The sequence below is a fragment of the Cyanobium sp. BA5m-21 genome, assembly GCF_024346235.1.
Classification (GTDB): domain Bacteria; phylum Cyanobacteriota; class Cyanobacteriia; order PCC-6307; family Cyanobiaceae; genus Cyanobium_A; species Cyanobium_A usitatum.
In genome coordinates this window covers 1-54,135 of sequence record NZ_JAGQCO010000010.1, presented here as the reverse complement: position 1 = coordinate 54,135, position 54,135 = coordinate 1, and the positions used below count along the sequence as shown (strand labels likewise).

At 62.2% G+C, this 54,135-nt stretch carries 62 protein-coding genes, 1 tRNA gene and 1 pseudogene (1 of these 64 only partly in view); 32 read left to right on the top strand and 32 right to left on the bottom strand.

Annotation, left to right across the window (positions count from 1 at the left end):
• The 6 genes in view from menD to murF are tightly spaced (at most 50 nt apart) and all read left to right on the top strand, a layout consistent with a single transcriptional unit that may run on beyond the window.
• Nucleotides 1-1,292: the 3' portion of a 2-succinyl-5-enolpyruvyl-6-hydroxy-3-cyclohexene-1-carboxylic-acid synthase gene (gene menD / locus KBY72_RS05040; RefSeq protein ID WP_254961073.1), read on the top strand. The gene continues 517 nt to the left of window position 1, outside the view; the window shows 1,292 of its 1,809 coding nt (coding positions 518-1,809); the start codon falls outside the window, past its left edge; the stop codon is at nucleotides 1,290-1,292.
• Nucleotides 1,289-2,149 (top strand): 1,4-dihydroxy-2-naphthoyl-CoA synthase, encoded by an 861-nt coding sequence (menB, locus tag KBY72_RS05035; protein ID WP_254961074.1) that lies wholly within the window; start codon nucleotides 1,289-1,291, stop codon nucleotides 2,147-2,149. Before menD ends, menB begins: the two co-directional genes overlap by 4 nt.
• Nucleotides 2,150-2,199: 50 nt before the next feature.
• A complete protein-coding gene (locus KBY72_RS05030; RefSeq protein ID WP_254993166.1) occupies nucleotides 2,200-2,709 on the top strand; it encodes a L,D-transpeptidase in 510 nt (169 codons plus the stop codon).
• Nucleotides 2,710-2,749: 40 nt separating this feature from the next.
• Nucleotides 2,750-4,222, top strand: a complete 1,473-nt coding sequence (glgA, locus tag KBY72_RS05025) for a glycogen synthase GlgA (protein WP_315859523.1) — start codon at nucleotides 2,750-2,752, stop codon at nucleotides 4,220-4,222.
• 10 nt (nucleotides 4,223-4,232) lie between these two features.
• On the top strand, nucleotides 4,233-5,009 hold the full coding sequence (locus KBY72_RS05020; protein WP_254961079.1) for a hypothetical protein: 777 nt from the start codon (nucleotides 4,233-4,235) through the stop codon (nucleotides 5,007-5,009).
• Between the two features lie 28 nt (nucleotides 5,010-5,037).
• On the top strand, nucleotides 5,038-6,432 hold the full coding sequence (murF, locus tag KBY72_RS05015) for a UDP-N-acetylmuramoyl-tripeptide--D-alanyl-D-alanine ligase (RefSeq protein WP_254961085.1): 1,395 nt from the start codon (nucleotides 5,038-5,040) through the stop codon (nucleotides 6,430-6,432).
• 114 nt (nucleotides 6,433-6,546) lie between these two features.
• Here murF and KBY72_RS05010 read toward each other — a convergent pair whose 3' ends face one another.
• Genes KBY72_RS05010 through KBY72_RS04990 form a run of 5 tightly spaced genes read right to left on the bottom strand, consistent with a single transcriptional unit; the run spans nucleotide 6,547 to nucleotide 11,693 of the window.
• On the bottom strand, nucleotides 6,547-6,792 hold the full coding sequence (locus KBY72_RS05010) for a chlorophyll a/b-binding protein (protein ID WP_254961086.1): 246 nt from the start codon (nucleotides 6,790-6,792) through the stop codon (nucleotides 6,547-6,549).
• A gap of 25 nt (nucleotides 6,793-6,817) precedes the next feature.
• Nucleotides 6,818-8,191, bottom strand: coding sequence for a bifunctional UDP-N-acetylglucosamine diphosphorylase/glucosamine-1-phosphate N-acetyltransferase GlmU (glmU, locus tag KBY72_RS05005; protein WP_254961088.1), 1,374 nt, complete (start codon nucleotides 8,189-8,191; stop codon nucleotides 6,818-6,820).
• 44 nt (nucleotides 8,192-8,235) lie between these two features.
• Entirely contained in the window at nucleotides 8,236-9,627 is a 1,392-nt protein-coding gene (gene aroA, locus KBY72_RS05000) for a 3-phosphoshikimate 1-carboxyvinyltransferase (protein WP_254961089.1), read from the bottom strand.
• Between the two features lie 3 nt (nucleotides 9,628-9,630).
• Complete coding sequence (locus KBY72_RS04995; protein WP_254961090.1) at nucleotides 9,631-10,116, bottom strand: Rrf2 family transcriptional regulator; 486 nt, start codon at nucleotides 10,114-10,116, stop codon at nucleotides 9,631-9,633.
• Complete coding sequence (locus KBY72_RS04990; protein ID WP_254961092.1) at nucleotides 10,116-11,693, bottom strand: UbiD family decarboxylase; 1,578 nt, start codon at nucleotides 11,691-11,693, stop codon at nucleotides 10,116-10,118. Before KBY72_RS04990 ends, KBY72_RS04995 begins: the two co-directional genes overlap by 1 nt.
• A gap of 52 nt (nucleotides 11,694-11,745) precedes the next feature.
• Between KBY72_RS04990 and KBY72_RS04985 the strand changes: the two genes are divergently transcribed.
• From KBY72_RS04985 to sds, 5 genes are all read left to right on the top strand, one after another.
• Nucleotides 11,746-12,501 (top strand): 2-phosphosulfolactate phosphatase family protein, encoded by a 756-nt coding sequence (locus KBY72_RS04985; RefSeq protein WP_254961093.1) that lies wholly within the window; start codon nucleotides 11,746-11,748, stop codon nucleotides 12,499-12,501.
• Nucleotides 12,502-12,566: 65 nt separating this feature from the next.
• Nucleotides 12,567-13,385: a carbon-nitrogen hydrolase family protein gene (locus KBY72_RS04980; protein ID WP_254961094.1), complete on the top strand. Its 819-nt coding sequence runs from the start codon at nucleotides 12,567-12,569 to the stop codon at nucleotides 13,383-13,385.
• 8 nt (nucleotides 13,386-13,393) lie between these two features.
• A complete protein-coding gene (locus KBY72_RS04975) occupies nucleotides 13,394-14,482 on the top strand; it encodes an N-acetylmuramoyl-L-alanine amidase (RefSeq protein ID WP_254961095.1) in 1,089 nt (362 codons plus the stop codon).
• On the top strand, nucleotides 14,479-15,303 hold the full coding sequence (murI, locus tag KBY72_RS04970; RefSeq protein WP_254961096.1) for a glutamate racemase: 825 nt from the start codon (nucleotides 14,479-14,481) through the stop codon (nucleotides 15,301-15,303). Before KBY72_RS04975 ends, murI begins: the two co-directional genes overlap by 4 nt.
• A gap of 23 nt (nucleotides 15,304-15,326) precedes the next feature.
• A complete protein-coding gene (sds, locus tag KBY72_RS04965) occupies nucleotides 15,327-16,298 on the top strand; it encodes a solanesyl diphosphate synthase (RefSeq protein WP_254961097.1) in 972 nt (323 codons plus the stop codon).
• A 14-nt stretch (nucleotides 16,299-16,312) separates the two neighbouring features.
• Here the strand turns inward: sds and KBY72_RS04960 are convergent, their stop codons facing one another.
• Nucleotides 16,313-16,975, bottom strand: coding sequence for an HAD family hydrolase (locus KBY72_RS04960; RefSeq protein WP_254961102.1), 663 nt, complete (start codon nucleotides 16,973-16,975; stop codon nucleotides 16,313-16,315).
• Between the two features lie 133 nt (nucleotides 16,976-17,108).
• On the opposite strand from KBY72_RS04960, the gene acs reads away from it, so the two are divergent.
• On the top strand, nucleotides 17,109-19,091 hold the full coding sequence (gene acs / locus KBY72_RS04955; RefSeq protein ID WP_254961104.1) for an acetate--CoA ligase: 1,983 nt from the start codon (nucleotides 17,109-17,111) through the stop codon (nucleotides 19,089-19,091).
• On the opposite strand, the gene KBY72_RS04950 is transcribed toward acs, so the two are convergent.
• The 4 genes from KBY72_RS04950 to KBY72_RS04935 form a co-directional block, all read right to left on the bottom strand.
• Entirely contained in the window at nucleotides 19,088-20,815 is a 1,728-nt protein-coding gene (locus KBY72_RS04950) for a putative bifunctional diguanylate cyclase/phosphodiesterase (RefSeq protein WP_254993164.1), read from the bottom strand. The two genes, acs and KBY72_RS04950, sit on opposite strands and share 4 nt — an antisense overlap.
• Entirely contained in the window at nucleotides 20,815-21,831 is a 1,017-nt protein-coding gene (locus KBY72_RS04945; RefSeq protein WP_254993177.1) for an FIST signal transduction protein, read from the bottom strand. The genes KBY72_RS04950 and KBY72_RS04945 overlap by 1 nt, the downstream gene beginning before the upstream one ends.
• Before the next feature lie 236 nt (nucleotides 21,832-22,067).
• A complete protein-coding gene (locus KBY72_RS04940) occupies nucleotides 22,068-22,802 on the bottom strand; it encodes a DUF1350 family protein (RefSeq protein WP_254961108.1) in 735 nt (244 codons plus the stop codon).
• Between the two features lie 2 nt (nucleotides 22,803-22,804).
• Nucleotides 22,805-23,260, bottom strand: a complete 456-nt coding sequence (locus KBY72_RS04935) for a peroxiredoxin (protein WP_254961109.1) — start codon at nucleotides 23,258-23,260, stop codon at nucleotides 22,805-22,807.
• A 124-nt stretch (nucleotides 23,261-23,384) separates the two neighbouring features.
• Between KBY72_RS04935 and KBY72_RS04930 the strand changes: the two genes are divergently transcribed.
• Nucleotides 23,385-24,239, top strand: a complete 855-nt coding sequence (locus KBY72_RS04930; RefSeq protein WP_254961110.1) for a 3'-5' exonuclease — start codon at nucleotides 23,385-23,387, stop codon at nucleotides 24,237-24,239.
• Nucleotides 24,240-24,323: 84 nt separating this feature from the next.
• Here the strand turns inward: KBY72_RS04930 and KBY72_RS04925 are convergent.
• From KBY72_RS04925 to KBY72_RS04895, 7 genes are all read right to left on the bottom strand, one after another.
• A tRNA-Pro gene (locus KBY72_RS04925) sits at nucleotides 24,324-24,397 on the bottom strand.
• Nucleotides 24,398-24,408: 11 nt separating this feature from the next.
• Nucleotides 24,409-24,750 carry a hypothetical protein gene (locus tag KBY72_RS04920; RefSeq protein WP_254931489.1) on the bottom strand — a complete coding sequence of 114 codons (342 nt, stop codon included), beginning with the start codon at nucleotides 24,748-24,750 and terminating at the stop codon, nucleotides 24,409-24,411.
• The gene (locus KBY72_RS04915) at nucleotides 24,747-24,929 is read right to left on the bottom strand and encodes a hypothetical protein (protein ID WP_254931488.1); all 183 of its coding nucleotides are present in this window, start codon (nucleotides 24,927-24,929) and stop codon (nucleotides 24,747-24,749) included. Before KBY72_RS04915 ends, KBY72_RS04920 begins: the two co-directional genes overlap by 4 nt.
• 13 nt (nucleotides 24,930-24,942) lie before the next feature.
• Nucleotides 24,943-25,239 carry a hypothetical protein gene (locus KBY72_RS04910; RefSeq protein WP_254993163.1) on the bottom strand — a complete coding sequence of 99 codons (297 nt, stop codon included), beginning with the start codon at nucleotides 25,237-25,239 and terminating at the stop codon, nucleotides 24,943-24,945.
• Between the two features lie 2 nt (nucleotides 25,240-25,241).
• Nucleotides 25,242-25,940, bottom strand: coding sequence for a peptide-methionine (S)-S-oxide reductase MsrA (gene msrA / locus KBY72_RS04905; protein WP_254961112.1), 699 nt, complete (start codon nucleotides 25,938-25,940; stop codon nucleotides 25,242-25,244).
• 26 nt (nucleotides 25,941-25,966) lie between these two features.
• Nucleotides 25,967-26,245, bottom strand: a complete 279-nt coding sequence (locus KBY72_RS04900) for a hypothetical protein (RefSeq protein ID WP_254961114.1) — start codon at nucleotides 26,243-26,245, stop codon at nucleotides 25,967-25,969.
• Between the two features lie 91 nt (nucleotides 26,246-26,336).
• Nucleotides 26,337-28,118: an ABC transporter ATP-binding protein gene (locus KBY72_RS04895; protein ID WP_254931485.1), complete on the bottom strand. Its 1,782-nt coding sequence runs from the start codon at nucleotides 28,116-28,118 to the stop codon at nucleotides 26,337-26,339.
• Between the two features lie 75 nt (nucleotides 28,119-28,193).
• Between KBY72_RS04895 and KBY72_RS04890 the strand changes: the two genes are divergently transcribed.
• The 9 genes from KBY72_RS04890 (at nucleotide 28,194) to KBY72_RS04850 (ending at nucleotide 38,958) form a co-directional block, all read left to right on the top strand.
• Nucleotides 28,194-28,526 (top strand): DUF3288 family protein, encoded by a 333-nt coding sequence (locus tag KBY72_RS04890; protein ID WP_254961115.1) that lies wholly within the window; start codon nucleotides 28,194-28,196, stop codon nucleotides 28,524-28,526.
• A gap of 105 nt (nucleotides 28,527-28,631) precedes the next feature.
• Nucleotides 28,632-29,675 (top strand): anthranilate phosphoribosyltransferase, encoded by a 1,044-nt coding sequence (gene trpD / locus KBY72_RS04885; RefSeq protein ID WP_254931483.1) that lies wholly within the window; start codon nucleotides 28,632-28,634, stop codon nucleotides 29,673-29,675.
• Nucleotides 29,676-29,697: 22 nt separating this feature from the next.
• On the top strand, nucleotides 29,698-30,834 hold the full coding sequence (carA, locus tag KBY72_RS04880; protein WP_254931482.1) for a glutamine-hydrolyzing carbamoyl-phosphate synthase small subunit: 1,137 nt from the start codon (nucleotides 29,698-29,700) through the stop codon (nucleotides 30,832-30,834).
• A gap of 95 nt (nucleotides 30,835-30,929) precedes the next feature.
• Complete coding sequence (locus tag KBY72_RS04875; protein ID WP_254931481.1) at nucleotides 30,930-31,274, top strand: STAS domain-containing protein; 345 nt, start codon at nucleotides 30,930-30,932, stop codon at nucleotides 31,272-31,274.
• A gap of 16 nt (nucleotides 31,275-31,290) precedes the next feature.
• Nucleotides 31,291-31,698 (top strand): ribonuclease III domain-containing protein, encoded by a 408-nt coding sequence (locus KBY72_RS04870; protein WP_106501987.1) that lies wholly within the window; start codon nucleotides 31,291-31,293, stop codon nucleotides 31,696-31,698.
• Between the two features lie 15 nt (nucleotides 31,699-31,713).
• Nucleotides 31,714-33,459 (top strand): 23S rRNA (guanosine(2251)-2'-O)-methyltransferase RlmB, encoded by a 1,746-nt coding sequence (gene rlmB / locus KBY72_RS04865; RefSeq protein ID WP_254931480.1) that lies wholly within the window; start codon nucleotides 31,714-31,716, stop codon nucleotides 33,457-33,459.
• A gap of 61 nt (nucleotides 33,460-33,520) precedes the next feature.
• On the top strand, nucleotides 33,521-33,760 hold the full coding sequence (locus KBY72_RS04860) for a DUF1816 domain-containing protein (protein WP_254931479.1): 240 nt from the start codon (nucleotides 33,521-33,523) through the stop codon (nucleotides 33,758-33,760).
• Nucleotides 33,761-33,817: 57 nt separating this feature from the next.
• Nucleotides 33,818-35,302, top strand: coding sequence for an Asp-tRNA(Asn)/Glu-tRNA(Gln) amidotransferase subunit GatA (gatA, locus tag KBY72_RS04855; RefSeq protein ID WP_254961118.1), 1,485 nt, complete (start codon nucleotides 33,818-33,820; stop codon nucleotides 35,300-35,302).
• Nucleotides 35,303-35,415: 113 nt separating this feature from the next.
• Nucleotides 35,416-38,958: a DNA polymerase III subunit alpha gene (locus KBY72_RS04850; RefSeq protein ID WP_254993162.1), complete on the top strand. Its 3,543-nt coding sequence runs from the start codon at nucleotides 35,416-35,418 to the stop codon at nucleotides 38,956-38,958.
• Here the strand turns inward: KBY72_RS04850 and KBY72_RS04845 are convergent.
• From KBY72_RS04845 to ruvA, 3 genes are all read right to left on the bottom strand, one after another.
• Nucleotides 38,938-39,354, bottom strand: a complete 417-nt coding sequence (locus KBY72_RS04845) for a PAM68 family protein (protein WP_254993176.1) — start codon at nucleotides 39,352-39,354, stop codon at nucleotides 38,938-38,940. The genes KBY72_RS04850 and KBY72_RS04845 overlap by 21 nt on opposite strands.
• A 26-nt stretch (nucleotides 39,355-39,380) precedes the next feature.
• Nucleotides 39,381-39,650 carry a 30S ribosomal protein S15 gene (gene rpsO, locus KBY72_RS04840; protein WP_106501986.1) on the bottom strand — a complete coding sequence of 90 codons (270 nt, stop codon included), beginning with the start codon at nucleotides 39,648-39,650 and terminating at the stop codon, nucleotides 39,381-39,383.
• Nucleotides 39,651-39,741: 91 nt separating this feature from the next.
• A complete protein-coding gene (gene ruvA / locus KBY72_RS04835; protein WP_254959905.1) occupies nucleotides 39,742-40,389 on the bottom strand; it encodes a Holliday junction branch migration protein RuvA in 648 nt (215 codons plus the stop codon).
• 21 nt (nucleotides 40,390-40,410) lie between these two features.
• Here ruvA and KBY72_RS04830 point away from each other — a divergent pair, with 21 nt between their 5' ends.
• Both KBY72_RS04830 and KBY72_RS04825 read left to right on the top strand, forming a co-directional pair.
• On the top strand, nucleotides 40,411-40,890 hold the full coding sequence (locus KBY72_RS04830) for a hypothetical protein (RefSeq protein ID WP_254993175.1): 480 nt from the start codon (nucleotides 40,411-40,413) through the stop codon (nucleotides 40,888-40,890).
• A 17-nt stretch (nucleotides 40,891-40,907) separates the two neighbouring features.
• Nucleotides 40,908-41,354: a hypothetical protein gene (locus KBY72_RS04825; protein ID WP_254959907.1), complete on the top strand. Its 447-nt coding sequence runs from the start codon at nucleotides 40,908-40,910 to the stop codon at nucleotides 41,352-41,354.
• Here the strand turns inward: KBY72_RS04825 and KBY72_RS04820 are convergent.
• Entirely contained in the window at nucleotides 41,323-42,174 is an 852-nt protein-coding gene (locus tag KBY72_RS04820; protein ID WP_315859522.1) for a DMT family transporter, read from the bottom strand. The genes KBY72_RS04825 and KBY72_RS04820 overlap by 32 nt on opposite strands.
• 62 nt (nucleotides 42,175-42,236) lie before the next feature.
• Between KBY72_RS04820 and dnaG the strand changes: the two genes are divergently transcribed.
• The gene (gene dnaG / locus KBY72_RS04815; RefSeq protein WP_254959908.1) at nucleotides 42,237-44,330 is read left to right on the top strand and encodes a DNA primase; all 2,094 of its coding nucleotides are present in this window, start codon (nucleotides 42,237-42,239) and stop codon (nucleotides 44,328-44,330) included.
• 65 nt (nucleotides 44,331-44,395) lie between these two features.
• Nucleotides 44,396-44,695 carry a hypothetical protein gene (locus KBY72_RS04810; RefSeq protein WP_254942457.1) on the top strand — a complete coding sequence of 100 codons (300 nt, stop codon included), beginning with the start codon at nucleotides 44,396-44,398 and terminating at the stop codon, nucleotides 44,693-44,695.
• Between the two features lie 2 nt (nucleotides 44,696-44,697).
• Here the strand turns inward: KBY72_RS04810 and KBY72_RS04805 are convergent, their stop codons facing one another.
• Complete coding sequence (locus tag KBY72_RS04805) at nucleotides 44,698-44,976, bottom strand: hypothetical protein (protein WP_254959910.1); 279 nt, start codon at nucleotides 44,974-44,976, stop codon at nucleotides 44,698-44,700.
• Nucleotides 44,977-44,991: 15 nt separating this feature from the next.
• On the bottom strand, nucleotides 44,992-45,330 hold the full coding sequence (locus KBY72_RS04800) for a methyltransferase (protein ID WP_254993160.1): 339 nt from the start codon (nucleotides 45,328-45,330) through the stop codon (nucleotides 44,992-44,994).
• An 85-nt stretch (nucleotides 45,331-45,415) separates the two neighbouring features.
• Here KBY72_RS04800 and KBY72_RS04795 point away from each other — a divergent pair, with 85 nt between their 5' ends.
• On the top strand, nucleotides 45,416-45,679 hold the full coding sequence (locus KBY72_RS04795) for a hypothetical protein (RefSeq protein ID WP_254959912.1): 264 nt from the start codon (nucleotides 45,416-45,418) through the stop codon (nucleotides 45,677-45,679).
• A gap of 15 nt (nucleotides 45,680-45,694) precedes the next feature.
• Here KBY72_RS04795 and KBY72_RS04790 read toward each other — a convergent pair whose 3' ends face one another.
• The 8 genes from KBY72_RS04790 to KBY72_RS04755 form a co-directional block, all read right to left on the bottom strand.
• Complete coding sequence (locus KBY72_RS04790; RefSeq protein ID WP_254959913.1) at nucleotides 45,695-46,999, bottom strand: Y-family DNA polymerase; 1,305 nt, start codon at nucleotides 46,997-46,999, stop codon at nucleotides 45,695-45,697.
• A 6-nt stretch (nucleotides 47,000-47,005) separates the two neighbouring features.
• On the bottom strand, nucleotides 47,006-47,380 hold the full coding sequence (locus KBY72_RS04785; protein ID WP_254959997.1) for a LexA family protein: 375 nt from the start codon (nucleotides 47,378-47,380) through the stop codon (nucleotides 47,006-47,008).
• Nucleotides 47,381-47,431: 51 nt separating this feature from the next.
• A complete protein-coding gene (locus KBY72_RS04780) occupies nucleotides 47,432-47,665 on the bottom strand; it encodes a hypothetical protein (RefSeq protein ID WP_254936852.1) in 234 nt (77 codons plus the stop codon).
• The gene (locus tag KBY72_RS04775) at nucleotides 47,662-48,039 is read right to left on the bottom strand and encodes a hypothetical protein (RefSeq protein ID WP_254959914.1); all 378 of its coding nucleotides are present in this window, start codon (nucleotides 48,037-48,039) and stop codon (nucleotides 47,662-47,664) included. The genes KBY72_RS04780 and KBY72_RS04775 overlap by 4 nt, the downstream gene beginning before the upstream one ends.
• An 86-nt stretch (nucleotides 48,040-48,125) precedes the next feature.
• The gene (gene gap, locus KBY72_RS04770; RefSeq protein ID WP_254959915.1) at nucleotides 48,126-49,127 is read right to left on the bottom strand and encodes a type I glyceraldehyde-3-phosphate dehydrogenase; all 1,002 of its coding nucleotides are present in this window, start codon (nucleotides 49,125-49,127) and stop codon (nucleotides 48,126-48,128) included.
• Nucleotides 49,128-49,183: 56 nt separating this feature from the next.
• A complete protein-coding gene (locus tag KBY72_RS04765) occupies nucleotides 49,184-49,843 on the bottom strand; it encodes a TMEM165/GDT1 family protein (RefSeq protein WP_254959916.1) in 660 nt (219 codons plus the stop codon).
• A complete protein-coding gene (locus KBY72_RS04760) occupies nucleotides 49,843-50,259 on the bottom strand; it encodes a hypothetical protein (RefSeq protein ID WP_254959917.1) in 417 nt (138 codons plus the stop codon). The genes KBY72_RS04765 and KBY72_RS04760 overlap by 1 nt, the downstream gene beginning before the upstream one ends.
• 9 nt (nucleotides 50,260-50,268) lie before the next feature.
• The gene (locus KBY72_RS04755; RefSeq protein ID WP_409995478.1) at nucleotides 50,269-50,697 is read right to left on the bottom strand and encodes a pentapeptide repeat-containing protein; all 429 of its coding nucleotides are present in this window, start codon (nucleotides 50,695-50,697) and stop codon (nucleotides 50,269-50,271) included.
• A gap of 198 nt (nucleotides 50,698-50,895) precedes the next feature.
• Between KBY72_RS04755 and KBY72_RS04750 the strand changes: the two genes are divergently transcribed.
• Nucleotides 50,896-51,261, top strand: coding sequence for a YraN family protein (locus KBY72_RS04750; RefSeq protein WP_254959919.1), 366 nt, complete (start codon nucleotides 50,896-50,898; stop codon nucleotides 51,259-51,261).
• On the opposite strand, the gene KBY72_RS04745 is transcribed toward KBY72_RS04750, so the two are convergent.
• Entirely contained in the window at nucleotides 51,255-51,464 is a 210-nt protein-coding gene (locus KBY72_RS04745; protein WP_254959920.1) for a hypothetical protein, read from the bottom strand. The two genes, KBY72_RS04750 and KBY72_RS04745, sit on opposite strands and share 7 nt — an antisense overlap.
• A 101-nt stretch (nucleotides 51,465-51,565) precedes the next feature.
• Here KBY72_RS04745 and rsmA point away from each other — a divergent pair, with 101 nt between their 5' ends.
• From rsmA to KBY72_RS04725, 4 genes and pseudogenes are all read left to right on the top strand, one after another.
• Nucleotides 51,566-52,405 (top strand): 16S rRNA (adenine(1518)-N(6)/adenine(1519)-N(6))-dimethyltransferase RsmA, encoded by an 840-nt coding sequence (gene rsmA, locus KBY72_RS04740; RefSeq protein ID WP_254959921.1) that lies wholly within the window; start codon nucleotides 51,566-51,568, stop codon nucleotides 52,403-52,405.
• A complete protein-coding gene (ispE, locus tag KBY72_RS04735) occupies nucleotides 52,398-53,333 on the top strand; it encodes a 4-(cytidine 5'-diphospho)-2-C-methyl-D-erythritol kinase (RefSeq protein WP_254993158.1) in 936 nt (311 codons plus the stop codon). The genes rsmA and ispE overlap by 8 nt, the downstream gene beginning before the upstream one ends.
• A complete protein-coding gene (locus tag KBY72_RS04730; RefSeq protein WP_254993157.1) occupies nucleotides 53,330-53,665 on the top strand; it encodes a DUF3082 domain-containing protein in 336 nt (111 codons plus the stop codon). Before ispE ends, KBY72_RS04730 begins: the two co-directional genes overlap by 4 nt.
• A 139-nt stretch (nucleotides 53,666-53,804) precedes the next feature.
• Nucleotides 53,805-54,135, top strand: a pseudogene (locus tag KBY72_RS04725) (alpha-ketoacid dehydrogenase subunit beta); the annotation flags it as partial.

Sequence of the window (54,135 nt, the reverse complement as noted above, 5' to 3'; positions counted from 1 at the left end):
ACCTCAACCTTCCCTTTGCCGAACCTCTACATGCGGACGGGCCGGCGCTGCTTGAGGCAATCGCCCACGGTTCCCTTGAGACAACTCCACCGTCATTGGCCGAGCTCGCCCTAGGGGCTGCTGGATCAGGAATACAGGCAACGCCCTTCAGCCCCGCTCCCGATCCAGGCCAGCCAGGCGTGGTTGTGGCTGGTCCCTGGCGCGGCCTGCCCCAGCACTGGCCTGGTTACGTGGAAGCTTTGCTGCGCTGGCAGCGGTGCACGGGCTGGCCCGTGCTGGCAGATGGACTCAGCGGGCTGCGGGGGTTGGCTGACCTCGATTTGATCAGCAGCTACGACCTACTGCTCGAGGCTCCTGAACCCAAGCTGCGATCAGCCCAGGTGCTGCGCCTTGGCCCCTTGCCCGCCAGCCGCCGCCTACAGCGCTGGCTGGCCGACCAGAACGCTCTCCAGTGGCTTGTCAGTGAGGGCGAGCCGAGATGTCTTGATCCGCTCGGCAGCGGATGGCACGGCAGCGGATGTCAGCAGAGCGCAGCCGGTTTGGCCGGCTGGAGCGCCAGCTTGCCACCATCTTTTTGGGCCGGCGGCCCCAGCGCCGAGGCCCTGCAGTTTGGGTCTCGTTGGCGCCAGCGGGAGCTGCAATTACAGCTCTGGCTAGATCAGCAGCTGGCCAGCGGTGATGGGGCAGAAAATTGTGTAAGTGAGCTTTGTTTGGCGCGCCAACTGGGGCTCCTGCTGCCTGCCGGCTTGCCGCTGGTGCTTGCCAACAGCAGCCCCGTGCGCGATTGGGAGAGCTTCGCCAACCCCGCTGCCCCCTGGCGAGCGGTTTATGGGTTTCGAGGGGCATCAGGCATCGATGGCACCTTATCGATCGCCTGCGGGGTCGCTGAGGCCCATGGCCAGGCGGTGCTGCTCACGGGTGATCTGGCCCTGCTCCATGACAGCCATGGCTGGCTCTGGCAGCGCCAGCTAAAGGGGCGACTCACCGTGATCCTGATCAACAACGGCGGTGGCGGCATCTTTGAGCAGCTGCCGATTCGCACTACACCTGAGCAGGCCCTGGATTTCGAGAGGTTGTTTGCCATGCCCCAGCAGCTTGATCACTTGGCCTTGGCTGCAGCCCATGGCGTGCCGGGGCGCAGGGTGGAGCAGCTTGCTGGCTTGCCATCCCAGCTGGACTGGGCGCTGAATCAGCCGCTGGCGCTGCTTGAGCTGGTCAGTGATCGCCGCGCCGATGCACTCAGGCGCCAGAGCTTGCGCAGAATGGCCGCCCAAGCCCTGATGCAGTCTTGAGCCCTTCCTCCCCGACCCCGTCAGCGGTGCAGTGGCAGCCCGCCGGCACCTACGAGGACATCCTTTTTGATCTGTGCGAGGAGGGGATCGCCCGCATCACGATCAACCGACCCCACAAGCGCAACGCCTTCCGGCCCCGCACCGTGCACGAGCTTTGCGACGCCTTTTCCCGTGTTCGCGACAACCCTCGGGTCGGGGTGGTGTTGTTTACCGGCGCCGGCCCAGCGGCTGATGGCGGCTGGGCCTTTTGCGCTGGCGGCGATCAAAGCGTGCGCGGCGATGGGGGCTATCTCGACGAGTCGGGTTTGCCCCGTCTCAATGTGCTGGATTTGCAGCGCCTGATCCGCAGCTTGCCGAAGGTGGTGATTGCCTTGGTGGCCGGTTACGCGATCGGTGGTGGCCAGGTGCTGCACCTGCTGTGCGATCTGAGCCTGGCGGCTGAGAACGCCGTATTTGGTCAGACGGGCCCGCGGGTGGGCAGTTTTGATGGGGGCTTTGGCGCCGGCTACCTGGCCCGGCTGGTGGGACAGCGCAAGGCACGGGAGATCTGGTTTCTCTGCCGTCAATACGGGGCCGACCAGGCTTTGGCCATGGGCTTGGTGAATGGGGTTGTGCCCCTTGATCAGTTGGAGCCGGAGGGGATCAGCTGGGCGCGCGAGGTGCTCCAGCACAGCCCCACGGCGATCCGCTGCCTCAAGGCTGCCTTCAACGCTGAAACCGACGGCATGGCAGGAATTCAGGAACTGGCCGGCCAGGCCACCCATCTCTTTTATCGAACAGCGGAGGGCCAGGAGGGGCGCAATGCCTTCCTTGAGAAGCGACCGCCGGACTTCTCCGATGCACCCTGGCTACCTTGAAAACAAACGGATTTCATCTCAGGGCAGTGGGTCGCTTGGGGCTGCTGCGATTGCTTCCGCTCCTACTTGTGGGAGCCGTCTTATTTGTGCCACCCCTTGCCGTTGCTGCTGTGGAGCCATCGCAGCAGCGTCGGCTCGTACTTGACCGGCGCCAGCGCCAGTTGTTGGTAATAGAGGGCAACCAGGAGCGCAAGCGCTTCCCGGTGGGAGTCGGCCGGCCGGGCTGGGAGACCCCGGTGGGTCAGTTTTCGGTTATCGAGCTAGCGGTAGATCCCACCTGGGAGCACCCAGCCACCGGCCAACGCATCCCGCCTGGACCTGCCAACCCCCTCGGCAGCCGTTGGATTGGCTTTCACCGCGACTGCAAGGGCCGCGCCGGCTTTAACGGCAGCGAGCACCTTGTGGTGAAGGGTTGCGTCAGCGCTGGCTTCCACGGCACACCCCAGCGGCACAGCGTGGGGCAGGCCGTATCGCACGGCTGCGTGCGCCTACTGGATGAGCATGTGCGGGAACTGTTCGACTTGGTGGAGATGGGCATGCCCGTGACGGTGCTGCCCTAGCGCCAACCGTAGAGTTGCGCCCACCACCGGTAACTCTGGGATGCGGGTCTTGTTTGCGGCGGCCGAATGCGCGCCGATGATCAAGGTCGGGGGCATGGGTGATGTGGTGGGCTCTTTGCCCCCGGCCCTAGCTGCCTTAGGCCACGACGTACGCATCATCCTGCCGGGATACGGCAAGTTGTGGTCGAAGTTGAAGGTTTCGCCCGAGCCCATCTGGCGCGGCCACACCATGGGCAATGACTTCGCTGTCTTTGAGGCCCGCCATCCCACCAACGGCCTAATTCTCTATTTAGTGGGCCATCCAGTTTTCGATCCGGAGCGCATCTACGGCGGTGAAGACGAGGATTGGCGCTTCACTTTCTTTGCCAGCGCGACTGCGGAATTCTGCTGGCATCACTGGAAACCTCAGGTGCTGCATTGCCACGACTGGCACACCGGGATGTTGCCGGTGTGGATGCACCAAGACCCGGAGATCAGCACCGTCTTCACAATCCACAATCTCAAGTATCAGGGCCCTTGGCGCTGGAAGCTTGATCGCATTACCTGGTGTCCCTGGTATATGCAAGGAGACCACACTATGGCGGTGGCCTTGCTGTATGCAGATCGGGTCAATGCGGTGTCTCCCACCTATGCGATGGAGATCCGCACGCCCCAATACGGCGAGCATCTAGATGGCTTGCTGAATTTCATCAGTGGCAAGTTGCGCGGCATTCTCAACGGCATTGATACCGAAGACTGGAATCCAGCCACTGATCCCAGCCTGCCAGCCCAGTTTTCGGCTGCGGATTTAGCTCCCCGTGCCATTAACAAGCAGGCCCTGCAGGAGCGCTTTGGCCTGGCTGTGAATCCCCGCTCCTACCTAATGGGAATGGTGAGCCGGCTAGTCGATCAAAAAGGTGTCGACCTGCTGCTGCAGGTTGCTGATCGGGTGTTGGCCTACACCGACAGCCAGGTTGTTGTTCTGGGCACGGGGGATCGCACCTATGAGTCGGGGCTTTGGCAGATGGCAGCGCGCCATCCCGGCCGCTTCGCCGTTTTCCTCACCTACGACGACGCCCTCTCACGGCTGATCTATGCCGGTAGCGACGCCTTTTTGATGCCGAGCCGCTTTGAGCCCTGCGGTATCAGCCAGATGCTGGCGATGCGCTACGGATCGATTCCGGTGGTGCGGATGGTGGGCGGTCTGGTGGACACCGTGCCCCCCAACGACCCCCTGGCTGGCAGCGGCAACGGCTATGGCTTCGACCGCTATGAACCCATCGACTTCTACACGGCGATCGTGCGCTCATGGGAGGCCTACCGCAATCAGGCCAGTTGGCAGGAGCTCCAGCGCCGGGGCATGGGCGTGGACTTCAGCTGGGCCCGCTCGGCGCTCGAATACGACGCCATGTACCGCGACGTTTGCGGGGTAAAGGAGCCAACGCCTGAAGCTGCCGCCGTTGAGCGTTTCTCCCAGGGTCAAGATGCGGACCCCAGCCGGCGGGGCCTGGCTTCCCTGCTGAAGCGTCGTTGAACCCCTTTTGGTGCCGCCACCCACCTCAGCCCCCGACAGATCGGGCCGTTCGGACCCGCCAGCTCCCTATCCGGCCCCTTACGTAGAACCTTGGGGCCGTCTTGCAGGGGACCTGCGTGCCGCCCTGGCCAGCACGGTGCTCAAGCTGAGGGAGCTGGTGCGCCGCAACCGCGAGGGGGACTTATCGGTGCCTGGCTTCTGGCCCCAAGCACTAGCTGCCTTTTTTTGGCCGGTGCTGTTAGCCCTGGGCTTGGCAGTGGTGGCGTGTTTGCTGACGCTGCTGATAAAAACTTTTGCCCCCACCCCCACCACTTTTGATATTGCTGATAGTTCAGCCTCTCAACCAGTTGTTGAACAAGTTGCTGAACGACTTGCCCCCCGTTCTGACCTGCCGCTCCCGCAGGCCCTAGGCCAGCCAGCTGCTCGATCTGTTGGTCCAGCGCCAAGCTCCCCTGAGCCTCCTGAGCTTGTAGAGCCTGCTCCTGCCGTGCGCCTCGAGCTCGACCCCCTGCTGGCCCTGCTCTCAAACGATGACCCCGATGGCAGCATTTCCTCGGCGCGCCCCCACCCCGAGCAGGGGCTGCTCGATCTGGAGCTGGTGAGTACCTGGGCAGGCTTGCCATTGCAGCGACGCCAGCAGCAAGCCGATCTCTGGCTGCAGCGCAGCCGCGAACTGGGTTACGAGCGTCTGCGCCTGCTAGCACCTGGCGGCAATCTGCTGGCTCAGGCCGCCCGGGTGGGTAGCGGCATGGTGCTGTTGGAGGGGGAGCCAATTCCTCAGGCATGATCCTCCGCATCGCCCCCGACTGCCGACGATGAGTCTGCGTTTAGCCCAGTTGCAGGAGCTCTGGGGTCAACCCGCCACCGGCCCCCTGGCCCTGGATCAGGCGGAGCTGAAGCTCGCCCCCCAGGCCATCTGCACCGATAGCCGCCAACTGAGCGGCGGCGACCTTTTTCTGCCGCTGATTGGCGAGCGCTTCGATGGCCATGGCTTCCTTGCCGCTGCCCTTGAAGCAGGTGCCGCCGCCCTCATAGCCCAGGCGGGCCACCTTGCGCCAGCCTCCCAGGCAAGTGTGTTGGCTGCTGCCGCCAAAGCTCACGTGCCCCTCTGGCTGGTGCCAGACACCCTGCAGGCTTACCAAGACCTGGCGGGTCTCTGGCGCCTGCAGCTTGCAGCGCCAGTGGTGGCGGTAACCGGTTCCGCCGGTAAGACCACCACGCGGGAACTTATCCGTAGTGCCCTGGCTCCACTTGGGCCGATTTGGGCCTCCAGCGGCAACGAAAACAACGACGTAGGCGTTCCCCTGACCTTGCTTGGCGCAGGCCCTGATCAGGCGGCCTTGGTTGTGGAAATGGGCATGCGGGGCCTCGGTGAGATCGAACGGCTGAGTCGCTGCGCCAGCCCCGATGTGGCGGTGATCACCAACATCGGCACAGCCCACATCGGCCGGCTTGGCAGTCGCGAGGCAATCGCAACGGCTAAGTGCGAAATCGTGGCTGGTTTAAGGCCCGATGGCTTGGTGGTTATCCCGGCTGGTGATCCCCTGCTGGACCATGCCCTGGCCAGGGTGTGGTCTGGCCGGGTAGTGCGGGTTGCCCTGCAGGGAGAAGGTCATGAAGCTGCCGCAGATCTGGTGGGCAGCCTTGATTGCCAGGGGGAGATTCTGGAGTTGGCCGGAGTGGCCCTGCCCGTGCCGCTAGAGGGAGTGCATCACGCCCGCAACCTGATGCTTGCCATGGCGGTAGCTCGGGAGCTCGGCCTTGAGCCTGAGCGTTGGCGGCCCCTGCAGGTGGATCTGCCCGGAGGGCGCAGCCGCCGTTTGCAGCAAAATGGCGTATTGATACTTGACGAGACCTACAACGCCTCACCGGAGGCGGTGCTTGCCGCCTTGGAGCTGCTGGCCCAGCAGCCTGGCCGCCGCTTCGCGGTGCTCGGCACCATGCTCGAGTTGGGCGAGCAGAGCCTGGCTCTGCACCGCAGCGTGGCCGAGCGGGCAAGGCAACTAGACCTTGATGGGCTGGTGATCGTGGACCAGGGCGAGGAAGGGGCGGCCATGGTTGCGGCGGCCACTGGCCTATCGCGTTTAAGGCAGGTGGATTGCCCGGAGGCTGCGGCAGAGCCTTTGCAGCAGTGGCTGCGGCCTGGAGATGTGCTTCTGCTCAAGGCCAGCAGGGGTGTTGCTCTGGAGCGCTTGATTCCGCTTCTCTAATAGGGCTCGCCGGGCTCGGCGCCATCGGCCATGATGGCTGCGGAGCAGCATTTCACGATGTTGTGCCTTCGGGCGAAGGTCCTGGGTGGTGGTTCACTCGGGGCCTTTCTGCTTTCAGCCCAAATACCAATGCAACATGGCAGTCAGCTGGCCCACCATGCCCTTGCCGGTGAGAAGCTCGCCGGCGATTGCTGCGGCAAAGCCCAGCATGGCCATCCGACCGTTTAATAATTCCACCCCGGCCAGGGCAGCCTTGTTCCAGGGTTTGGGGCTGGTCATGCTCTCGCCAAACCGTTCTACCGGCTCGTAGAGAAAGCCCTCCTTATCTGGTGAAGCCGCAGGACGCCGGTCGCGATTCATAAAAGCTGGGGAAGATTGGCGCAGCCTATGGGGCTGGAGGGCTTGGCTGGCTTAGCGGGGTGGACCAGTTTTCCTTGACGAGCTGGCGAGCACGGCCCAAGGCGAGCGAACCGTCCGGCACGTCCTTGGTGATAGTCGAGCCGGCACCAACGGTGACGTTTTCGCCCAGGGTCAGTGGTGCTACAAGCACGGAATTTGCCCCGGTTTTGCTGCCGGCGCCCACCACGGTGCGGTGCTTGCGCACACCGTCGTAATTGGCGGTGATTGTGCCTGCTCCCACGTTGACGCCAGCGCCCAGATCTGCGTCGCCGATATAGCTGAGATGGTTTACTTTGACGCCATTGGCAAGACTGCTGTTTTTGACTTCCACAAAATTGCCGATGTGACAGTGCTCTGCCAATGAGGTGCCGGGGCGTAGCTGGGCGAAGGGGCCAATGGCGCAGTGCTCAGCCACCTGCACTTGGCGCAGCACTGAATAGAGCACGGTCACCCCTGCTCCCAAACTGCTGTCTTCGATCAAGCAGCCGGGCCCGATGCGGCAGCCATCGCCAATGGAGCTGCTGCCGCGGAAGTGGCATTGGGGTTCAACAACAACATCTTGACCAAATCGGCAGTCCTCGCTGAGGGTGCAGCTAGCTGGATCGACAAAGCTCACACCCTCAGTCATCCAGTGGCGCTTTAGCCGCTCCTGCAGTGCCGTCTCGCATTGGCTGAGCTGAAGCCGGTCGTTGATACCGGCGATTTCGTCAGCATCTGCCACCTCTCGGTGCATGGCCGGCTGGAGCAGGGCCACCGTATCGGTGAGGTAGAGCTCGCCTTGGTCGTTGTCGGTGGTGAGCATGGGCAGCACCTCGGCCAACTTGGCCCAGTTGAAGCAGTAGATACCGGCGTTGGTTAGGTGGTTGAGACGCTGCTGGTCGTTGCAGTCGCGGTGCTCAACGATCGCGCTGACGGAGCCGTTGGCATCTGCAAATACCCGCCCGTAGCCACTGGGATCGTCCAGCCTGGCCGTGAGCAGGGTCACGGCAGCGCCACTGCTGCGGTGTTGCTCCAGCAGGGCCGCAAGGGTTTGGGGGCGTAGCAACGGCACGTCGCCATTGAGCACCAACAGATCGCCGCTGAAGTTATCTAGCGGTTCGAGCAGTTGCTGCACGGCGTGGCCAGTGCCGTTCTGGGGCTGCTGCAGCACGAATTCCAGGCCGCTTAGGCCCTGCAGCTGCTGCTCCACCCGCTCGGCCTGGTGGCCAACGATCAGCAGGCGCCGCTCGGGCTGAAGCTGCTCGCAGCTGGCCAGTACCCGCTCCACCAGGGTGGCCCCGGCTAAGGGCTGGAGCACTTTGGGCAGGGCGCTCTTCATGCGGGTGCCCTTCCCTGCGGCCAATACGGCGACGGCGAGCATGGTCAGGCGGTAACTACTGGCCGGGAATCTACGTGGACTACCTGTCAGCTTGCCTGCTGCTTGAGGCGGGCTAGGTCGTCCCAGAAGCCCGGATAGGAGACGGCTGCCGCTTCCGGCCGGTGCAGCAGGGTGTCACCCCGGGCGATGCCGGCAGCTACCGCCAGACTCATGGCAACCCGGTGGTCGGTTTCACTGTCGACCTCTGCACCGTGCAGTTCGGTGCAGCCATTGATAGTCATGCCGTCTGCGAATTCCTCGATGCGGCCGCCCATCGCACCGAGCTGCCGTGCCATGACCGCGAGGCGGTCTGTTTCCTTGACCCGCAGCTCTTCGGCGTCACGAATACGGCTGATGCCCTCGGCGCAGCAGGCGGCTACAGCCAGCACTGGGATTTCATCCACGAGCCGGGGGATCAGTTCGCCACCGATATCAAAGGCTTGCAGCGGGCCGTGGCAAACCCGCAGGTCACCCACCGGCTCTCCGGCCACATCCCGGTGGTTGAGCACGCTTATTTGGGCGCCCATCTGCTCCAGCACCTCGAGGATGCCGGTTCGGCTGGGGTTGAGCCCCACGTTCTGCACTGTGATTTCAGCGCCTGGGGTGATGGCACCGGCCACCAGCCAGAAGGCGGCGGAGCTGATGTCACCTGGCACTACCACGGCTTGACCTTTGAGCGTTTGCCCCGGGGTCAGGGTCACCACCGTGTTGCCCGCACCGCCCACAGACAACTCGGCGCCGAAGGACCGCAGCATTCGCTCGCTGTGATCGCGGCTCTGGGCCGGCTCGATCACGGTGGTGGGCCCGTCAGCGGTGAGGGCGGCAAGCAGGATGGCGCTCTTCACCTGGGCTGAGGCCACCGGGGTGTGAATGGTTGTGCCGCGCAGGGGCTGACCCATAACCGCTAGGGGTGCGTAGTTGCCGTCCCCGCGGCCATGGATCTGGGCACCCATTTGGGCAAGGGGGGCTCCGACCCGCCGCATCGGCCTGCCCCGTAGGGAGCCATCACCAGTGAGCACGAAGTGGCGGCCCACCCGGCCTGCCAGCAGCCCCAGCATCAGCCGCATGGTGGTGCCCGAATTGCCGCAATCGAGCACATCGCCAGGTTCCTGGAAGCCATCAAGGCCGGCGCCTTGCACAGTCACTGGCTGGCCGGCCTGAATCGGTGATACCTCCACGCCCATGGCCCGCAGGCAGGCGGCCGTACTGAGCGGGTCCTCCGCTGGTAGCAAGCCCTCGATGCGGGTTTCTCCTTCGGCGATAGCCCCAAACAAAAGGGCCCGGTGAGAGATTGATTTATCCCCGGGTACCTGCACGGTTCCCACCAGAGTGCTGCCGCCAGCCAGGCTGAGCGGGGCGGATTTAGCGGCGGAATGGGCCACGAAGCAGTGACGGCAGTTGGCCGATCCTATGGAGCGCGCCGCGGTGGGGAGGCCCATGGCTCAACCAAGCATCACACCCCCCTCGCCATCGGATCCGGCCACGGCGCTGCGCAGGTCGAACAGCAGGTCTTCGAGACTGAGTTCCGCCAGCGCCTTCTGCCGGACCCGCTCTAGCCGTAGCTGCAATGCATTGGTCACTTGATCGGCTGGTGAGCTGGCCGGCTCCGACGGTGCGGACCGATTCGCACTTTCTTTCGGAGCATCGCCAACTCTCAAAGCTTCGCCGACTATCAAAGCTTCGCCAAGCCCTGCAAAAATCTGCTCCATTGAAATGTCCCGGGCTGGCCTGCTAAGTCGGTACCCCCCCACCCGCCCCCGCCTCGCATCCAGCAGCCCGGCTCGGCGTAGGCGCAGGAGCAGCTGCTCCAGCATGGGTTCGGGTAGATCATGGATTGTGGCCAGCGTGTGGGTTGACTGCCACTCCAAGGGCCTTGCTGCCAGCTCCAACAGGGCCTTAAGAGCATGGCTGGCCTGGCGAGAAAGCATCACGCCTTAGCCGTTGCCCGCCCTGCCAGCCGCTCCAGCACGTGCTCCAGGGTGTAACCAAATAGGGCTGGATCTGGCTCCTCCTTACCGATATCTGCCAAGCCAAGCTCGGCCCAACGGGCATCGAGCCTGGACTCCAGCTCGGCGGGACGGCTAAGCGGTTCGCCCCAGGGGTGGCGCTTCTCTGGACCGATCTTGGTGGTGGCATCGATCGCCAGCCTGCCGCCCAAGCCCAGGCGCTCGCTGGCGAAATCGAGGCTGTCAAAGGGGGTGTCTTCGAGCACAAACAAATCCCGCTGCGGATCCACTTGGGCACTGATCGCCCAGATCACTTGGCGCGGGTCGCGGATGTTGATGCTTTTATCCACCACCACCACAAATTTGGTGTACGTGAACTGGGGCAAGGCGCTCCAGAAGGCCATCGCCGCCCGCTTGGCCTGGCCTGGATAGGCCTTATCGATGGCAATCACAGCCAGTTTGTAGCTGAGCCCCTCCATCGGCAGAAAGAAATCGACGATTTCAGGGATCTGTTGGCGCAGGATCGGCGTGTAGATGCGGTTTAGGGCGATCGCCAACATGGCGTCTTCCTTGGGGGGCCGGCCACTGAAGGTGGTGAAGTACACCGGATCACGTCGCTGGGTGACGCACTGGATCTGGACGAGGGGCGAATCTTCGACGCCGCCGTAGAAGCCCATGTGGTCGCCAAATGGTCCGTCAGCCAGCTCAGAGCCAGGGGTGATAGTGCCTTCCAGCACCACTTCACTGTGGCTCGGCACCTCCAAATTCACTGTTTTGCACCTAGCGAGCCGGACGCCCTCGCCGGCGTAGATGCCAGCAAAAAGCCACTCGCTCAACTGCACCGGGATCGGCGTGGCGGCCGCCATCACCAGCAGCGGATGCACGCCGATGGCAATTGCGATTTCAAGCTTTTTGCCCATCGCCGCCGCCTTGCGCAGGTGGCGGGCGCCACCGCGCACGCTCAGCCAGTGCACGGTCATTGAGTTCGCCGACTGTTGTTGAAGCCGGTACACGCCCACATTGGGTGTGCCAGTTTCTGGATCCTTGGTGATCACCAGGCCCAGGGTGATGATCCGGCCGCCGTCGCCGGGCCAGGGCCGCAGCAGGGGCAGGGCGTCAAGGTTCACTGCCTCGCCCTTAAACACCTGCTGGTGGCAGGGGGGGGTTAGGTCGAGATCGGGCCTGGCCTTGAGCACATCCAGCAGCACCGAACCAAAGCGCACCGCCTCCCGGACCCCCTTGGGGGGGCGGGGTTGCTGCAACAGCGCTAGGCGCTCGCCGAGCTGTTCCAGCTCCTCTGGTTGTTCCATGCCCATGCTCCACAGCACCCGCTCTTGGGTGCCCAGCAGGTTCACGGCCACCGGCATGGTGGAGCCAATCACATTTTCAAACAAAAGGGCCGGGCCGCCAGCTGCCAGCACCCGGTCGGCAATCGCTGCTAACTCCAGGTCTGGATCCACCGGCGCGGTGATGCGCCTCAGCCGACCCCGTTGCTCCAGGAGGTCGATGAAGCCGCGCAAATCCCGGCGACTGCGTTGACTAATTCCCTTATTCGGCATCGACTTTTATGAGCGGTGACTACTGTGACGCACCTGAACTGGGGCCGCGGCTGTGCAAATTTCCTACTTCCACTCCTCTGAATGCGTGCCACCCGTCAGGTCCCTGGCGGAGGGTGGGCCCGATGCGGCCGTAGTTATCGACGTTCTACGGGCAACGACCACGATTGCTTGGTCCTTGCAGAACGGAGCTGAGGCGATCGAGGCCTTCGCCAGCTTGGAGGAGCTTGAAGCTGCAGCGGCTGCCTGGCCGGCGCAGCAGCGACTGCATGCCGGTGAGCGTGGCGGCCAGAGGGTGGCGGGCTACGACCTGGGTAACTCTCCCCTTGCGGTAACCCCCGAGCTGGTGGGTGGCAAACGCATATTCATGAGCACCACCAATGGCACCCGCTCCTTAGCGGCCGTCAAGTCGGTGCCTCTGTTGCTGACGGCCTGTCTCCCCAACCGCACCGCCGTTGCACGGCGTCTGCTTGATCAGGAGTGCTGCCGGGTCTGGATCGTGGGCAGTGGCTGGGAGGGCGATTACTCCCTAGAAGACAGCCTCGCTGCTGGTGCCGTTGCTTCTGCGGCGATTGAGATGGCGGTGGCTCCCCATATCGGTGTGAGCTTCGGCAACGACGAAATGCTGGCGGCCCTTGCTCTCTGGCAGCAGTGGCACCTCGATACCGAGACCTGCCTGCGCACTGCAAGTCACGGCCAGCGCCTGATCAACCTCGGCGACCATGACGCCGATTTTGCTTGCTGCGCAGCTGTCGACACCCTGCAACTAGTGCCCTTCCAGGCCGAACCCGGGGTGCTTAAGGCCAGTTGATCCCAGCTGCGCGAACCGCCTCTTGGCACTTCCCTTAAAGTCTGATGGTCTGGTTGGGGCAATGAGTGGGCAGTTTTCTGGCGGCAGCTGTGCAACTCACCAGCACCCCGGATCCGGATGCGAATTTCGCTTCAGCGGAAGAGCAGATCGAGCTGGCTGCCCGTCGCGGCGCTGAGTTGGTTGGGCTCCCCGAAAACTTCGCTTTCATGGGGGAGGACGAGCAGCGCCTTGAGCTGGCCCCATCCTTGGCGGAGCGCTGCAGCAGCTTCCTTGTCACGATGGCGCGACGCTATCAAGTGACCTTGTTAGGTGGGGGCTTTCCCGTCCCAGCTGGACCGGGGCAAACCTTCAACCGCGCTGAGTTAGTAGGAACGGAGGGCCAGCTGCTGGCTCGCTACGACAAAATTCACCTCTTCGATGTCGACTTACCCGACGGCAACACCTATCGGGAATCGGCCACGGTGCAGCCCGGAGACCAACTGCCCCCTGTAGTTGATGTGCCCGGTCTTGGCAGGATTGGCCTGTCGATCTGCTACGACGTTCGCTTCCCTGAGCTTTATCGCCACCTAGCCCAGTCAGGGGCTGATGTTTTGTTTGTGCCCGCAGCATTTACCGCTTTTACCGGCAAGGACCACTGGCAGGTGCTGCTGCAGGCCCGGGCGATTGAAAACACTGCCTACGTGGTCGCCCCCGCCCAAACGGGCCAGCACTACGGACGCAGGCAGAGCCACGGCCATGCCTTGGTAATCGACCCTTGGGGCACGGTGCTGGCAGATGCCGGCGTAAGTGTCAGCGCTGCCATTGCCCCGATTGATCCGGGCCATGCCCAGAGGGTGAGGGCCCAGATGCCCAGCCTGAGGCACCGCCGGCCGGCCCTGTTCTGACTGTCCCGATGCCCTGGTCCGTCAAATTCCGCTGGAGTGCTGCTCTGGCAGCGGTTGCTTTGCTGATGGCCGATCTACCGGCCTGGGCTTCTTCCCTCGCGGCCTGGCGCGTTTCCCGCAGCGGTCAGCTGGAGTTGCGTACCAGTATCGATGTACGCCCCCAGGCCTTTTTTGAGGCTGGTACTGGCTTTAGGGGCCCCCGGATCTGGGTAGACCTGCCCGGTGCCCCATCGCGCACACGCACTGTGCGAGGCAGTGGTGCCTTGCGTGAGGTACGGATTGGTCGTCCAGATGGCTTCACAACCCGCCTGGTGCTGGAATTTGCGCCAGGTACCCAGCTCGATCCCTCTGGCCTGCGCCTGGTGGGCACCTCCCGCGACCGCTGGCGCATGGAGTTGCCGGGTCTTGGCAACCAAGCTGGGCTTGGCCTCGGCGAGGGAGACCTCGATGCTGTCGCCAGCTTTGGCGCCGATCAGCAGACCTTCTTCCCCACCGCAGCTACGCCCCTCTCCGCCGATGGCTTGCCGGTTGTGCCCCGGGGCCGCTTCAAGGTGGTGATCGACCCTGGCCATGGGGGCCCCGATCCAGGTGCCGTCGGCATTGGTGGCCTACGGGAAACCGACGTAGTGCTTGATGTTTGTCTGCAAATCGCCCGGCTATTGCAGGCCCGCGGCGTCCAGGTGTTGATGACACGCATCTCTGAGGTGGACGTTGACCTGCCTCCCCGGGTGGCCCTGGCCAACAGCAGCGGTGCCGATTTGTTTGTGAGCGTGCACGCCAACGCCTTGAGCATGGCCCGTCCCGATGTGAACGGCATCGAGACCTTTTTCTTTGAGGGTGCGGGATCGCCCTCCCGTCGCCTGGCTGCGGCCTTGCAGGAGCAAATGGTGGCCATTTCCCCTGGCAGTCCTGATCGCGGCGTGCGCACCGGACGCTTTTTCGTGATCCGCCGCACGGTGATGCCCTCCGCCCTTGTTGAGATGGGCTTTGTCACCGGTGAACTCGATTCCCGGCGCCTCGCCGATGCCAATTTTCGTCGTCGCATGGCTTTAGCTCTGAGCGCTGGGATTCTTAACGCCCTACAGGGTCAGCCATGAGCGCTTTGGTGGGGCTATTTGACAGCGGTTTGGGGGGCCTCACGGTGCTGCGGAGACTTCAGGAGCGCTATCCGCATTCCTCCTGCCTTTATCTCGGGGATACGGCTCGAGTTCCCTACGGTCAGCGCAGCGTCGCCGATATTCGCTCCATTGCCGCTGAGGTGGTGGGCTGGCTGCGGCATCAACAGGTCGGAGTTCTGGTGATGGCCTGCAACACCTCCAATGCCCTCGCTCTTGATGTGGCCGTGGCGGAGGCCGGCGTTCCTGTGGTGGGCCTGATCGACAGTGTTGCTGCCGACCTAAACAGCGAGTGCGTGGGGGTGCTGGCTACTCCCGCCACAGCCGCAAGCGGTGCCTATAGGCGGGCAATCCATGCCTGCCGGCCCCACACCTCTGTGCTCGAGGTGGGCTGTCCCACCTTCGTGCCCTTCATCGAGGCCGGTGATCTCCATTCTCCAGCCCTGATAGGGGAAGCCAAGGCATACCTGGAGCCCCTACTCGTAGCCGGTGTAGACACGGTGGTGCTGGGCTGCACCCACTACCCGATGCTGCGCCCCTTGCTCACGGCCCTGCTGCCTCCCCATGTGCGGCTTGTTGATCCAGCTGAATCGGCGGTACGGCGACTAGGGCCCCTTTTGGCAAGCATGGGCGGCATGCCGGAGGGCGAACTCGCAGCGGTGGAGGTGGTGACCCCAGCCGAGCGCACCCGGGTCTGCGTCAGTGGATCTGCGGAGGCCTTTGCCGACGGGGCTAGCCGCTGGTTGGGTTACAGGCCTGCCGTTGAGCGGGTGGACCTGCGGTCGATGGGGCAAGCCTTCTAGGATCACGCCACGGCGGAGGTGTTGTGGCAACGGTTGCAGAGCTGCTCCAGCCCGTAGAGGCTGACTTAGATGCCCTGCTGGCCGACCTGCGCAGCCTTATAGGAGCTGGCCATCCAATTTTGCAGGCTGCAGCAGAGCATCTGTTTGCTGCAGGTGGTAAGCGGCTGCGACCCGGCATTGTGCTCTTGCTATCGCGGGCAGTAGCCCCCGATGGTGAGCTGGGGCCCCGCCACCGCCGCCTGGCGGAGATCACTGAAATGATCCACACGGCTTCGCTCGTCCACGACGACGTTGTCGATGAGGCTGCAACCCGGCGCGGAGTTGACACGGTGCACAGCCGTTTCAATCATCGAGTGGCGGTGCTTGCGGGGGATTTCCTTTTTGCCCAGGCCAGCTGGCATTTGGCCAATCTCGATGATCTCGAGGTGGTGAAGCTGCTCAGCCGGGTGATCATGGATTTGGCAGACGGCGAGGTGAAACAGGGCCTTTTCCGCTACGACACCGGCCAGAGCTTCGAGACATACCTCGAAAAGAGCTACTGCAAAACAGCCTCGCTTATTGCAAATAGCGCTAGGGCAGCTGGGGTGCTTACCGGTTTGCCAGGGGCCCAGCTCGATGATCTTTATCGCTTCGGCCGCCAGTTGGGTTTGGCCTTCCAGGTAGTAGACGACATTCTCGATTTTACTGGCAGTGATCAGCAGCTCGGCAAGCCAGCTGCAAGCGATCTGGCCTCCGGTTATCTCACCGCTCCGGCCCTTTATGCACTCCAGGAGCGCCCTGTCCTGGCCGGCTTGATTGAACGCGAATTTTGTGAGGAAGGTGATCTCGAGCAAGCTCTTGCACTGGTGAGGGGTTGCGAGGCCATTCCCCGCACCAGGGCCTTGGCTGAAGGCTTCGCCCAGGAAGCAGCTCAAGCCTTGGAATGGCTAGTCCCCTCCGAACCGCGCAGCGCCTTGCGGGCCCTGCCTGATTTCGTCCTTAGTCGCCTCTACTGACGCTGTTCAGCCAGCTACCAGCGCACATCTCTGAGGGAATTGAGGCGGGTCACTCCGGCAGGTGTGGCTTGGGCATCTGCGTCGCTTGGGAGAAGGGCATACACCTGACAACCGGCGGCCACTGCGGCCTCGATGCCGGCGGCTGAATCTTCGAAGGCCCAGCAGTCGCTGGGATTGCGGCCTAGGCGTTTAGCTGCGAGCAGAAATGGGTCCGGCGCCGGTTTGCCCGCCGCCAGGGCTGGATCATCGCCGTAAACCCTTACCTGGATCAGCTCCAGCCATCGGTGGGGTGCAGCCTTACGCCGCACCGCGTCCTGGGTGCTGCTGGTGACGAGGGACATGGGGACCTGGTGATCCCTGCACATCTGCACCAGTTCGGCGGCGCCGTCCATTGCGGCAGCGGTGGGCACCAAGGCATCGGCCAGGGGTTGGCGCACGGCCAGCAAAGCCTCACAACTCGGGGGATTGGAGCCTGAAGCTTCGATCCAGCGGCATACCAAGGCAGCACAATCCAACCGGCGCTGGCCCCGCAGCCTGAGCAACTGTTCAGCACCGAGCTGGCAACCAAAGTGGGCGGCGGCTTTTTGCCAAGCCATGGCTTGCAGTGGTTCGGTGTCTAGAAGCAGGCCGTCGAGATCGAACAGGCAGGCGGCAGGACCCATGTATCTATCCTGCATCACGACGGCCCATTACATGCCGGTGCAGGGAGACTGGGACTGCGGCGCCAGCTGGTTTAATTTTTCTATGGCAACCGCCCGTTAGAGACCGCCTTTTAGAGACCGCCCGTCAGTAACCGCCTGTCTGCCACCTATGCCTGATGCCACAACGGGCCCGACGATCGAATCGGTGCTCCAGGAGCAACGGTTATTTGCGCCGCCTGCTGAGCTGGCCGCCTCGGCCCGCATTGGCTCTCTGGATGCATACCGGGCCCTATGCAGCAAGGCTGATCGTGATCCCGATGCCTTCTGGGGCGACCTGGCCCGTAGTGAGCTGCACTGGTTTGAGCCTTTCGAATCGGTGCTCGATTGGAGTAATCCGCCTTTCGCCAAGTGGTTTGCAGGGGGCACCACCAACCTGAGTTTCAATTGCCTCGATCGCCATCTCGATGGCCCTCGGGCCGATAAGACCGCCCTGATTTGGGAAGGGGAGCCCGGCGACAGCCTCAGCTTTACCTACCGCCAACTGCATGCCGAGGTGTGTAAGGCGAGTAATGCCCTCAAGGCACTTGGCATCGGCAAGGGGGACCTAGTTGCCCTTTACATGCCGATGGTCCCGGAGGCAGCCATTGCCATGCTGGCCTGTGCCCGCATTGGTGCCCCCCACTCGGTGGTGTTTGGCGGCTTCTCAGCCGATGCCCTGCGGGATCGGCTGATAGATGGCCAGGTGAAGGCGGTGATCACCGCCGATGGCGGCTTCCGTAAGGACAAGCCCGTGCCCCTTAAGCCCGCGGTGGATGAGGCACTCGCGGCAAATGGTGGTGCACCAAGCGTTGAGCATGTGCTGGTGGTGCAGCGAATCAAGGGCGACTGCGCCATGGCTACCGGCCGGGACCACTGGTGGCACGAGTTGGTGGATGGGCAGAGCACCGAGTGCCCCGCCGAGCCCATGGCCAGCGAGGACCGCCTATTTGTGCTCTACACCTCCGGCTCCACCGGCAAGCCCAAGGGGGTGGTGCACACCACTGCCGGCTACAACCTCTGGGTCCACCTCACCTTCCAGTGGATCTTCGACATCCGTGAGGAAGACATCCACTGGTGCACCGCCGATGTGGGCTGGATCACCGGGCACAGCTACATCGTGTACGGGCCGCTCTCGAATGGCGCCACCACGGTGATGTACGAGGGTGCACCGCGGCCCTCCAAACCCGGCGCCTTCTGGGAGGTGATCCAGAAGCATCGCTGCACGATCTTCTACACCGCCCCTACGGCGATCCGGACCTTCATGAAGAGCGGCCGAGCCGTGCCGGATCAATACGACATGAGCTCGCTGCGGATCCTCGGCAGCGTTGGTGAGCCGATCAATCCCGAGGCCTGGATGTGGTATCGCGACGTGATCGGCCATAACCGCTGCCCTGTGGTGGACACCTGGTGGCAGACCGAGACTGGCGGCGTGATGATCAGTCCCCTGCCCGGCGCCACCCCCACGAAACCCGGCTCCTGCACCCTGCCCCTGCCGGGAATCGCCGCCGACATCGTCGACATGGACGGCGTTTCCCAGCCGGCTGATGCCGGTGGCTACCTGGCGGTTCGTAGGCCTTGGCCAGGGATGATGCGCACCGTGCATGGCGATCCGGAGCGCTTCCGCAAGAGCTACTGGGAGGAGATCAGACCCGCAGATGGCTCCTACTTGTATTTCGCCGGTGATGGCGCCCGCCGTGACGTCGACGGTTATTTCTGGGTAATGGGCCGGGTTGATGACGTGATCAACGTGAGTGGTCACCGACTCGGCACGATGGAAATTGAAAGTGCTCTTGTGAGCCATCCCGCGGTGGCTGAGGCGGCGGTGGTGGGCCGGCCCGATGAGCTCAAGGGTGAGGGGATCGTGGCCTTTGTGACCTTGGAGGAGGGTCGCAGCGGCGACGACGCCCTGATTGCCGATTTGCGGGCCCATGTGGGCAAAGAGATCGGACCGATCGCCAAGCCCGATGAAATTCGTTTCACCGATTCCCTGCCCAAAACCCGTAGCGGCAAAATCATGCGCCGCATCCTGCGGGCCCTGGCCTCTGGCCAGGAAGTGACTGGTGACACCTCCACCTTGGAGGACCGTTCCGTACTCGATGCCCTAAGGGTTTAGGGGGTTAAGGGGGCCAGGCGAAGCGGTTCGATGAAGGCGACGTCCGTTGACTCAATGCTGATCGGACGTCCAAACCAGTATCCCTGGCCGTAATCACAACCCAATTCGCGCATGCGATTCATCTGGGCCTCCCTTTCCACTCCTTCAGCCACTACCTCCAGTTCGAGAGCCTTGGCGAGAGTGAGAATTGTGGTTGCAATAACCTCATCTTCTGGATTCTTTCCCAATCCGCTCACAAATGAGCGATCAATTTTAAGAACCCCTACCGGGAAGCGCTTTAGGTATAGCAATGATGAATACCCCGTGCCGAAATCATCAATCGCCAGTCGTAGGCCAAGATCTCGCAGTGCGTCGATAGTGGCCGTTGTCGATTCAATGTCATCAACAAGAGTTGTTTCTGTAATCTCTAGGTAAACACTAGCCGGATTGATTCCTGTTGATTCTAGTATTTCTTTGATGCGTACCTTCACCCGTGGGTCGGCAAGACTGCGGGCAGACAGGTTTGAAGACAACCTCAGATTGCCTAGGCCATGAATCTGCTGCCACCTGGCGATAGCAGCGCAGGCGCTCGCAAACACACACATGTCGATCTCCTGGATCAGTCCACTGTCCTCGGCTTGTTCCAGAAAGGCGGCGGGCATCAGCACTCCCAGTTGGGGATGTTCCCAGCGAACCAGGGCTTCAAAGCCCGTGAGGGTATCGTCAACGAGGCGGAAGATGGGTTGTAAAAAGGGTTTGATTTCCCCGTTTTGCACCGCATTGCCGATGGACTCCTCTAGCGAGAGACGTTGTTGGGCTTGCAGACGCATGGTCGAATGAAAGGTTGAGTGGCGACCACGGCCTAAGGCCTTTGCCTGATACATAGCCATGTCCGCATTTTCCAGCAGAGTTGATGGGCTATCTCCTAGCTGGGCAAAGCTGATGCCGATCGATACGGTGTGGCTGAGTTCTGAGCCAGCAACCTTTAGGGGCTGACGGATTTCCGCGATAATCCGGCTGGCCAATTGACTGGCATCATCTCGGTGGCTTGTACGGGTGACAACGATAAATTCATCTCCCGATAGACGACCGACTAGATCGTCATGGCGAACCACGTGTCTTAGGACACGACTGACATGAATTAGTAGTTGGTCGCCGGCGCTGTGTCCATGGGCATCGTTGATCCACTTGAAGCGATCTATATCGATAAAAAGCACCGCTGTAAAAAGGGAGTTATCTACTGACAGATGATCAATCGCTGCCTGCAGCCGATCCAGCACCATGCGCCGATTGGGCAGACCAGTAAGGGCGTCATGAGTTGCTTGAAGAAGGGCGTCCTTACGCGCCTGTCTTTCCGATGTAACAGCCCTTAGTATTTTTATACTTAGTTCGATGCTACGGCCCATAGCTCGCAGCAGGGACCGTTCCTCCAAGTCAAAACGTTCACCGAGGCGGCCCACAAACAGCATGTCCATTGGACCCATAGGAGCCCAACAGGTGCGGAGGATGCCTGAACGAATAGTGATATCGCCTGGTTGGTTGATTAACTCCCCCAGAAGCTGTTGCTGATCCTCGTCTGATAGCCCTATGCACCAGTCTATTGATTGATCGCAGATGATTGCGGCCACCTCGGCATCAACTGATTCAGCCACCCGGTTGAGCACATTGCGGAGATTGTCTGGATCCTCCGTGGAGAAAGCTGAGAGGATCTCCGAAAGCATGTGCAGGGACCAGGAGGTCTCCATTAGCCGATCGCCAGTGTTACGAGGGTTTGGTTATGAAAGCCTCCTGCGCCTTTGGTGCGGGCAATTTCTCCATAGGTATAGAACCCTGCCATCGGTACGGCTCCGCAACTGCTGGTGATTAAATCAGTTTCTTCATGTACGCGCTCTTCTGTAAATACTGCCCTTCGTGAGACGCAGTCGAATAGCAGTAAGCCAGCCGGCGGAAACCCGTTTAGGGCCTCGACAGCCGAAATGCAGGACTGGGCTGCCGCATTAAGAACAGAGTCGAAATTGCCTTCAGTGAGGAAGGCCAATGCTCCCTGGGGAACCTCTGCCACCAAGATCAGTTCTCGCCTATCGAGGTTGAAGCCGGTGATGTGACGCATCTCGATTTTATCGCGCCGGCGTATTCCAATGGGGTGAGTCGCGGCAAAATTGGCGAATGCGGCAGGGTCGGTCCGAACAATATCTTCCGGATTGAAGAAATCGAGGTATACATCTAGTGCTGGCTTATCTTCCAAAGTCGACAGAATGTTTCCCTTGCTCCCAGTGACCAACATAGGGTCACTTGCTGGGGTCCAGCCGTGGCTTACGCCGATGCCTAAGGGGCGGTCGGAACTAACTGCTGCTGCCACCACTGCCTGAGTCATAACCCTACGGCCATGGATCTGCCGGGTTCGGCTCATCGCTAGATAGTCGCCGGCGCAGCCTCCCACCAGGGGAACGTCTATTCCAGCTACGTCGTAGGCGCCGCGCACCACATCCATTTGATCACCGCAAAGGCCATCGGAGAGCACGATCAAGACCGTATTGGCCCGTTGCTCAAGATGGTCCAGGCAGTGGGCGGCCTCGGTTGCAGCCTGGCGCAGGCCCTGCGCATCACCCTGGCCGGAACCAGTACTTACTTCGATTGCCGAGCCTCCCAAGGCCCACAGCACCAGGGCATTGGCCACCGCACCGCCAGGGGTGATTTCACCAGATGTTGTGCAACCAATCACCTGCGTATGGGGAAAGGTCCCATGGAGCTGCTCGGCAATCGCCGCCAGATTAAAATTTGGCGCAAACAGGGCTACGATCAGCTTGGGATCCTGGGGGCAATGCAGAGCCTGTAGTGACTGCTCAAGGGCCTGGCCGGTGTCGTTTAACGAAGAGGCGCCTACCTGGACCCAGCTCTCAGCAACCATCGAAGTGACCATTGAGGCTGGCTCCTGCGTCGGAGTATGCCCCCGACTGTTACCCACAATTGTCTACCCCCGTAGGGACGGCTCAGCATCTAGGCCGCGCTGGCCCAAGCATCAACCGCGGCTGCGATGCCATCCAGGGATCTTTTTTTAGCGGGATCGTCGGCCCACTGGCCCAGCAGGCTCTTTCGCAGCCCCGCGCTAGCGGGGGCGAGATGATCCCCCGGGAATTCCCTCAGCAGGCTGGCATCTCCACTACGACCTTGCAGAACCCCCAGCAGCCGTTTGCTTTGGTCGATCTGATCCCGGTTGAAGCGCACCACTAAGTTGCGGGGTTGGAGATAGGTTCGAGCCACCTGCTGCAGGGTTTCCTCCGGTGAGGGGCTGAACTCGCTGCGAAAGTTGAACTGCTGACCGAGTTCCGCCAGCAGTGGTATCGAGCGCTCGGCTGAGAAGTTGTTGAAGCTCAAGGCCACAAGGCCGGCGCCCCCCCGCCCCCCATCAGGTGCCAGCAGGTGCAGCTTGCAGCCCAGGCTGTGGCCAAGTCGCAACACCAGCCTGCTGGAGTCGCCCCCTTCACCATCCGCATCACGCAGCTGACGGAACCGCCGCCAGGCGGTATTGGCCTGATCCTGGTGGTCGAAGCCAGGCACATAGGTCCAGGCCCTAATCCGCCAGCCCCTAGCCGCCAGTGCCTCCAGAAGCCGGCGGTAGCTGAGCTGGGGGGTCGCCGCCAGGTAACTGCCGCCGATGAATTCGACCGTGCCGCGGTTGGGTCGCTCGGCCTCCAGTTGCCAGATATCGCCGCGCTGCCGCCAGAGCGTCATGGTCAGAGGGCGAGGCGTTGTAAGGCCGCCCGCGCTTCGTTGCGATGGGCTGCGCCATCAAGGAGGTTGTTAAACACATGGCGGATTACGCCTTCGCGGTCGATCACGTAGGTGACCCGGCCTGGCAGCAACCCAAGCACATTTGGCACTCCGAAGGCTTTGCGTAGGGCGTTGCCTTGGTCCACCAGGAGCGGGAAGGGCAGGTCGTGACGACTGGCAAAGCGCTGGTGGCTGGCCCGGTCGTCGCCACTGACACCCCACACCTCAGCTCCCAGGGACTGAAGGTCGGCGTAGCTGTCACGGAAGGCACAGGCTTCAGCGGTGCAGCCTGGGGTGTCGTCCTTTGGATAGAAGAACAGCACCAATGCCTTGCCGGCTAGCTGATCGCTGCGGTGCCCCTCACCATTTTGATCATTAAGGGCAACTAGGGGGGCTCGATCTCCGGCGGCAAGTGCCATCTAAATCAAATTGGGCAACTGTTTTCACCCTAGGCAGCTGTCCTGGTTGCCGTAGTCGTAGTCCAGGTCGTAGCTGGTTTTCTAGCGGTGGGCTAGGACGATGGGTTGAGCGACGCAGGCAGATGTGACTGGCCCGATCGAGGAACAGCCAAGCCTCTGGCAGCAGAGCGACCTGCTGAGCCTGGTGAGTGCAACCCCGGCCTTGAGCCCAGCGGCCCAGCCCAAGCAGGTTGTGGCTCGTGATCCCAGCCCTTCCAACCGCGATCCACAACCGCGATCAACACCTATCAACCTGCTGATCCTGGACACGGAGACCACGGGTCTGGAGCCGGTTTCAGCCCAGTGCATCGAGGTCGGAGCAGTTTTGTTTCATGTACCCAGCAGGTCGGTATTGAGCCAGGTTTCCTTTCTTTTGCCAGCTGCTGCCAACCCGGCGGAACATGTCAATGGCATTGCTGCAGAAGTGACCAGACTTTCCCAGCCCTGGCAGGCCGGCCTCCAGCATTTCCTTGCCCTGCTCGCCGGGGCCGATGCGGTGCTCGCCCACAACGCAGCCTTTGATGCCAAGTGGTTTGGGCTGGGACCGCTGCCGGCTATTGACAAGCCATGGATCTGCTCGATGGACGATATCGAGTGGCCGCCTGAGCGACACCTGAGGACGTCCCCTTCGGTGCGCGATCTGGCCTTGGCCTACGGGGTGCCGGTGTGGGCTGCCCATCGGGCCCTTACCGATTGCACTTACCTAGTTCAGGTGTTGGAGCGCTGCGACAACCTCGAAGGCCTACTGGCTGCAGCTACGGAGCCGAAGCTGCTCTATCGGGCAAATCTTCCCTATGCCGAACGGCATAAGGCCAAACAGGCAGGCTTTCGCTGGAATGAACCGGTGCGAGGTGCCTGGAGTCGTCGACTAAGCGAGCGCCAGGCCCAGGCCCTGGCTTTTGAGGTGCAGAGGGTGAAGGCCGATTCAGAAGCGGCATGAGCGCCCGGGAATGGCGCATAAAAAAACCGGCTGGGGAAGCCGGCATGGAAGAAGGTCACCTTGGTAATCGGTGAAATGTCGAAATCGGAGCGACAGGATTTGAACCTGCGACCCCCACTACCCCAAAGTGGTGCGCTACCAAGCTGCGCTACGCCCCGGCAGATCGAAGTTACCACAGCGCTTTGCGCTGTTTCAGCCGGCGTATCAGCCGTTCTGTGAGTCGCTCCCGTCCCAAAACTGCATACCCAGGAACCCGCAGGCGACGGGCTAGTTGCCGCAGTTCACCGACCCCCAGGCCTGCCAGCCGCAATTCGGGCAAGCGGCTCCATACGGCTGAGGCCGCAGGCAGGTCCGAACCTTTGCGATTGGCTGAGAAGCTCAGAAGGGCGCCGCCAGCCATCCACTCAGGCACCAGCACAAACAACACGGCCAGCAACCCATAGAGCTCCACAAGCCCCTTAGGCAGAGGATGCAGGGGGCGGTTGCGTGGCCTGGGCTCGAGCTTGCTCACAGCAGGGGGGCCTTGGGGTCGTTCAACCTGCCGGACGGCTGACCGGAGGGCCTATCGCGCCATTGCAGCTGGGGTTCGGACTTCGGGTTCAGTTTGACGCTCCAGAAGATCAGGGCAAAGCAGAGCCCCAGGGTGATAAACAACCCAAGAATCACCAGGCGATCCGGTAAGGGGTTCACAGCGCTGTCCTGCTCATACCTGGTCCGTGCGCAGGCACTCCAACCTTCTGAATTGCTGCTCCATAGTCAGCACATCGCCCCTGAGCACCAAGGTCAGTTGCTCGTTGCGATAACGGATGCCTGGTAGGTCTGAGGCCTCGCGAAACACGGTGGAGCGGAAGCGTCCGGTGAGCAGGGAGGCTTGGGCGTCATTGCGCTCCAGGGTGACCCGGCTCTGATCGGGGCAGATGAATTGTTCGGTGATGCCGTAGTCCTCCCACCAGGGCGACCCCATTGAGAGCAAGGCGAGGGCAAGCAGCGGCATGGACATGCTCAGGCCAGCTGAATTGGGGCATTCTCCCCCCGCAACACGCAGTGGGCCACCGTCCAGTCATAGGAAGACCACACCCGTGGATCGAGCTTGTAGGCCGAGCCCGCAAATTCCCCGAGCCTTTGGCCGCTTGGCTGGGCCGAGCAGTAAGGACGGCTGCCGGGTTTGGCTAAATATTGCTGGTGATATGGCTCCGCGTACCAAAGGGTTTGGTTGCTGCGCAGCTCAGTGGTGATCTCCCCAAAGCTAGCGCTGCTCAACAGGGCCTGGTAGGCGTCGCGGCTGGCCTCTGCTAGGGCCACCAGACCAGGATCATCCGCATAAATCACCGAGCGGTACTGGCTGCCCCGATCATTGCCCTGGCGATTCCCCTGGGTGGGGTCGTGGCATTCCCAGAACAGCTTCAGCAAATCGCTGAAATCGATTAGGGCCGTATCCCAGACCACCCGCACAACCTCGCTGTGGCCCGTGCGTCCAGAGCAGACTTGGTCGTAGCTGGGTTGCTGGATTGAGCCACCGGCGTAGCCCACGGCTGTTGTAACCACGCCAGGCAGGCGCCAAAAGCCCTTTTCGGCTCCCCAAAAGCAGCCGCAACCGAAAACCACCTCTGACTGGCCGCCCTTTATGGCTGCATCAATTGGGGTGCCCAGTACAACGTGGGGAGCTTGGGCCTGAGGGGTGCCCTGAAACAGGCCGAACACGCTGCTAATTGCAATGAAATCGGAGCCTAGAGAGTCCCTTTAGTTGCCGCGTCGGGCTCAAAGGCAATGTGATTAAGGAGAGTGGTGGTGAAGGCGAACAGCAGGAACGGCAGGGAAAGCACCAGGATCAGGCCCACACCCACAAGGGCAAAGATCGGCTTGCTGGCCCCCATCAAGGCCAAGCCAGCCGCCAGGCTGGCGAAGATCACCAGCATCCAGATCAAAATCTGCCCGTAGATATCGCCAAAGGTCAGGGTGCAGCGCAGCCGGTAGGGCAAGCCGGTAATCGGGGCAACTGGCTCCATGGATCCTCCTAGGCGTGGAACGCAAATGGCGACACCATCCACCTAAGCCCCATCTAGGTCACTTGGCTGAACAGCTCAACAAGTATTGAGATCAGCCGGCCGACCTCAGCTGTTCCTTTGCCTGCTCCCTATCCCAAAGGCGACGGTAGGTGCCGCGCTCAGCCACGAGCTTGCTGTGGTGGCCCTGCTGCACTAGCCGGCCCTCTTCGAGCACCAGCACTCGATCACAGGCGGCCGCCGCCGACAACTGATGGCTGATCATCAATACGGTGCGACCCAGACCTTGGTCATTTGACTGGGCATTGGCCTGCTCACTGCGAATCGTGCGAAGGATCTCGGCAGCGGTGGTGTTATCGACGCTGGCTAGGGCGTCATCAAGCACCAATAGCGGAGTGCGAACCAGTAGGGCCCGCCCCAGGGCTGTGCGTTGTCGCTGGCCGCCGCTAAGGGTGATGCCTCTCTCCCCCACCAGGGTCTGGTAGCCGTCGGGAAATCCCTTGATGTCGCCCTCAAGCCTGGCCTGGCGAGCTGCTGCCTCGACCCGCTCAAACGGCGCATCCGGCTCGCCATAACGCAGGTTGTCGGCCAGGCTCGCTGTAAACAGATAGCCCTCTTGGGGTACTAAGCCCACCTGGCCACGCAGTTCAGCCAAATCCAGAGCGGTGATGTCGACCCCATCGAGCCAAAGTTGGCCGGGATCTACCTCGACCATGCGCCCCAGGGCACGGGCCAGGGTGGTTTTGCCGCAGCCCACGGGCCCCACCACTGCCACAAGTTCGCCGGGATGAAGCTCAAAACTGACGTCCACCAGGGCTGGTCGAGGCGCGTTGGGATACCGCACGGTGAGGCCGCGGGCCTCCACAGCCCCCCGACCGGGCTTGGCTGGGGGAGTTGGTGAAGCTGAAGAAACGATCAAGGGCCGCCGTCGCAGCAGCTCCTCTACCCGCTCCAGGCTCACCTGGCCGGTTTGGAAGGTGTTGAGGGTGAACCCCAGCAGGGCAGTGGGGAACACCAGCCGCTCCACAAACAGAATCAGGGCGACCAGGTCGCCGATGCTGAGGCGGCCACTTTCAAGCTGGCCACTGCCCAAGGCGAGTAGCAGGAGCAGGCTGATGGACGAGATGCCTTCCAGCAGCGGGAACAGGGTGCTGCGGGTGCGGGCCAGATTCAGGGCAGCATCCCGGTAGATGCGGTTGCGACCGGCGAAGGCGGTCTGCTCGGTGCTCTCCTGGCCGTAGATCTTGATGGCGCTGATGCCGGAGAGGTCCTCCTGGATCAGGTCGCTTAAGGAGGCCAAGGCCTCCTGCTGGCGGCGTTGCTGGCGCATCATGCGACCGCCAAACAGGCGCACCACCATCAACATCAGGGGGTAGAGCCCCACCGCCGCCACGGTCAACCAGCCGTCGATGGAGAGCATCGCTGGCAAGGTGAGCGCGTAGGCCAGCACCGTGTTGGTGAGGCTCAGCACGGCGAAGCCCAGGAGCCTGCGCACGTTTTCGACGTCGGAGGTGGCTCGGCTGATCACCTCGCCGCTGCCTGTGGTCTGAACCCAGCCGGGTTCCTGCTTGAGCAGGTGATCAAAAATCTGTTGTTTGAGCTCGGCCTCCACCTGCCGGCCTACCCCGAACACCAGCATGCGTGAGTAGAGCCGCACCGCCCCCATCACCGTTGCCAGGGCGACGATCAGCGCCGCCTGAGCCAGCACGTCTTGAAGAGCGAAACCATCCTGCAGGTCGTCGATTACCCGCCGCACCAAAAGGGGAATGGAGACGCTCAGCAGGTTCACCACCACAAGGGCGGCGACGCCGATTAACACCACCTTGCGATGGGGCCGCAGGTAGCGACGGATCAGATCCAGCCGTATGGCTCCCATCAGGGGCCGTTTTCACAGGTCCACCAACCTAGGCAGCTGCTTTTCCGGCAGGCTGGCCTCAGCAACAGCTGCGCCATGGCTTCCGCTCCTTCCCAATCCGGCAGCAATGATCAAAGCCATCCGCTTTACGCCACGGATCGCGAGGTGGTGGATCGGCTGCTTGCCGCTGAGGTGCCAGCCGACCACCACCTGGTTGATGCTGCCCGTTTGTTGATGCGCTACGAGGACTTTCCCGGTGCCCGTGATCTCAGCTCAGATTTGGCCAAGACCCTGCGCTTGTGGGGAATTAGCCGTGAAGATCTGCACAGCCGCACCCAGGCAATCTGGGCAAAAGGTTTTCGGCCCGCACCAGCGGCGAGTGAGGCGGTGGGCTCCAGCTTTGACACCGCTGACCAGGAACAGACCTGACATTTTGCCAAGGCAGTCATCGCCATTTACCCCTTCTTCGGGTGATAGTGGATAGGTCCCCATCACCCGGCCCGGAGTGCTTTGCACCCGGGCTTTTTACTAGCTATGCCCACTGTTCAGTCCTGGCCTGCCCTGTTGGACCAGCTGCTCAATGGCGAGTCGCTGTCGGCCCAACAGGCGACCGCGCTGATGCAGGGCTGGCTGAGCGAACAGATCGATCCAGTGCTTACCGGAGGGTTGCTGGCCGCCTTGCGAGCCAAGGGAGTTAATGGCGAGGAGCTGGCGGCCATGGCTGAGGTCTTGCGAGAAGCTTGTCCGCTGCCGGCTTCCCGCCCTTCTATCGCGCTTGTAGATACCTGTGGCACCGGTGGCGATGGGGCCGACAGCTTCAATATTTCAACGGCTGTGGCGTTTGTGGCTGCCGCCTGTGGCGCCCACGTGGCCAAGCACGGCAACCGCAGTGCCAGTGGTCGGGTGGGATCAGCCGATGTGCTGGAGGCACTGGGCATTCATTTGCAGGCCCCCCAGGAGCAGGTGATTGGTGCCTTACCAAGTGCGGGGGTGACTTTTTTGTTCGCCCCTGGTTGGCATCCGGCGCTGGTGGGGCTGGCCCCCCTGCGCCGCAGCCTGGGGGTGCGGACTGTTTTCAATCTGCTGGGCCCATTGGTAAATCCCCTGCGGCCTGAGGCCCAGGTGCTCGGGGTGGCCCGGCCTGATCTGCTCGATCCGATGGCTGAGGCTCTGGCCCGGCTAGGGCTGCGCAGGGCTGTGGTTGTGCATGGTCAGGGCGGCCTTGATGAGGCCTCCCTTGCTGGAGTTAATTCGCTGCGACTGGTGAAATCTGGTGTTGTGAGCAGCGACCAGCTCGACCCTGAGGCATTGGGCTTGCAGCTTGCCCCGATCGCCGATCTGGCAGGTGGAGATCTCGCCACCAACCAAGCCATCCTCGAAGCCGTGCTCCAGGGCCGAGCTAGCCGCGCCCAGGCTGATGTGGTGGCCCTCAACGCAGCGCTGGTGCTGTGGGCCGCTGGTTTGACCGACTCAGTCGCCGCTGGTCTGAGCTTGGCCCAGCAGGCCATTGCCAATGGAGCTGGCTGGCAAGTTCTAGAGCGGCTGCGCGCCGCCCTGCCAGCCCCCGTTGCGGGATGATCAAAGCAACTGCCCTGAACCCGTGAGCGAGTCCGCTGCCACTGCCTTGCTGGTGTTGGCCGACGGCACCGTGCTGAGGGGTGAGTCCTTCGGGGCCCGGGGCACAGCCATCGGAGAAGTGGTGTTCAACACCGGCATGACCGGCTATCAGGAGGTCATGACCGACCCGAGTTACTCCGGGCAGTTGGTCACCTTTACCTACCCCGAACTGGGCAATACCGGGATCAACGCCGCCGATCAGGAGGCGGATCGCCCCCACGTGCGTGGGGTGATTGCCCGCCAGCTTTCACCTTGTACCAGTAGCTGGCGCTCAGAGGGTGATCTAGATGGCTGGCTTCTACGCCATGGAGTAGTTGGAATTCGAGCAATTGATACGCGAGCTCTGGTGCGTCATTTACGTGATGGCGGCGCGATCAACGGCGCAATTTGCAGTGATGGCACCTCGGCTTCGGCCCTGCTTGATCAAGTCCGCTCGGCCCCTTCGATGCAGGGCCTAAACCTGGCGGCATCAGTTACTACCCCTAATCCTTATCACTGGGATCAAACCTGTGGGGTCGCTTTTGATGCCCGTATGCAATCCCAGCCCGATTGCCCCTACCGGGTGGTGGCCATTGATTTCGGCATCAAGCGGGCGATCCTCGAGCGTCTTGCGGCCCACGGCTGCGAGGTGACCGTGCTTCCAGCCGATGCCAGCTTGGAGCAGGTTCTCAGTTACAAGCCCGAGGGAGTGTTCCTGTCCAATGGGCCCGGCGATCCGGCCGCCGTTAGCTCCGCTATTGAGCTCGCCAAAAGTCTTATCGCCCTGCCCAATCTCCCCCTGTTTGGCATCTGCCTTGGCCACCAGATCCTGGGGCTGGCCCTTGGAGGCACCACTTTTAAACTGGGCTACGGCCATCGCGGTTTAAATCACCCTTGCGGCAGCCCAGGGCAGGTGGAGATCACCAGCCAAAACCATGGTTTTGCCCTCGTGCCCGAATCCCTGCCCGCCGATCGAGTGCGGGTAACCCACCACAACCTCAACGACCAAACCGTGGCTGCACTGGAGCTGCTTGAGGCACCGGTGTTTGGTGTTCAGTACCACCCGGAGGCCAGTCCCGGTCCCCACGACGCCGACCATCACTTCGCGCGCTTCGCCGCCCTGATGGCCAGCCGCCGCTGAGGCATTTTTGTTGCGTCTTCTGCAGCGGCAAAATTGCTCCCTACACTTCGCCCCAGAACGGATCGAGGACTGGAGCCATCAACGACCTGCAGCGATTGACTGTCTCCCTGCGAGGAGGCTTCGAGCAGCAGGCCCACTGCCAGCTGTTCAGCTTCACTGGCCAGCTGGATGCCTACTCCGACAAACAGTTCGGCGAATTTGTGGCCTCTCACCGCGGCAATGGTCAGCCTTTGGTGATCGACCTCAGCCACATCGACTTCCTCGACTCGTCCGGTCTTGGCGCCTTGGTCCAGCTTGCTAAGCAGTGCAACAGCGATAAGCAGAAATTTTTGGTGGTGGGTAATGCCCGGGTTGTTCAAACCGTGAAGCTGGTGCGCCTAGAAGAATTTCTGCACCTTCAGCCCGACCTCGAAACAGCCCTTGGCAACCTCGCCGCTTGAGCAGGGAAAGGCTGAGCTGCGGCCCGCTTCGAGCTGGCTAGCTGGCCTTGCCCCCCATCCTCCCCAAGCCGAATTAGGCCCGCTACAGCTGGCCTGGCTGGGTGATGCGGTCTGGGAGCTTCATCACCGCCTGCAGCGCTGTCAGCGTCCAGGCCGCTCCCATACCCTGCACCAGGAGGTTGTGCAGGTAGTGCGTGCCGACGCCCAGGCTCTGGCACTGGAGAAGCTTGATCAGCAGCTCACTGATGCGGAGCGAGACCTTGTGCGCCGGGGCCGCAATCGGGCTGGCAGGGGCCCCCGGCGGGGGGATGCGGCGGCCTATGGCCAGGCAACTGGCCTTGAGGCCCTGCTTGGTTGGTTGTTTCTCCACGAGCCTGCCCGGTTAGCCGAGCTGCTAGATCACTTGCAGGAGATCGATCCATAACCTGCAGACAACGCCATGAGCCCACGATTTGAACGCCGTCCCGAGAAGCGGACGGGGGGCGGCGCCCGTGGGGCTGGCCGTCCTCCCCGCTTCAGCGGTCCCAAGCCTGAATGGCGCCGCGATGGAGCTGGTGAAGGCCGTGAGGTCCGTGAGGGAAGAGAAGGCCGTGAGGGCCGTGAAGGCCGTGAAGGGCCAAGAGATCGGGAGCCCCGGCGAGAGACCGGTGCACGACCCGCCCCCCGGGGTGTGTCCCGCTTCCAGCCCCGCCGCGATGGGCCAGCCGACCGCCCCAGTAGTCGCGGCGAGCGCCGCCCATTTGAACGGCGTGGTGACAGCGAGCGACCTTCGTTCGACCGTCCGCCTGCTCCCCGTTTTTCCAGCGATCGCTCCGGCTCAGACAGCAAGCCCTACGAGCGGCGACCCGGCGGCCGCTTTGAAGGTCGTCCCCAGGGCCGCCGTCCCGACTCTGGTCGCCCAGATAGCCGTCGTTTTGAGGGTGGGGGTCGCTTTGAAGGGGCCGGTCGCCCTGTTGGCCGACGTTTTGACACGGGGAGCCGCCCAGCGCCTGGCAGGTTTGCTGGCAAGCCGCTGATCGTCGACGCCGATACCCTTCCCCCCAGCGGTGATGCGGAGCGTCACAGCGTCGATCCCAGCGCCGATTTGATCTGGGGCCGGCATCCAGCCCAGGCGGCACTTGAGAGCGGTCGACCGATTCATCGCGTCTGGTGCACTCCAGAAATGCGCTTCAGCCCCAAGTTTCTGCAGCTGCTGCGAGAAGCCAAGGCATCGGGAGTACTGGTTGAGGAGGTCACCTGGGCGCGCCTAGGTCAGCTCACCGGAGGTGCCGTGCACCAGGGCATCACCCTGCAAACAGCGGCAGCTGAGACCCTTGATCTACAGACCCTGATGGAGGGCTGCGCAACCATTGGTGAGCCGGCCTTGCTGATGGCGGTCGACGGTCTTACTGATCCCCAGAACCTCGGCGCAATTGTGCGTAGTGCCGAAGCCCTGGGTGCCCATGGCCTGGTTTTGCCCCAGCGCCGCAGCGCTGGACTTACCGGCTCGGTGGCCAAGGTTGCGGCAGGTGCTCTTGAGCACTTGCCCGTGGCTAGGGTGGTCAACCTCAACCGGGCCCTCGACACCCTCAAGCAGGAGGGTTATCGGGTAGTGGGTCTGGCAGCCGAGGGCACCGTCAGCCTGGAGGAGGCCGATCTAGCTGGGCCTTTGGTCATAGTCACCGGTTCTGAGGGTGATGGTCTCTCCATGCTCACCCGCCGCAACTGCGATCAGCTGGTGCGCATCCCCCTGCGTGGCGCCACACCAAGCCTTAACGCCTCTGTGGCTACCGCCCTACTGCTCTATGAGGTGGCACGGCGTGGCTGGATGAAGGGGTTGAGCGGTTCCCAGCCCGCGCCCCGCTTGGTGCGCCCCCAGCTGCCCGCTCCAGCCGCCAGCCCCGAGCCTGAGGAAGAGCCCACGGCAACCGAAGCGAGTTCTGCAGAAGCCCAGCAACTGCCCACAAGCCAGCCTGATAGCTCCCCTGAGCTTCTTCACGATCAGGAGCCCCAGCCGGAGCAAGAGGTAATGCCGGAAATCGAGCCAGAGGACCAGTCAGAGCTATCGGCAGAGCAGCAGATTGCTGCAGCGATCACGCTCAACCAGGAACTGGCCAACCAGGAACCGGTCAACCAAGAACCGGTCATTGGCCTGGGTATGGAGCCAGCCGCCAAATCTGGTTTCCTTGGGGATATTCAACTGTGACTCAACTCTCAAGCCACGGTACCGACGCCGGGCAGAATGGATTACAAGCCGCTCCTGCCTCATGAATCCCCTGCTGTGGCCAGTGCGCAGCTGCGCTAATGGTCTGGGCCTGGCCTGGTGGGCACGGGTAGAAACCCACTCTCCCAACTCTGTTTATTGGTTTGGCCCCTTCGTGCGTCGCGGCACCCTGGAAAGCCATCTGCCGGCTTTCTTGAACGATCTCCGGGCCGAATCTCCGGGTTCTCTGGATCACCAGTTACTGCGCACCCGACGGGGCGAACCGCTCACCGAGTTCGACTGAGGGCTAGTGGCCGTTGCCGCTGGCTGATAGCGTCCAATCCAACTGGCAACAGGGTTGATGGGGATCGCTGATTCGCGCGAACAGGGGATTGCTCAATGGCGTCAGCAACTGCGCAATGGTGAGGTTTCAGCCCGTGAACTCACCGATCACCATCTGGCACGCATCCAGGCGGTTGATCCCACCGTTCACGCCTATCTGGAGATAACTGCCGAGCGGGCCAGGGCAGATGCGGATCGCATCGACGCCAGCCGCGCTGCTGGAGAAGATCTGCCACCCCTGGCAGGTATTCCTCTGGCAATCAAGGACAACCTCTGCACTAAGGGGGTCCCTACCACCTGCTCCAGTCGCATGCTGGAGCACTTCGTTCCCCCCTACGAGAGCACTGTTACCGACCGCCTCTGGCAAGCGGGAGCTGTCTTGCTTGGCAAGACAAACCTCGATGAGTTCGCCATGGGCAGCTCCACCGAGACCTCAGCCTTCGGCCCCAGCCGCAACCCTTGGAATCCAGAGAGGGTGCCTGGTGGTAGCTCCGGTGGCAGCGCCGCCGCGGTGGCTGCAGGCGAGTGCATCGCCGCCCTTGGCTCCGATACCGGCGGGTCGATTCGCCAGCCCGCCTCCTTCTGCGGGGTGGTGGGATTGAAGCCCACCTACGGCCGCGTCAGCCGCTACGGCCTGGTCGCCTTTGCCAGCTCCCTCGACCAGGTGGGCCCGTTCACCAACTCGGTGGCGGATGCGGCCGAGCTGCTGCAGGTGATCGCCGGTGCGGATCCGCGCGATGCCACCTGCCTGCAGGCCCCCGTGCCCGATTACGTCGCCGCCCTTGATCAACCTGTTGCTGGTTTGAGGGTGGGCATGGTGCGCGAGTGCTTCGAAGCTGAGGGCCTTGATCCCCAGGTGAAGGCTGCGGTGCTGGCCGCTGCCGCCCAGTTGGAGGCCCTGGGCTGCGAGCTGGTGGATGTGAGCTGCCCCCGCTTCAACGACGGCATCGCCACCTACTACGTAATCGCGCCATCAGAGGCCTCTGCAAACCTGGCCCGCTACGACGGTGTCAAATACGGCTACCGGGCCCCGGATGCCACCAGCCTTGCCGAGATGACGGCCCGCAGCCGGGCTGAGGGTTTTGGCGACGAGGTGCAGCGCCGCATCCTGATCGGCACCTACGCCCTCTCGGCCGGATATGTGGATGCCTACTACAAGAAAGCCCAGCAGGTGCGCACCTTGATTCGGCGCGACTTTGACCGGGCCTTTGAGGCAGTGGATGTGCTGCTCACCCCCACCTCGCCCACCACGGCCTTTGGCTTTGGCGCCCACAGCGACGACCCCTTGGCTATGTACCTCGCCGACCTGCTCACCATCCCGGCGAACATGGGTGGCCTGCCTGCCATCAATGTGCCCTGCGGCTTTGATCTCGAGGGCCTGCCGATTGGTCTGCAGCTGATCACGGGAGTGCTTGAAGAGCCGCGCCTGCTTCAGGTGGCCCACCACTACGAACAGGCCGCCCAGGTGATGCAGGCTCGGCCAGTGGCCCCATTGGTGCCCTAGGGACTGACCCCAGATCTAGTGGTTTTGCGCCGGTCTGACGCGCAAATGACACTGGATCTTGCGTGGTCGCCTAGCTTGGGGAGGCTTCCGATGCCTTCCGGCTAGACCTGCCCTTGGCCTTCGTTCCGCTCCACAACCACAGCGACTACAGCCTTTTAGACGGGGCGAGCCAGTTGCCGGCGATGGTGGATCGGGCTGTGGAGCTGGGCATGCCAGCCCTTGCACTCACCGATCACGGCGTCATGTATGGCGCCATTGAGCTGCTCAAGCTTTGCGCCAAGGCCGGGATCAAGCCGATCATCGGCAATGAGATGTATGTCATCAATGGCTCCATTGATGACCCTCAGCAGAAAAAGGAGCGCCGCTACCACTTGGTGGTGCTGGCCAAAAATGCGGTCGGCTATCGCAACTTGGTCAAGCTCACCAGCATCAGCCACCTACGCGGCATGCGCGGCCGGGGCATCTTTGCCCGTGCCTGTATCGACAAGCAATTGTTGAGCCAGTACAGCGAAGGTTTGATCGTGGCTACTGCCTGCCTGGGAGGCGAAATTCCTCAGGCGATTTTGCATGGCCGGCCCGATGCGGCGCGCGAGGTTGCCAGCTGGTATCAACATACTTTTGGCGACGACTTCTACCTGGAAATCCAGGATCATGGCGGCATCGAAGACCGCATCGTTAACACCGGGATTGCCCGCATCGGTGCCGAGCTGGGCATTGAACTGATCGCCACCAATGATGCCCATTACTTAAGTGCCAACGACGTCGAAGCCCATGACGCGCTGCTTTGCGTGCTTACGGGCAAGTTGATCAGCGACGTGAAGCGTCTGCGCTACACGGGTACCGAATACATCAAGGGGGAGGCAGAGATGCTCTCCCTGTTCAATGACCACCTTCCTGCCGAGCTGATTGAGCGGGCTGTTGCGAACACAGCCAAGGTGGCTGAAAAGGTCGAGGCCTACGACATCCTCGGCCGCTATCAGATGCCCCGCTTCCCCATCCCGGCTGGGCACACAGCGGTGAGCTATCTCACTGAGGTGGCCGAGCAGGGTCTCCGGCAGCGCCTACGCCTGACTGATGACGTTAGCTTCGAGCCCCAATATGGCGATCGCCTCGCCTTTGAGCTCCAGGTAATTGAGCAGATGGGTTTTCCCACCTACTTCCTGGTGGTGTGGGACTACATCCGCTTCGCCCGGGACAACGGCATACCTGTGGGGCCGGGTCGTGGTTCAGCTGCGGGTTCCTTGGTGGCCTACGCCCTGGGGATCACCAACATTAACCCGGTTACCAATGGCTTGCTTTTTGAGCGGTTCTTGAACCCTGAGCGCAAGTCGATGCCGGATATTGATACGGACTTTTGTATCGAGCGGCGTGGCGAAGTTATCGACTATGTAACTAAGCGCTATGGCGAAGAAAAGGTGGCCCAGATCATCACCTTCAACCGCATGACATCAAAAGCGGTGCTCAAGGATGTGGCCCGCGTACTTGATATTCCCTATGGCGATGCTGATCGCCTGGCCAAGTTGATCCCTGTGGTGCGGGGCAAACCTGCCAAGCTCAAGGAAATGATCGGAACCGAATCACCGGCTCCAGAATTCCGCGAGAAATATGAAAAGGACCCAGTCGTACAGCGCTGGGTTGATATGGCAATGCGTATTGAGGGCACAAATAAGACCTTTGGCGTACACGCGGCTGGCGTGGTTATTGCAGCGGAGCCCCTTGATGAATTGGTCCCCCTGCAGCGCAACAACGATGGCCAGGTGATTACTCAATACTTCATGGAAGATGTGGAGTCGATGGGTCTATTAAAAATGGACTTTCTCGGTCTCAAAAACCTGACAATGATCGATAAAACTGTCGATCTTGTGCAGCAATACAGCGGCATCAAGGTTGATCCTGATGATCTGCCTCTTAACGACGCAGGTACATATGCCCTGCTTGCTCGTGGTGATCTGGAGGGCATCTTCCAGCTTGAATCTAGTGGCATGCGCCAGATTGTGCGCGATCTCAAGCCTTCATCGCTTGAGGATATCTCTTCTATTTTGGCCCTATACCGGCCCGGTCCGCTTGATGCAGGTCTGATCCCTAAATTCATTAATCGCAAGCACGGTAGGGAGGTAATTGATGTAGCCCACGAGAAGCTTGAGCCGATCCTTAAGGAGACTTATGGAATCATGGTTTACCAAGAGCAGATCATGAAGATCGCTCAGGAATTGGCTGGCTACTCCCTTGGCGAAGCAGATCTGCTGCGGCGGGCTATGGGTAAGAAGAAAAAGAGTGAGATGGAGAAACACCAGGGACTTTTTGTAAGTGGCGCCACGGAACGTGGCGTCGAACCGCGAATAGCGGAGGCACTTTTTGAGCAGATGGTTTTGTTTGCTGAATACTGTTTCAACAAGAGCCATTCCACCGCCTACGGCGCGGTGACCTATCAGACGGCTTACCTAAAGGCCCACTACCCAGTTGCCTACATGGCGGCACTGCTCACAGTCAATGCCGGAGACTCGGCCAAGGTGCAGCGATATATCGCCAACTGCAATGCAATGGGTGTCGAGGTGATGCCCCCTGATGTAAATGCTTCCGGCATCGATTTCACACCCGTTGGTGATCGGATTCTTTTTGGTCTTTCGGCCGTTCGCAATCTGGGTGATGGGGCGATTCGACAGTTGATTGAGGCCCGCTCTGGCGATGGTTGTTTCAACTCCCTAGCTGAGCTATGCGATCGCATTCCTGGTCAGCAGCTCAACCGACGCGCCTTGGAGGCCCTGATCCATTCAGGAGCACTTGATGCCCTCGAGCCTCTGGGCAATCGCGCCCAATTGATGGCGGATCTGGATCTAGTCATCGACTGGGCCAGCTCCCGTGCCAAGGATCGGGCCAGCGGTCAGGGCAACCTCTTTGATTTGTTTGGCGCCACCGCCGCAGCCGACTCTGCTGGGGGTTCCGATGCCACCGGCCTGGGCGATATCAGCACCGCCCCCAAGGCGGCTCCGGTCCGCGACTATCCCCCAACTGAAAAACTCCGCCTGGAAAAGGAGTTGGTGGGCTTCTACCTATCAGACCACCCCCTGAAGCAGCTGGCCCAGCAGGTGAAGTTGCTATCGCCGGTCGCCCTGGGCAATCTCGACGAGATGGCTGACAAGGCCAAGGTGAGCGCAATTGTGATGGTGCCTGAGCTGCGCCAGGTGAACACCCGCAAGGGCGACCGGATGGCCGTGCTTCAGCTTGAGGACCTAACCGGCAGCTGTGAGGCGGTCGTGTTTCCTAAAAGCTATGCCCGTTTAGCCGACCACCTAATGGTGGATGCCCGCTTGCTGGTATGGGCCTCGGTAGATCGCCGCGATGATCGAGTGCAATTAATTGTCGAAGACTGCCGCTCCATTGACGATCTGCAGTTGTTGATGGTTGATTTGCCTGCCGATCAGGCCGCCGACATCGCCATTCAGCACCGCCTGCGCGAGTGCCTACATCGCCACAAGCCACCCCAGGACGAGGCTGGCCTGCGAGTACCTGTGGTGGCCCTGGTCCGTCAGGCGGGCCAGACCCGCTTCGTGCGGCTTGGCCCCCAATTTTGCGTAGGCGATGTGGGCGCTGCCCTTGATACCCTCACCGCTGCCGATTTTCAGGCTCGAATCAGCTCACCGCTCTTGGCGGCCTGAGCTGGTTGGCTGATTACCTGAACCATTGCGCATCGCCTTAATCGAGCTGCGCAAGCGGCTGATATTTAGTCCGATCTGCTCGGTGCCGAACAAGCTGCCTGGCTTCTCTTCCCAGCTTGCGGAAAGCACACCAAAGCTCAAGCCCAACAGCCCTAGAAAAAAACATCCACCAGAGGCCGCCAAGGTGGCACTGGGTGGAACGTCAAAAATTTGGCGGCTGACTAACAGGTAGCTACCAATAAATACGCCCATGCCCATGACGGTGGGAATGCCAGTGCCGATTGCAATTCGGCGCGCCATGCGATTGGCAACCGCGTCAGGGATTACCTGCTGGCTGGGACCGGAACGCCGGGCCGGTTTTGGGTTGCCTTTGCCCGATTGGGCGCGACCTTGCATTCCCTTTCCGGCCATGGCTGCCTCGATCAGCCCCGGATGCCGAGCTTGGCGATCAAAGCGCTGTAGCGCTCCTTGCTGATGCCATTTAGGTAACCAAGCAGGCGCTTACGGCGTCCGATCATCTTGAGCAGGCCTTGGCGCGAAGAAAAATCGTGCTTGTTTTTCTGCAGATGGCCGGTCAGCTGGCTGACCCGCTCACTGAGCATGGCCACCTGGACTTCCACCGATCCGGTGTCTGTGCCATGGGTCTGGTGACCGTTGATCAGTTCCTGCTTTTTGGTGGTGGTGAGCGGCATGGGCTGGGGAATAAAACGCAGGCTGGGCCCGGTTTGGGGACCTACGGTGCAAGTTCCCACCATACCTTCTGACGGACATTGGTATTCCGTCTCAATCCATTGGGCGGGATAGCCAGCGCAAGCACTCTCGGATCCAATCTTCTGCCCCGGCCGACTCCCCCATGCCGACGGCGGCTACCGCGCGCAGGGCGCGATGGATTTCAAGGGCTTCGTAGCCCAGAGCAGCCAGGGTTAGCTGCACTTCATCACGGCCTTCTGCCGGCAGCAGGGGGCCGTCCGCCAGCGAATCCGGATCGCCGTGGTTTTCCAGTTGGCCCAGAAACCGCTGCTGCAGTTTGGTCCGCAGCTCAACAGCCAAGCGCTCGGCTGTGCGCTTTCCCACCCCGGGTGCCTGGCAGAGCCGCCGCAGATCGGTCTGCACGATGGCTTGCACCAACTCCCTGGGATCCATCACTCCCAGTAATCCCAGGCCCATTTGAGGCCCTACGCCGCTTACGGCAACCAATTCCCGAAACAGATCCCTTTCGTGGCGCTCACCAAAGCCGTAGAGAATCCAGGCGTCGTCGCGGATGGCCAAGTGGGTGTGCAGCCTCAGAGCACTGCCCTCCTGCGGCAGCTGCTGCCATTGCCGCTGGCTCACCTGAACCTCATAACCCACCCCCTGACACACCAGCAGCAGGCCATAGCGCTTGTCCTGCTGCCAGGGATGGTTGAGTTGCCCTTGCAGCCAGCCGATCATGGAGTCAGTAATAGGTTCCCCATCGTGCCCGCCGTGTTCAGCCGTGCCCAGCCCCTGCCGCTTCCCCGGTTGAGCGCCTGGTTGCTGCCATTGCTGTTGATGGTTTGCATAGTGCTCACTGGTTGCAGTGCTTCCGCTCAGCCGCCGCGATCGGTGTTATTGCATGCCCTTGAGTTGCAGATTCAGCTCACCCAGGGCGCCATCGCTGATGCCCTGGCCCTAGATGCCGGCGGCATGCCGGAGGTGAGTCGGGTGCGGGTGGCTCAGCAGCAGCCGATCGGGATCGGTGAGGCCAAGGGGCTGCGGCTGGAGGGCCAGTTCGACTGGCGCCTCGCTGGCGATCCGATCCGGGTGGACAGTCCCTTTGAGCTCTTTCTGCAGCGGGGCGAGCGAGGCCAAAGCTGGCGTTTGGCACGCCCCGTGGGTCCTGCCCCATCTACCGGCGCTGACGGCCAGCAGACCTGGATCACCGACCCGCTACCACTCAAGGCACGGGGCTGATCAGCAAGACTTAGAGGATGGATACGAGCCCGCCTGCCTGGCTGCCTGAGACAGCCGCCCGCATCTACCCCGGTTGGGTGCAGCGCAAGGCGGTCACCCTGTGCAAGCGGGATCAGAAACGTGGCGGCAGCAACAACGTGCAGGAATACCGCATCGCCATACACAACGCCGTGGTGGCCTCGGGCGGCCTGGACCACTGGACCGGCGAACACCTCGACTGGCATCTGATTGGCACCTACGACAACCGGGAAGCAGAAGCTGGAAGGGGCGCACACAAGAAGCAGTACGCCCTGCTTCCCACAATCGATCACCTTTCCAATCTCCCCGAACCAGATTTCGTTATCTGCGCCTGGCGAACCAACGACGCCAAACACGACATGACGCCGGCGGAGCTGGTGGAGTTTTGCCGCCGGGTTCTGGCCCATCACGAGGCTAAGGCCGCTTCTGTTGCTGACTGTGGCTAAGGCTTACCAGGGTGGCTGCCAGAACGAGGCCAGCCCCGGCGATGGTCCAGCTGTCGATTGACTCACCAAATAGCAACCAGCCCCAGCCACCGGCAAACAGCACTTGCACGTAGCTGATCGCCGTTGCTCGTGCCGCCGGCAGGGCAGTGAGGCTGCGGGTCAAATACACCTGACCAAGCTGGGTGAAGACCCCAACCCCGACCAGCCATAGCAGCTCCGCTGGGGTGGGAAGCACGGGATTGAGGGCCACCAGCGGCAGGCTCAAGGGCAGGGCCACCAAGGGGAAGTAAAAAACGATCACCAGCGGGTGCTCGCTCGTGCCGAGGGAGCGCACGCTTACGTAGGCAAATGCGGTGAACAGGGCCCCGGCAACGGCGATCAGTACGGGAACAAGCGCCAGGGTCGCGCCGCCCTGCAGCAGGCCGGCCGGTTGGGCAACGAGCAACACCCCGAGCCAGCCCAGGGCCATGGCCGCCAGCACCCGCTTGCCGATTGGCTCACCGAGCATCAGCCAGGCCAGTAGGGCCGTGAACGGCGGGTAGAGGTACTGCAGCACCGTGGCCGCAGCCAAGGGCAAGGCCGCTAGGGCGGCATAAACACACACCAGGGCGGCCGTACCGATCGCTCCGCGCCAGATCAGTAGCCAGCGCCTTTTGCCCCAAGCTGGAATCCCGGCTCGGTGCAGCAGCCACCAGCTCAAGGCCACGCTCACAATCGCCCGGGCGAACACCACCTCGGCAACGGGAATGCGTCCTCCCACCTGCTTGACGCAGACGCCCATCAGCGAAAAGCTCAGGGCACTGACAACCATGCCGAGCATGGCTTGCCTTCCCTGGTCAGAATCAGGCTTCGCTTCAGCGCCCACCGCAAATAGCCCCTTCCTTGAGCCTGCCTCGTCTCCACCCCCGCACGATTGAGGCCGTCAAGGAGCGGGCTGACATCGTTGATGTGGTGGGCGAGCACGTAGTGCTCAAAAAGAAGGGGCGTGAGTACGTAGGCATCTGTCCCTTCCACGACGACACGTCACCGTCAATGACGGTGTCCCCGGCAAAGCAGTTCTACTACTGCTTCTCCTGTGGTGCCGGCGGCAATGCCATCAAGTTTTTGATGGAGCACCAGCGCCAGAGCTTCAGCGATGTGGTGCTGGAGCTGGCGCGCAAATACCAGCTGCCGATCGAGACCCTCGATGGCCCCCAGCAGGAGCGGCTGCGCAAGCAGCTCTCGCGCCGCGAACAACTGCACCGGGTACTCACCCTGGCGGCTGGTTGGTTCCGTAGCCAATTGCGCGCCCCTGAGGGTGCCGCCGCTCTCACCTATCTGCGCGAAAGTCGCGGCCTGAATGAAGCCACCCTGGAGGCCTTCGAGCTCGGCTTTGCTCCCGACCGTTGGGATGGCCTGCTAATCCACCTGCAGCAGGTTGAGGGGCTGGGGCCGGAGTTGCTGGAGGAAGCAGGCCTGGTGGTGCCACGCAAGGGCGCCAGTTCCCAGGACGGCCGTGGTTTCTACGACCGCTTTCGCGGCCGGGTAATGGTGCCGATCAAGGACCGCCAGGGGCGGGTGATCGGTTTCGGTGGCCGCAGCCTCGATGGCGGCGAGCCCAAGTACCTCAACTCTCCGGAGACTGAGGTGTTCGAGAAGGGCAAGCATCTCTTTGGCCTCGACAAAGCCGCGGCCGCGATCCGCAAGGACGACCGAGCCGTGGTGGTGGAGGGCTACTTCGACGTGATCGCCCTGCACGCCGCCGGTATCACCAATGCGGTGGCGTCCCTTGGCACCGCCCTAAGTAGCCAGCAGATCACCCAGCTCTGCCGCTGCTGCGAGGGGCGGCGGATGGTTCTCAACTTCGATAGCGATGGCGCCGGTGTGCGCGCTGCCCAACGGGCCATTGGCGAAGTGGAGCAGCTGGCCTTGCAGGGCCAGCTGGAGTTGAGGGTGCTGCAACTGCCCTCCGGCAAAGATCCCGATGAGTTCCTCAAGAGCCAGGGTGCCGGCGATTACCGGGCCCTGCTTGATCAGGCGCCGCTCTGGCTCGACTGGCAGATCGAGCAAGTGCTCGAGGGTCGAGATCTAGCCCGTCCCGATCAGTTCCAGCTTGCGGTGACGGCCCTCGTAGCCCTGCTTGGCAAGCTGCCCCAGAGCGCAGTGCGCAGCCACTACCTGCAGCGGGTGGCCGAGCGCCTCAGCGGTGGTCAGGCCCGTCTGGCGATCCAGCTGGAAGACGATCTGCGTCAGCAGGTCAAAGGCCAGCGCTGGCATGGACGTTCCCAGAAGTGGGAGTTGCCGGGTGAGGCTGGGCTGCGGGAGCGGGCTGAAGCGGAGGTGTTGCGGATGTATCTGCACTGCCCCGGCTACCGCAGTGCGATCCGGGTGGAGTTGCGGCAGCGCGAACTCGACGATTTCGCCCTGAAGCACCACCGCCTGCTTTGGGCTGCGATTAGCGGCCTAGAGGAGGTCAACCTCGGTGTGGGCCGGCTCGAGGCGATCAACCGCGGCCACGACCCCGGCTCAGACCTCGCCGATCTTGATTTGCCTCGGTTGCTGGGCGATCAGCTGGTGGTGGAGCAGAGCGCACTGCTCTCCAGGCTGACGCCCTTGCTCGAGCCTAATGAGCTGCAGCGCATGGCTTTCAGCCAGCCCCTGCTTCAACTTCGCGGTGCCACGGCATCTCTGGAGCGCCAGAAGAGTGTCAAACGCTGCCGGCATCTGCTGGATGCCTGGAGCAGTCAGCGTCTTGAGACCCTGGAGCGTTGTATCGCCCGGCTTCTAGAGCAGGAAAGGGAGGAGGCCCGGGCCACGGCCTCGGGCCTGGCACCGCTTAGCGATATGGAATCGCGCATCGAGGCCCTCTTCAGCGAACTCAACAGCGACGCCCTGCGCTTTCAGGAGCTCTATTACAACGAACGCAAACATCTCGAACACCTCGACTCCCAGCGCCGCGCTGGCTACGAGGAGGTGATGGCCCAACCGGCGGCTTAATCAGCGGTAACCACTTCTGTCTTGCCCTAAGACCTTTTCAACACTCTGTTTATCCCCTCGCTTTGATGTTTCTTCCGCGGCTTTCCCTGTTTTTACTGCCATCTTTACTGCTGCCTTTGTGGCTTACCCCTGCCGCGCTTGCCCAGCCCTGCCCCTGCAGCTGTGAGCAACCCAGCCAGGGCGTGATCGGTCCAGATGGTCTGTGTCAGTGCCCCTGTGGGGTGGTGCCGATTCCCGGCATCAACGCCGAAACCCTCTCTGGCCCTCCGAAACCGCCCCAGGCAGGTGGCCCCACTCCTACCTGGACCGTGGAACCTGGCTATGACGACGACTTTGGCGGCCCTTTCTGGGATGACTGGTGGTGATTTCACCAGAGCGTCAGCAGGTGGGGCAGCCAGCCAACGTTGCGCATGCCCTCCACCAGTTCAATGATTGCTGCAATCCATACAAACCAGATGTCGCTGAGGAGGTGGCGGCGAAACAGGCGCGGGTTGCTGCTCCAGCTGGCGGGCTCGCAGTAGAGCCCTGGATTGGGCCAGAAGCGTGGCACCCGCTGCCGGTATTGGCGGAAGGATTCGCCGAATAGTTCTTCTAGCCGTCTTTCCTCCCTAGCCATGATCCCCGGGTAATAAAGACCAAATATCACCAGAAATAGCAGCGGTTAGGTGAGGGTTTCGGTGCTAAGCCCCACTCCCACCAAACCGATGCTGCTGAACACATATAAAGTGTTGCGACTGATCGAGTAGGGCCCCTCAGTGACCAGCTCTCCGTCCTTGCGGCCGGAGATAAAAAATGAACACCAGATCCGCCCCGTTGCTCCAATGGCAGCCAGGCCAAGGCCGGTACTGAACAGGAACGTGGCTACATTTTCATGCTGCAGCTCCCAGTGGCTCTGGGTGAGTGCTAACAAGATGAAAGCCAGTACTGCCACCAACTTCGATAGCCCGGTGCGCTGGTGTTCCCACCAGGTTTTGCCGGCCGCTTTAGGCAATAGCGTCATGGGCTCGTCACAGTCATCCTTGGTCTACTCCTTTATTTGCTGATCCCCGCATACGCTGCCTATCTGCTGATTCCACCCTGGTTCCATGGGGTTTTTCGAGGTGTTCTGGGACGGTGAAGCAATCGGCGATGGCAGCGATCTTGAGGAAGCTCTCACCGCCTACCTCTCCGTGCAGCCTGAAGACATCAGCTGGGTTGAGGCCTGCGCCGCTGCCAGCGCTCCTCCCTGCATCCGGCGCTATGCCTCGTTTGAGGCCTACCTCGACAATGCCGATGAACAGGAGACGATCACCGTTACTGCCGCCATGATCGAAGCTGCCTTGTTGCCATTGTCATCAGGCCCGCAGTGATCAGGTCGGCAGTGATCAGGCCCGCACTACCGGGATGGCGTCTAGGCGGGTAGTGGCCGCTCCAGATAGTCGTGAGCGCCGCATTCGCCAAGGGGTCTGCAGTCCCGCGGCTGCCCATTGCACGGTGCCGCTGCCGTAGTGGCGGTTGAGCTGGTCGATGGTGGCCATTAGGGCTGTGCGACGGTGTTGTTGCTCCAAGGGCAGTGGCAGCAGCAAGTTGTGCTGGAGGGTCTCCTCTCCCTGCAGTTGCTGCATCAGTACGCCTGCTTTGTGCAGGGGCTTGTGGGGGCTGAACAGCACTGCCACCAGGGGTAGGGCTGCCTGCAGCAGTACGGCGGTGTCATTGCTGGCTAGCGGCAGGCTCACCGTGGCGCTGTTGCTGTAAAAACTGGTGCCGTTGAAGGGGTTACTGCGCACGAACACCGTGATGGCACCAGCCCGTTGCTGTTGCCGCCGCAATTTCTCCGCTGCCCGGCTCAGGTAGGTAGCAACCGCCTCCCTCAGTTCGCTCTGGCTGGTGATCGGCTGGCTAAAGCTGCGGCTCACGCAGGTTTCCCGCTTGGCGGCCGGCAGGGTCTCTAGCGGTAGGCAGGCCATACCCCGCAACTCCTGCTGCAGGCGCAGTCCCACTACGCCGCAGCGGCGGCGTAGTTCGCCACTGGGCATGTCGCGCAGAGCCTTGGCATCGGCGACACCGCGCAGGCGGCACCAGCGGGAGAGCTGGCGTCCCATGCCCCATACATCCTCGATGGCGACCGCTGCTAGGTGGGGATCGGGGTCATCCATGCTGCCGAGGTCGAAGACACCCGTGGCGCTGGCCGTCGTCTTGGCAAGTCGGTTGGCGAGCTTGGCCAGCACCTTGCTGGGGCCGATGCCTACCGCCACCGGCAGGCCGAGCTGGCAGAGCACGTGGTGACGCAGCTGCCGGCCCCAATCGTGCAGGCTGCGCTGGTCGGCGGGCCGGCTTAGCTGGCCGAAAGCTTCATCGATCGAATAGATCTCCAGCGCTTCCACCCAGGGTTCCAGGGTGGCCATCAGCCGCTGGCTCATATCGGCGTATAGGGCGTAGTTGGAGCTGCGCACCACCACGCCCTGGCGCTCCAGCTCGCGCCGCACCTGAAAGTAGGGCTGGCCCATGCGGATGCCGAGGGCTCGGGCCTCGGCGCTGCGCGACACGATGCAACCGTCGTTATTGGAGAGCACCACCAACGGCCTCCCCAGCACGGCGGGATCCAGCACCGCTTCGCAGGAGGCGTAGAAGTTGTTGCCGTCGATCAGCACGATTGCCTGGCGGCGGCGGCTCCAGGGTTCGCAGGTCATGGCGCTCTACGGCACACCCCAGCCAGGTTCCAGCGTGCGGACCGCGTGCAGGGCCACCGCCCAGATGCGAGCGCAATCAAAGCAATCCAGCTCTAGGGGCGGGTAGGCCGGGTGGGCTGCCTCTAGCCGTAGCCGGCCTTGGTGGGCTACTAGCCGTTTAAGGGTGAAGCAGCCGTCCAGGCAGGCCACCACGATCTGGCCGGGGCGGGGCTCCAGGCCTCGATCGACGATCAGTAGGTCGCCGTGGTCGATTCCGGCCGCCTGCATCGATTCACCACTCACCCGCAGCAATACCGTGCTGGCGCGGCAACGGATCAACTGGGCATCGAGACTGGCGCTTCCCGGCAATGGCGGAAAGACTGGATGGGCTGGGTGTGCCAGGCGCGCGCCGCGGGTCAACCCATACTAGTTCAGGCGTACTGCCGCGCTGTTTTAGTCCGGCTCGCCGGACTCGGGCGTAGTGGTGGTGAAGCGGCGGTAGAGCCAGGCGCCAGCTGCGCCCCAAAGCAAGGTCCACAACACAAAAGTGGTGAGGGTACCGAGCTGGCCGGTCTCGAGGGAATAGACGCCGGCCTGGATTAGTCCCGCATCGATCAGGGAGCCGCCGATGCCCCAGCCGAGCACCCAGCTGAATAGAAAGCCGATCGCCTGAAGATTGCCGGTCATGGGGTGGAGGTTAGGCGCTGGTTGAAGCGACGAATGAACAGTGCCAGCGGCATCGGACCGCAACGGCGTTGCCAGCCCAGCCCTTCCGGATAGCGCCGCCAGCAGGAAAGGCGGCCACCGCGGCGGTCCAGGCAGATCAGGTAGCGGTAGGTAGCAGCAGCTATTGGGGACAGGGTTTCCGGTGCTGGCAGCGGCGCCAAGGGCAAGAAAACAGCATGAAGTTCCTGCCAGCTGCTGGGCGGCCTGCCGCTGCTGCGCAGGGGCGAGCCAAGCAAGCTGGCGAGCTGCTGGGGGAAGCCGGCGTCTGGCAGCAGCCAGTGGCCCTGGCGGGATTGGCAGGGTTCGAGCAGGGAGATCACGGCGGCACAGGCCATGGGCGGAAAAGGGCAGGACCCTTCTCCAGTGCCCGGCCTGTCCCACGGTCAGCCGCGGTGGGGCAGCTCCCGGATCAGACCCGGCCCTATCCCGCGCTGGCCATATGGCGCATTAGGTCGAGGCACTTGCAGCTGTAGCCCCACTCGTTGTCGTACCAAGCCACAACCTTCACGAAGGTGTCGGTGAGGGCGATGCCGGCTCCGGCATCAAAAACCGAGGTGCAGCTCTCACCCAGAAAGTCGGTGCTCACAACCTCGTCTTCGGTGTAGCCAAGAATTCCGGCCATGGGGCCTTCGCTGGCGGCCTTCATGGCGGCCTTGATCTGGTCGTAGCTGGCGGGTTTGGCCAGGTTCACGGTGAGGTCCACCACCGATACATCGGGGGTGGGAACGCGGAAGGCCATGCCGGTGAGCTTGCCGTTGAGCTCGGGGATTACCCGGCCAACCGCCTTAGCGGCACCGGTGGAGCTGGGGATGATGTTTTGGGCTGCGCCGCGGCCACCACGCCAGTCATTCACCGAAGGGCCATCCACGGTTTTCTGAGTGGCGGTGGTGGCATGCACCGTGGTCATCAAGCCATTGACGATGCCGAAGTTGTCGTGGAGCACCTTGGCGACAGGTGCCAGGCAATTGGTGGTGCAGCTGGCATTGGAAACCACGTCCTGGCCCGCGTAGCTGCTGTGGTTCACGCCCATCACGAACATTGGTGTGGCGTCCTTGGAGGGAGCGCTCATCACCACACGCTTGGCGCCGGCATTGATATGGGCGCGGGCGGAGTCGTCGGTGAGGAAAAAACCGGTGCTTTCGAGCACGTAGTCGGCGCCAACCTCGCCCCACTTGAGGTTGTTTGGATCTCGCTCGGCGCTGATACGGATCACCTGGCCATTCACCACCAGCTGTCCGTTTTCGACGGCCACCTCACCCTGGAAGCGGCCATGGGTGGAGTCGTAACGGAGCATGTAGGCCAGGTAGTCGACCTCGATCAGGTCGTTAATACCAACGATCTCCACGTCCGCCAGGGTCATGGCACGGCGGAAGGCAAGGCGGCCGATGCGGCCAAAACCGTTAATGCCGATGCGAATGGTCATGGTGGTGCTCCCTAAACCCTGTGGAGAAAGTATGGGGGCACCATACGGGGGATGGATCAGCTCAGGGCCTGGCTCAAGGCCGCCAGACCAAACACCAGAAACAGGCCGCCACTGAGGCGATAGAGCAGGCGCTCATTCACCCATTGACCAATCCACTTGCCGGCGCCTACGGCCAGCCAGGTGACCAGGGCATGACCTGCCAGGGTGCCGGCGAGCAGGCCGCCAAAGCTGAATACCTGGGCCGGCGCAGTGGCCATAAAAATCGTGGTGAACTGGGTTCGGTCGCCTAGCTCAGCGATAAACACCAGCACGAATGCCTCCCAGATCACGGCCCAGGCCGTGTTAAAGGCCTTGCTGCTTTCCGCCGTATTGATCGCCTGCTCAGCCTCCTCCTTCTCCTCGGTAGCCGCATTGGCAGCCATGCCCTGGGCATCGATCAGCAGCTTGATGCCAAAGCTGAGGAAGAGCACGGCGGCCAGCCAGGGCACCAGGCTTTGGGGTAGCAGCTCCCGCAGGCCGTATCCAAGGGCAAGCGAGATCAAGGTGACCGCGGTTAGGGCGGCAAATGAGCCAACAAATACCCAGCGGGCGCGGTGGCGCACTGCAAGGATCAGCGCCATAAAAAAAGTTTTATCGCCCAGCTCGGCCAGGGTGATGGCGGTGAGGCTGGAGCCGAAGGCAGCCAGGCTGGGATCGCTGGAAAGGGTTGGAGCCATCACTTATCAATAGCCGAGGGGATGTCCTCGTCGTCCTCGAGCAGCAATTGCTGAAAGGCGGTGTATAGATCGCCAAATTCCGCTGCGGTGCGCCGATCGGCCCGCCCAGCGGTGTTGCGACCACGGAGCTTGGTGGGGCTGGCGGCAATGCTTGGCGCCGGCGCAGGGGTAGCGCTCTGGCGGCGGCTCTCCAGCTCGCGCAGCCGCTCCATCAAGTGGGGCGGCACCGTGCCATCGGGGCTGACCTGCATCAGCTCCTTGAAAAGGGCCTCGGGGTTTTGCTCCAGCTCCACCTTGTGGCGTCTATCGCTGGCCTTGGTTTGGCTTTGCTGAGGCGGCTCAGGCTTGGGTAGGGGTTGGGGCAGGCTGCGGCCTAGGGCTTGAAGGCGTTCGCGGCTACGGGCGTCGAAGCTCATCGATTCAGCTCAACTGCAGCCCAGGCTGGCGCGGGTGTCGCGGCCGGTCACCGGGTTGGTGCCACTGGCAAGCCCACAAAGGGTTTTGAGCGCATCACCACGCAAAGGCACATTGGTGAAATCTGCCCCCTCAATCACCACATTTGTGAATTTGGTGTTGAAGGCAAAGGCGTCTTCCAGCACTGCATTGGTGAGATTGGTGCCATCGAAGATCGCCGAATCGAGTGTTGCCTCCTTCAGGTTGGTGTTGCTTAAGTCAGCGTCCTGAAGCTTGGCGCCAAACAGGCTGGCCCCCTGCAGGTCGGAGCCGGCAAAGGTGGAATCCCGCAGATTTGTGAGGTTGAAGGTGGCACCCCGCAGATCCTGGTCATGAAAATCAGCGCCAATTAGCACCTGTTTGGCCACATCCATGGCCGCCTGGGCGGGCAGGGGGGACACCAAGACCAAGCCTATGGCACTGACCAGGGCGAACAACAGCGCCAGCACCCCGCCAGCCAGACTGCCCGGAGAACGACCGGAACTGGATCGACCGGAAAATAAAAGGGGCAACATGACGGCTGGGTGGGTATCTCAAGCCTAGGCAGGGCACCTAGCAGCGCACTGCGTGGGAACCCTGGTAGCTGCTGCTCCAGGCCAATGGCTCGCACCACTGCACGACGCCAGGGCGACTGGGCCGAGCAGCGGGTACTGCGCCTACTGCTCGGCAGGGGTTGGCGGTTGCTCTCACGCCAGTGGGCATGTCGCTGGGGAGAACTTGATCTGGTGCTGGAAAAAGGGGGCCGCCTGTTGCTGGTGGAAGTGAAAGGTCGCAGCCGTTGCGGGCCCGATAGTTGGGGTGCCGGCGCCTTGCGCCGCGGCAAGCGTCAGCGGTTGGAGCGAGCCTGGCACTGCTGGCTGGAGGACCATCCGGTTTGGGCGGAGAGCTCGGTGGAGATGGTCTTTGCCTTGGTGCCCCTGGCCCCGGCGCCCGGACCTGTCCGCTGGATCCGCGCCGATTACTGATCGGTAGTGGCCGCCGGCGCTGGCTGGCTGAACTCGACAGTGCATAGGTAGCGATAGTTGCCCATCCCTACCTCCGTCTCCTGGCAGCGCTCAGCGGTAACAACCGCACCAGCTGGAAGCTGCTGCCTAGCCCGTTCAATGGCGTTGCTTTTGTCCCAGATCGAGGATGCGGTGACGCTGCCTGCCTGAGCGGGGAGGGTCAAGAACGGCAGTGCGGCAACTATGGCCGCAGCGCAAATCAATGCCTGCGGATGAATGCCTGGATCTGGGGCAACAGCCATTGTGGATACCTGACGACTTCAAGATGACATTTACTGCCCACCGCGCCCGCAAGCGCTTCGGCCAGCACTGGTTGATTGATCAGGGGGTGCTCTCACGCATCGTGGCGGCCGCAGAGCTTGAAGCCAGCGATCGGGTGTTGGAGGTTGGGCCGGGCCGGGGAGCTCTCAGCGAGCGGCTGCTGGCTACACCGGCGGCAGCAGTGGCTGCAGTGGAGCTTGACCGCGATCTGGTGCTGGGCCTGCAAGAGCGCTTTGGCGACCAGCCGCGCTTCCAGCTCACCTCGGGGGATGTGCTGACAGTGGGGCTGCCTGCCGCCAACAAGGTTGTGGCAAATATTCCTTACAACATCACAGGCCCCCTACTAGAGCGGCTGGTGGGACGGCTCGATCGGCCGGTGGCCCACCCCTACGACCGCCTAGTGCTGCTGGTGCAGCGGGAGGTAGGGGAAAGGATCCGCAGTGAGCCTGGCGCCAGCGCCTTTTCAGCTCTGAGCGTGCGCATGCAGCTGCTGGCCAACTGCCGCTCCGTTTGTGCCGTGCCGCCGCGCTGTTTTCAGCCTCCGCCCCAAGTGCACTCGGAGGTGATCCTGTTGGAGCCGCTGCCAGTGGAGCAGCAATTGGCACCCCAGCTAGCCCGCACGGTGGAGATGCTTTTGAAGCGCTGTTTTGCCGCTCGCCGCAAAATGGTGCGCAATACCCTCGCAGGACTGCTGCCAGAAGCTGAACTTGCTGGGTTGGCAGAAGCAGCGGGCATCGGCCTGCAGCAACGGCCCCAGGAGATCGCGCCAGCAGCCTGGGTGGCGTTGGCGGGCAGCTTGAATCAGGTCATTGCTGCGCCCGCTGCCGCCCCTACCCATGGCTGATCTATGCGTGCGTGCCCCCGCCAAGATCAATTTGCACTTGGAGGTGCTGGGCCTGCGCGCCGATGGCTTCCACGAGCTGGCGATGGTGATGCAGTCGATCGATCTGGCCGACAGCCTGCGGTTGCGGCCCACGGCGGATGGCCAGATCAGCCTCCAGTGCGATCGGGCCGACCTGCCCACTGACAGCAGCAATTTGGTCGTCAAGGCAGGTGAGATGTTGCGTGCCCGCTCAGGTTTTGCCGAGCTTGGGGCCCAGATCGTGCTCGAGAAGCGCATCCCGATCGGTGCTGGCCTTGCGGGCGGCTCCAGTAATGGAGCGGCGGCGCTGATTGGTCTCAACGAGCTATGGGGACTGGGCTTTAAGAGTCAGGAGCTGCACAGCATGGCGGCTGAGCTTGGTTCTGACATGCCGTTTTGCCTTGATGGCGGCACCCAGCTCTGCTTTGGCCGCGGGGAGCTGTTGGAAGCCTTGGCCTTCAATTCAACCGATCCTCCGGCGCTACTGCTGCTCAAGCACCCGGGGGTGAGTGTCAGCACGCCCTGGGCCTACGGACGCTGCAAGGAGCTACGTGGGGATTTCTATCTTGAGGCTGAAGCCGACTTTGAGCAGCGCCGTCAGGCCCTACGCCAGGCGCCCTTGCTAGGGGCCATCGCGGGGAATAGGAGCTGGCCACCACTGCGCAACGACCTGCAGGCCGTGGTGGAACCAGAGGTGGAAACCGTGCGGCAGGGCCTGGCATTGCTGCGCCAGACCGAGCAACACTTGGCAGTTGCCATGAGTGGTTCTGGCCCAAGTCTTTTCGCCCTGTTCTCCAACCTGGACCAAGCTCGCACCGCCCATGTAGACCAAGCCGAACGATTTGAGCGGTACGGCTTTGAGTCTTGGTGTTGTGGCTTCAGCGATCGAGGTGTCAGCCTGCTTCAGTGACAAAACCCGAATCCCCCATCAAGCCCAGTGATCAAGTGCCCCGTAAAGGGCCGCTGAGTTTCCTCTCTGGCTCGCTCACCGCTGGTCTGCTGGCGTGGCTGGCCTTGGGTCTGAGCCAGAAATTGGTGGCGTACTACGCACTGCATCCACCCAGCTACGGCTCGGCAATTGCCCAGAGCATCGCCACGGCCCTCAAAACGCTAATTGTTGGCATGTCGTTTCTTGCCACCTTCAGCTTTGCCTTCATTGGCATTGGTCTGGCGTTGGTGTTCGTGCGCAGCTTGGTGTCCGGTTCCGGATCGGCCCCTGCCGAGGCGGGCGAAAAGCCCTAACTTCACACCATGACTCCCCACGATCTGGGTTTGCTGGTAACGCTGCTGCTCCCCGGCATGCTGCTTTCGGTGTTGCTGCTCTCAACCTTCGCCGCCGGCGGCTGATATAGGTTGTCAGCTAAATGGTGCAAGCCCAGACGTGGCAGAGACGCTGCTGTTCAATGCCCTTCGGGAAGCCATCGACGAGGAGATGGCTAGAGATCCTTACGTCTGCGTGATGGGTGAGGACGTCGGCCAATACGGCGGCTCTTACAAGGTCACCAAGGATCTCTACGAGAAATATGGTGAGCTGCGGGTGCTGGACACCCCGATCGCCGAAAACTCCTTTGCTGGTATGGCGGTTGGTGCGGCGATGACGGGGCTGCGCCCAATCGTCGAAGGCATGAATATGGGCTTCCTGCTGCTTGCCTTCAACCAAATCTCCAACAACATGGGGATGCTGCGTTACACCAGCGGCGGTAATTACACCA

Bases quoted from the DNA above. Each gene is read 5' to 3' on its own strand.
- glgA (WP_315859523.1), top strand. From the start codon at position 2,750: ATGCGGGTCTTGTTTGCGGCGGCCGAATGCGCGCCGATGATCAAGGTC.
- murF (WP_254961085.1), top strand. From the start codon at position 5,038: ATGAGTCTGCGTTTAGCCCAGTTGCAGGAGCTCTGGGGTCAACCCGCC.
- KBY72_RS05010 (WP_254961086.1), bottom strand. From the start codon at position 6,792: ATGAATCGCGACCGGCGTCCTGCGGCTTCACCAGATAAGGAGGGCTTT.
- glmU (WP_254961088.1), bottom strand. From the start codon at position 8,191: ATGCTCGCCGTCGCCGTATTGGCCGCAGGGAAGGGCACCCGCATGAAG.
- aroA (WP_254961089.1), bottom strand. From the start codon at position 9,627: ATGGGCCTCCCCACCGCGGCGCGCTCCATAGGATCGGCCAACTGCCGT.
- KBY72_RS04995 (WP_254961090.1), bottom strand. From the start codon at position 10,116: ATGCTTTCTCGCCAGGCCAGCCATGCTCTTAAGGCCCTGTTGGAGCTG.
- KBY72_RS04990 (WP_254961092.1), bottom strand. From the start codon at position 11,693: ATGCCGAATAAGGGAATTAGTCAACGCAGTCGCCGGGATTTGCGCGGC.
- KBY72_RS04975 (WP_254961095.1), top strand. From the start codon at position 13,394: ATGCCCTGGTCCGTCAAATTCCGCTGGAGTGCTGCTCTGGCAGCGGTT.
- murI (WP_254961096.1), top strand. From the start codon at position 14,479: ATGAGCGCTTTGGTGGGGCTATTTGACAGCGGTTTGGGGGGCCTCACG.
- KBY72_RS04960 (WP_254961102.1), bottom strand. From the start codon at position 16,975: ATGCAGGATAGATACATGGGTCCTGCCGCCTGCCTGTTCGATCTCGAC.
- acs (WP_254961104.1), top strand. From the start codon at position 17,109: ATGCCTGATGCCACAACGGGCCCGACGATCGAATCGGTGCTCCAGGAG.
- KBY72_RS04950 (WP_254993164.1), bottom strand. From the start codon at position 20,815: ATGGAGACCTCCTGGTCCCTGCACATGCTTTCGGAGATCCTCTCAGCT.
- KBY72_RS04940 (WP_254961108.1), bottom strand. From the start codon at position 22,802: ATGACGCTCTGGCGGCAGCGCGGCGATATCTGGCAACTGGAGGCCGAG.
- KBY72_RS04935 (WP_254961109.1), bottom strand. From the start codon at position 23,260: ATGGCACTTGCCGCCGGAGATCGAGCCCCCCTAGTTGCCCTTAATGAT.
- KBY72_RS04910 (WP_254993163.1), bottom strand. From the start codon at position 25,239: ATGTCCATGCCGCTGCTTGCCCTCGCCTTGCTCTCAATGGGGTCGCCC.
- KBY72_RS04900 (WP_254961114.1), bottom strand. From the start codon at position 26,245: ATGGAGCCAGTTGCCCCGATTACCGGCTTGCCCTACCGGCTGCGCTGC.
- KBY72_RS04895 (WP_254931485.1), bottom strand. From the start codon at position 28,118: ATGGGAGCCATACGGCTGGATCTGATCCGTCGCTACCTGCGGCCCCAT.
- KBY72_RS04890 (WP_254961115.1), top strand. From the start codon at position 28,194: ATGGCTTCCGCTCCTTCCCAATCCGGCAGCAATGATCAAAGCCATCCG.
- trpD (WP_254931483.1), top strand. From the start codon at position 28,632: ATGCCCACTGTTCAGTCCTGGCCTGCCCTGTTGGACCAGCTGCTCAAT.
- rlmB (WP_254931480.1), top strand. From the start codon at position 31,714: ATGAGCCCACGATTTGAACGCCGTCCCGAGAAGCGGACGGGGGGCGGC.
- KBY72_RS04860 (WP_254931479.1), top strand. From the start codon at position 33,521: ATGAATCCCCTGCTGTGGCCAGTGCGCAGCTGCGCTAATGGTCTGGGC.
- gatA (WP_254961118.1), top strand. From the start codon at position 33,818: ATGGGGATCGCTGATTCGCGCGAACAGGGGATTGCTCAATGGCGTCAG.
- KBY72_RS04845 (WP_254993176.1), bottom strand. From the start codon at position 39,354: ATGCAAGGTCGCGCCCAATCGGGCAAAGGCAACCCAAAACCGGCCCGG.
- rpsO (WP_106501986.1), bottom strand. From the start codon at position 39,650: ATGCCGCTCACCACCACCAAAAAGCAGGAACTGATCAACGGTCACCAG.
- ruvA (WP_254959905.1), bottom strand. From the start codon at position 40,389: ATGATCGGCTGGCTGCAAGGGCAACTCAACCATCCCTGGCAGCAGGAC.
- KBY72_RS04825 (WP_254959907.1), top strand. From the start codon at position 40,908: ATGGATACGAGCCCGCCTGCCTGGCTGCCTGAGACAGCCGCCCGCATC.
- KBY72_RS04820 (WP_315859522.1), bottom strand. From the start codon at position 42,174: ATGCTCGGCATGGTTGTCAGTGCCCTGAGCTTTTCGCTGATGGGCGTC.
- KBY72_RS04810 (WP_254942457.1), top strand. From the start codon at position 44,396: ATGTTTCTTCCGCGGCTTTCCCTGTTTTTACTGCCATCTTTACTGCTG.
- KBY72_RS04800 (WP_254993160.1), bottom strand. From the start codon at position 45,330: ATGACGCTATTGCCTAAAGCGGCCGGCAAAACCTGGTGGGAACACCAG.
- KBY72_RS04795 (WP_254959912.1), top strand. From the start codon at position 45,416: ATGGGGTTTTTCGAGGTGTTCTGGGACGGTGAAGCAATCGGCGATGGC.
- KBY72_RS04790 (WP_254959913.1), bottom strand. From the start codon at position 46,999: ATGACCTGCGAACCCTGGAGCCGCCGCCGCCAGGCAATCGTGCTGATC.
- KBY72_RS04780 (WP_254936852.1), bottom strand. From the start codon at position 47,665: ATGACCGGCAATCTTCAGGCGATCGGCTTTCTATTCAGCTGGGTGCTC.
- KBY72_RS04775 (WP_254959914.1), bottom strand. From the start codon at position 48,039: ATGGCCTGTGCCGCCGTGATCTCCCTGCTCGAACCCTGCCAATCCCGC.
- gap (WP_254959915.1), bottom strand. From the start codon at position 49,127: ATGACCATTCGCATCGGCATTAACGGTTTTGGCCGCATCGGCCGCCTT.
- KBY72_RS04765 (WP_254959916.1), bottom strand. From the start codon at position 49,843: ATGGCTCCAACCCTTTCCAGCGATCCCAGCCTGGCTGCCTTCGGCTCC.
- KBY72_RS04760 (WP_254959917.1), bottom strand. From the start codon at position 50,259: ATGAGCTTCGACGCCCGTAGCCGCGAACGCCTTCAAGCCCTAGGCCGC.
- KBY72_RS04750 (WP_254959919.1), top strand. From the start codon at position 50,896: ATGGCTCGCACCACTGCACGACGCCAGGGCGACTGGGCCGAGCAGCGG.
- rsmA (WP_254959921.1), top strand. From the start codon at position 51,566: ATGACATTTACTGCCCACCGCGCCCGCAAGCGCTTCGGCCAGCACTGG.
- ispE (WP_254993158.1), top strand. From the start codon at position 52,398: ATGGCTGATCTATGCGTGCGTGCCCCCGCCAAGATCAATTTGCACTTG.